This window comes from Actinophytocola sp. (genome assembly GCF_035712165.1).
Lineage (GTDB): Bacteria > Actinomycetota > Actinomycetes > Mycobacteriales > Pseudonocardiaceae > DASYTH01.
Window position 1 is genome coordinate 1 of sequence record NZ_DASTBH010000229.1, and the last position, 54992, is coordinate 54992.

Below are 54992 nucleotides of genomic sequence, written 5' to 3' on the forward strand. Positions count from 1 at the left end.
CCGGGTCTGCAGGACCGGCAGGTGCTCGGAGACCCGCACCAGGTACGGCAGCCCGCGCCCGGCCAGGCCGCGCAGCAACGGCCGAACCTCATGACCGACCGAGTCCCACACCACCGGCGCCGGGCGCAGCGACCACTCGTCGGTCATCTCGTTGACCGCGTCGAACACGTGCCGCCACAGCGGACGATGCCGCTCCGGTCCGGGCACCCGGGCCCGGGCCCGCCGCTCCGGGTCGTCGTCCCAGCTGCGCGGCAGCGCCAGCCGCCAGTTCACCACGCACCGGTCGGCGCCGTTGGCCATGATCACCGCGAGACCGAGTTGGCAGTTGAGGATCCGGCCGGCGGAGGTGGCGTACTGCCGGGCGACCCCGACCGAGCTGCGGCCGTTCTTCGGAAAGACCGCCTCGTCGATGATCCAGGCTCGCGGCCGAATCGCGGATGCCCGCGCGGCGAGCGCATTGCGCACCCCGTCCCAGCGCCACGGGCTCTGGTTGACGAACTGTTGCAGACACTGGTCCACCCGGCGTCCCACTATCTGGTCGGAGATTCGGCGGATCGATTTGCGACCCGGCACGGAAAGCAGTCCTCGCACGTACATCTCCCCCCATTTCCGTTGGTCCGACCGCGGCAGCGACGCGAACAGTTCATCGCAAAAGTCGGATAATCCGTCCGGGTCGTGCCGTGTTCGGTCGACAGTGAGCGGCGCTGGCACAACAACCCCCAAACTGATACTCCCGTGCGGAAATCGTCGAAGTCACTTTGTTACGGGCCGGGCACGCGAGCTCCGATGAGAACGGCATAGGGCGCGTACCGAACTCGGATCTCCTGGAATGCCATCCAGGCATGATCGATATCTCGCTCGGCCGGTAGTCCTGAGTCTATGGCGAGTTGCATGGTGTCGCCGAATGCCCTTTCCTCCCGGCCCTGCAGGCTGACCAGCAGCGTTGGCAGTTCGATGCCCACGCTGCGGGCGAGCCCCTGCAGGCAGCAGGACCCGGCGTTCAGCAACGCCCTGGTGTGCACCGGCGCCCATCGCGGGGCCACCGACTCGACCAGCGCCGCGGCGTCCATCGCGGCCATCGCCGCCTCCGTCCAGGACAGGGTGCCCGGCGAGCGGGTGTAGACCAGGCCTGGATAACGGATGTGGCTGTCGTGGACGTCGGCCAGCCAGTCCGCCCATTCGGCGAAGTAACTGTCCAGACTGTCCCGGGTTCCGCACCGCAGATAGCTGGCCACCAGCGCGTCCGCGTCGGTGGCCCGCTGCACCTGCGGCGCCGAGCGGCTGATCATCTCCTCGCGCCGGCCGAACGCCTCCATGAAGCGGATGAGATATGCCGCGAACGCGGCCGCGACCAGCATCGCGCTGGCCAGCGCGGTCCCGATGAGAGCGATGACGACCCCGTTGACCTGTAAGGTTCCGCTCGTCCAGCCGAACGCCCCGACCAGCAGGGCGAACCCGAGCGCGAGCCCGGCCAGCCAGCCGGCCGCCATCACGAACAGGCTCACCGGCATACACAGGTCCATGACCCGCTTGCGATACCTGGGTGGAAGAGCCCGAACGGCGATGCTTCCGGTCAGCACACATCCCCGGGCCGTCCAGGCGGCCATTCTCGATGACCGGGTCGGCACCAGCGTCGTGTGCAGCACGCTCAGCCAGACGAGGACAACCAGGATCACGCCACCGGTCGTGAATGCCACATCGAACATGAATCAAGCATGGGTCAGCGGCGAGTCCGAATCGTAGACGGCGTTTGTGGTGGCACTTCCAATACCAGCATTGGCGTTGAGGCAGCGTAGGGCCCACGTGCCGGGCCGGGTCCCCGTAAGATGGGTGTGTGTCGAGGGAAGACGCGCAGCGGGTCCGAAGATCCACGTAACGTGTCCGAGGACTTCAGCAGGCGCGAGCTTGCGCGGTTCCTGCGAAGCCGGCGTGAACGAGTCACCCCGGCCGATGTCGGCCTGCCCGCCGGACCCCGGCGGCGCGCGGCGGGTCTGCGCCGCGAGGAGGTCGCGGTGCTCGCCGGGCTCTCCCCGACCTGGTACACCTACCTGGAGCAGGGCCGCGACATCCACCCGTCGGCGGAGGTGCTGGACAGCCTGGCCCGGGTGCTCGGCCTGACCGAGGACGAGCGCCGCTACATGCACCTGCTGGCCCACGGCAAGGTCAACAAACCGCGGCCGCTGGCGGGCGAACTGTCCGCCGAGGAGATCGTGCGCCAACTCGTGCACACCGCCGAGAGCAGCGCCTATCCGGTCTACGCGGTCAATCTCTATTGCGATCTGGTGGCCTGGAACCGCGCGGCCACGTCGTATTACACCGATTTCAGCCGGCTGCCCCCCGATCGGCGCAACATGTTGCGCTGGATGCTGGAAGCGCCTGAGGCCAAGGAGTTGCTGCCCGAGTGGACCGAGGAGATCCACGATCTGGCGGCCCGCTGGCGCGCCATGATGGCCACCCGGGACGGCGACGGCCGGCTGGACAAGCTGATCGCCGAGTTCCGCGAACTGAGCCCGGTGTTCGACCGCTGGTGGGAAACGCATGACGTGCAGGAACACCGGAGCCGCACCAGGCATTTTCGCCATCCGCGACTGGGCGACCAGGCGATGCGACTCATCGTCGTGCAGGCCGCCGACTTCGCTCCTTGTGTGGTTGTGTTCCACGTTCCGGCATGGTTGCCGGACGATGAACCGGTGATCGATTAGGCGCACCGCGGTAACGCAATCCGCACACATCTTACCCCGGTTCACACGACCCTGCCGGACTTCGTTACCTCGTCATTGACCACCGGTGGCGGCGCACGCAATCCTCGTATACACAAATCCGGACGCGCAACGTCCAAGATTCCGCATACCTCTATACAAGGCCCCTGGAGAGACGTTATGCACGTCAACTACGAGCAACGCTCCCGTCACCTTCCGATCGCCATTGTCGGAGCCGGCTGCCGGCTGCCCGGCGCGTCGAATGTCGAAGAATTCTGGGAGGTGCTGGCAAGCGGCCGCTACACGATCTCCGAGCCCTCGGCCGACCGGCGGGCAACCCTCTCCGCCGCGCCCGCCATCCGCGCCGGGTTCCTGGACCGCATCGACGGTTTCGACGCGGGGTTCTTCGGGATGTCGCCGCACGAGGCGCTCCGCCTCGACCCACACCACCGGCTGCTGCTGGAGACCGTGTGGGAAGCATTGGGGGACATGGGTTTGCCACCGGACCAGCTGGCCGGCAGCCGAACCGGCGTGTATACCAGCTGCTTCGGCGGGCACTACTGGCAGCTGTTACAGAGCGCGGGTGTGGCGGACATGCACGCCTTCATGGGCGCGCACCGCTCGACCGCTCCCGCCGGGCGCATCGCCCATCTGCTCGACCTGCGCGGCCCCACCATCGAGACGGAGTCGACCTGCGCGTCGTCCCTGGTCGCCGTGCACCTGGCCTGCCAGGCGCTGCGCGTCGGCGAGATCAGCATGGCGATCGTCGGCGGGGCGAACCTGTTGCTCAACCCGGACGACCACCTCGGCATCGCCGACGCCGGGATCATCTCGCCCAGCTACCGGTGCAGCTTCGGCGACGCCGGCGCGGACGGGTTCGTGCCGGCCGAGGGTGTGATCACCCTGGTGCTCAAGCCGCTCGAGGACGCCATCGCGGCCGGCGACCGGGTCTACGCCACGATCCTGGGCACCGGCGTGAACAGCAACGGCCGGCAGGCCCCGTCGGCCAGCGCGACCGGCACCACCGGCCAGGAGGACCTGCTGCACACCACGCTGTGGGAAGCCGGGGTCAAGCCCGCCGAGGTCGACTACGTGGAGGCGCACGGCACCGGAACACCCAGCGGCGACGCGGTCGAGCTGACCGCCCTGTCCCGGGTGCTGGGCACCGGGCGCGACGCCGGGCAGCGCTGCCTGGTCGGCTCGGTGAAGTCGAACATCGGGCACACCGAGGCCACCGCCGGCCTCGCCGGACTGCTCAAGACCGCGCTGGCCCTGCGGCACCGCACCATCCCGGCCACCCTGCACGTGCGGCGCCCGATCGAGATCCTGGAAGCCGGTGGCGCGCCGATCGAACTGGCCCGGACCACCCAGCCGTGGCCGCAACGCGGCCGCCCGGCCATCGCCGGCGTGACGGCGCTGGGCATGTTCGGCGTCGGCGCCCATGTCGTGCTCCAGGAGGCGGGCGCGCCACCGACACCGCCGCCCGAGCCGCGCCGGCCCGGCGGAGCCCTGGTGGTTCCGTTGTCCGGCACCGATCCCGGTGCGCTGCGAGCGCTGGCCGGCCACTACGCCGACGCGGTGGCGGCGGCCGGCGACCCGGCGAGCGTGTGCTTCAGTGCCGGCGCGCACCGCGCCCACCATCCGCACCGGGCGGCGGTCAGCGCCGGGGACCGGGACACCCTGGTCGCGCGGCTGCGCCAGCTCGCCGCGGGCGACCCGCCCGCCGCGCCGGCCGCGGCCTGCGACCGGACCACCCGGCCGTCCCGGACGGTCTTCGTGTTCTCCGGGCAGGGCGGGCAGTGGCTGGGCATGGCCCGGGAGCTGCTGGCGGCCGAGCCGGTGTTCGCCGCCTGCCTGCGCGAGTGCGACGAGTTGGTGGCCACCGAGCGCGGCTGGTCGCTGATCGACCGGCTGACCGGTGACGAGCCGCTGGCCGGCGAGTCCGAGATCCAGCCGGTGCTGTGGGCGATCCAGGTCAGCCTGGCCCGGCTCTGGCGGCACTGGGGCATCGCGCCGGACCTGGTGGTCGGGCACAGCATGGGTGAGGTCGCCGCGGCGACCATCGCCGGTGCGTTGACCCTCCGCGACGGGGCGATCGTGGCCTGCCGGCGCAGCGCCGCGTTCGACACGCTGACCGAGCCGGGCGCGATGGTGGCGGTCGAGCTGGACGAGCACGCGGCGAACGCGGCGATCGGCGGGCGCGGCGACCGGGTCAGCGTCGCCGTGGTGAACAGCCAGCGCTCCACCGTGCTCGCCGGTCCGCCCGACGCCCTCGACGAGGTGGTCGAACCGCTGCGCCGGCAGGGGGTGTACTGCCGGTCCATCCGAGCCGGCCAGGCCTCGCACTCGCGGCACGTCGAGCCGCTGCGGGAGACACTGCTCGGCGCGCTGGCGGGGCTTCGGCCCCGGCCGGGCGACGTGCCGCTGTACTCGACCGCCCTGGACCGGGTGGTGCCCGGGGAGGAACTGGACGCCGGGTACTGGGTGGCCAACGTGCGCCAGCCGGTCCGGTTCGCCTCGGCCGTCCAGGCGATCCTGTCCGACCGGACGCCGACGGTGTTCCTGGAGATCAGCCCGCATCCGGTGCTGGTCCCGGCGATCGAGGACGGGATCGACGCGAGTGGCGCCGACGCGGTCGCGGTGCCGTCCCTGTACCGCGAGCGGCCGGAGGTCGAGTCCCTGCTCGGCGCGCTGGCCGCGGTCTACGTGCGCGGCGCCGCGCCGGACTGGACCCGGGTCCTGCCGGGGGCCCGGCGCGTGGCCCTGCCCCGGTATCCCTGGCAGCGCACCCGGTTCTGGGTCGAGACCGCGGCACCGGCCGCCCCGGCCCCGAGGCCCACCATCCCGGCCGGACCGGTGGCCCCGGCCCCGGAGGTGATCACCTGCGCCGACGCGCTGGCCGAGCGCATCGCCAAGCACGCCGCCGCGGTGCTCGCCGCCGACGACATCGACCTCGCCGCGCCGCTGCGGGCCGCCGGCCTGGACTCCGTGCTGGCCACCAAGCTGCGCCAGCGGCTGCGGCGCGACCTCGACCTGCCGGTCACCATCGGCGACCTGCTCAACCCCCGCCCCCTGCTGGACCTGGCCCGGCACCTGCTGACTTCCGGCTCCGCCGCAGGCGCCGCGCGCACCCCCGCGCTGGCCGGCCGCTGAGTCCCCCGCGGCGCCGGCCGCGATCCGGTCCGGCGCCGGAAAACCAGGGCGCCCCCCGCACATGGTTCGCGCCCACCTGGCCGCGCTCCCGCCCGAACCCGGGCCGGGAGCGCGGCCGTGTTTCGCCTCATCCGGCCAGCGCCCCGGCGACGGTGGCGAGGCGGTGGCCCTGGTAGCGGGCGGCGGCGAGGACGTCGTCGGTGAGCGCGTTGTCGCGGGAGAAATGGGCTGTGCCGTAAGGGTTTCCGCCGGCGCCGTAGACCGCCGGGTCGGTGTAGCCGGGCGGCACGATGATGTTTCCCCAGTGGTACATGGTGTTGTACAGCGCGAGCAGCGTGGACTCGTTGCCGCCGTGCCGGTTGGCGGCGCTGGTGAACGCGGTCGCCGCCTTGCCGGCCAGTTTGCCCTCGTACCACAGCCCGCCCGCGGTATCGATGAACTGCTTGAGCTGCGCGGAGACGTTGCCGAACCGGGTCGGGGTGCCGAACGCGTAGGCGTCGGCCCAGGCCAGGTCGTCCAGGGTGGCGACCGGGATGTCGGCGGTCGCCGTGACGTGCTCCCGCCAGGCCGGGTTGGCGTCGATGGCCGGGTCGGGGGCCAGTTCGGCGGCGCGGCGCAACCGGACGTCGGCGCCGGCCTTGAGCGCGCCCTCCTCCACGGCGCTCGCCAGCCGGTGCACGCTGCCGGTGGCGGAGTAGTAGATGACGGCGACCTTGACTGTCATGGCGATCCCCTCTGCGTCGTACAAGCGGAGGGTTCTCCGCTTAGGTCGCAGCCTAACCGGAGAACTCTCCGTTTTCAACCGGGTAGGCTGATGACCCGACTTCACGCGGAGGTGGCGGCACGGCCGTGGACGAACCCGATCGACGCACGCTTCCGTTCGCCGGCGCGCCACCGTCCGAACGCGCCGACGCGGCCCGCAACCGGCGCCGGATCATCGACGCCGCCTGCCGGCTGGTGGCGAACCGGGGTACGGCGGCACTGTCCCTGGACGAGGTCGCGCGCGAGGCGCAGCTCGGCGTCGGCACCGTGTACCGCCGGTTCGGCGACCGGGCCGGCCTGCTCTACGCCCTGCTCGACGACGGCGAGCGGCGCTTCCAGGCCGCGTTCACCACGGGCGAGCCGCCGCTGGGACCCGGCGCCCCGGCCGCCGAGCGCATCCGCGCCTTCCTGCACGCCCTCGTCGACCAGGTGGCGACCCACCGAGATCTGTTGCTGGAGGCCGAGTCCGCCGCCCCGGTCGCCCGGTTCAGCAGCGGCCCCTACACGGTGTACCGCCTGCACCTGTCGATCCTGCTGCGCGAGGCCCGGCCGGCCGCCGACCCCGTCTTCCTCGCCGACGCGCTGCTGGCCCCGCTGTCCGCGGCCATGATCGAGTACCAGCGGACGCAGCGCGGCCTGAGCTACGCCGACATCAAGGCCGGCATCGACGAACTCCTCCGCCTCTCCGGATTTTTGACGCGGTAGTCGCGTTCCAGCGAACGGTGCGGCTAGCGGGTGGATTGTGGCTGGGTGCCGTCACGGTCCCCTGAGGTGGCTGTTGGTCGGGCACCGGCTTCCCCGACGAGATCCGCGGGACAGGCCTCAACCCCCGGAGCGGAAGCGGTCCAGGATCCGCCGTTCGCGTTTGGTGGGGCGCCCGGCGCCGCGGTCGCGGCGGGCCACCGGCATCGCCGCCTCGGGTGGTGGGGCAGGCGTGCGGTCGATGAAGCAGGTCGCGGCGTCGGTCGGCCCGACCCGTTTCTGGATCACCCGGGTGACCTCCACGACCCGGGTGACCGCGCCGACGCGGACCCGCACCTCGTCGCCCGGCGCCACGGTCGTCGCGGGCTTGGCCGGCCGGTCGTTGATCCGCACATGGCCGGCCCGGCACGCCGCCGCCGCGTCCGGCCTGGTCTTGGTCAGCCGGACCGCCCACAACCAGCGGTCCACCCGGGTCGACTCCACGGGTTCATTTTGGCTGAGAAGAAACCTCAGGCCGACCCGCGGCCTGCCGATGGCGTCGATCAAGCGGAACAGCACCTCGGGACGGCTGGTCCGCTCCTGCTATCCGAGGAGTTGACGGTCATGTACGGAAGGTTCGTCCGGCGTGCCGCCGGCGCGCTCGTGGTCGCCGCGACGGTCGCCGCCGCCGGCCTCGCCGGCGTGTCCCCCGCAGCCGCGGCCGAAGGCCCGGTCATCGGGGCCAACCGCGCCAACGCGATCCGGGACAGCTACGTCGTGCGGCTCAACGACGCCGCGTCGCCGAAGGCGGTGTCGGCGGCCACGGCGCGGGACCTGACCGCCAAGTACGGCGGGCAGGTGCGCAAGTCCTGGCAGCACGCGCTCAACGGGTTCTCCGCGCGGATGACCGCCGAGCAGGCGGCCCGGCTGGCCGCCGACCCACGGGTCGCCTCGGTCGAGCAGGACGCGACGCTCAAGCTGGCCGACACGCAGTCCGGCCCACCGTCCTGGGGCCTGGACCGGATCGACCAGCGGGCGCTGCCGTTGTCCAACGGTTACGTCTACAGCGGCACGGCGGCGGCCGTGCACGTCTACGTCATCGACACCGGCATCCGGGTGACGCACAGCGCGTTCGGCGGCCGGGCCAGCTGGGGTGTCAACACCACCGGCGACGGCGCCAACACCGACGGCAACGGGCACGGCACGCACGTGGCCGGCACGGTCGCCGGCTCGGCCTACGGCGTGGCCAAGGCCGCGCGGGTGGTCGCCGTGAAGGTGCTCGGCGCGGACGGGTCGGGCTCGATCACCGGCGTCGTGGACGGCGTCAACTGGGTCACCGCGAACGCGGTCAAGCCCGCGGTGGCGAACATGAGCCTGGGCGCCTCCGGGGCCAGCACCATGCTGGAGGCCGCGGTGCGCAACTCGATCGCCTCCGGCGTGACCTACACGGTGTCCGCCGGCAACTCCAACACCGACGCGGCCAACCAGACCCCGGCCCGGGTGGCCGAGGCGATCACGGTGAACGCCTCGGACAGCGGCGACGCGCGCGCGTCGTTCTCCAACTACGGCGCCGGAACCGACCTCTACGCCCCCGGCGTGAGCATCGTGTCCGCCTGGCACACCGGGGACACCGCGGCCGCAGCGCTGAGCGGCACCTCGATGGCCGCACCGCACGTGGCCGGCGCCGCGGCGCTGTGGCTGGCCGCCCGTCCCGGCGACTCGCCCGCGGCCGTGCAGGCCGGACTGATCGCCGCCGCGACCACCGGAAAGATCACCAACAACCCGGCCGGCACCCCGAACCGGCTGCTGTTCACCAACCCGGCGCCGGCGACTCCGCCGCCCGCGCCGCTGGTCGCCGTCACGCCGGGCAGCCAGACGTGGCCCATCGGCACGCCGGTGAGCCGGCAGCTGACTGCCACCGGCGGAACGACGCCCTACCTCTGGACGGTCACCGGGCTGCCGACCGGCCTGACCACCAGCACCGCCGGGCGGGTGACCGGAACCCCGACCAAGGCCGGCACCGGCACCGCGCGGATCACGGTGCGGGACGCGGCCGGCCGGACCGCGAGCAACTCGTTCACCTGGACGGTGGCGCCGATCGACTTCGCGCCGGTGACCAACGCGACCGTGCGGCCGATCCCGGACCCGGGCACGGTGGTCAGCCCGGTCACCATCACCGGAGCCGGGCCCGCGTCGGCCCGCAGCCGGATCGAGGTGCACATCCGGCACCCCTACGTCGGCAACCTGGTGGTGGAGCTGATCGCTCCGGACGGCACGGTGTACCTGGTGCACAACCGCACCGGCGGGGCCGCCGACAACCTGGACAAGGTCTACCAGCGGTCCCTGGCCGGCGAGCTGGCCGCGGGCACGTGGCAGCTGCGGGTGCGGGACGCCGTGGCCGGCAACGCCGGCCGGCTGGTGTCCTGGACGCTCGACCTCTGAGCGCGCACCGGGGGTGTCTGACGGATCCGTCAGACACCCCTAGAGCCAGTCGCGGCGTTTGAACAACCAGTACAGCCCGCCGGAGGCCAGCACGATCACGGCGGTCGACGTCCAGAACCCGGACATCTGCTCGGCGCCGGGGTAGGGCAGGTTCTGGCCATAGAACCCGGTGACCGCGGTGGGCACCGCGATGATCGCCGCCCAGCTGGTGACCTTCTTCATGATGGCGTTGAGCCGGTTGTTCTGGATGTTGACCTGGGTCTCGCGCAGGGTGGCGACCAGCTCGCGCAGGCCCTGCAACCGTTCGGTGGTGCGCCGCACGTTGTCGTAGACGTCCTGGAAGTACGGACCGAGCGTGCCGCCGGCCAGCCCGTGGTCGGGATCGCGCAGATCGTCGACCAGCTCGCGCATCGGCAGCACGACGCGGCGCAGCCGGGTGAGGCTCTTGCGCAGCCGCAGGGCCCGGCGCTGGATGTCCCGGTCGCTGGGCCGTTCGGCGAACATCAGGTCCTCGATCGACTCGATCTGGTCGTCGAGGTCCTGTGCGGCGGCGAACTGGCTGTCCACGATGTGGTCGAGCAGGCCGTGCACCAGGAACGCGACGCCGTCGCGTTCGGTGGCGGAGTCCCAGCGGCGCAGGATGTCGTCGAGGCCGATGTGGTCGTCGCGGTGCACGGTGACCAGCGCCCGGTCGGTGATGAACGCGGCCAGTTCACTGACCGCCAGGTCGCCGCCGCTCTCCCGGACCACGTAGCCGACCAGGAACAGGTGGCTGTCGTACCGGTCGAGCTTGGTCCGCTGGTGCCGGTCGTGGATCGCGTCCTCCACGGCGAGCCGGTGCAGCCCCAACTCCTCGGCGATGCCGGCGATGTCGGCCTCGGTCGGCCCGCGCAGGTCCACCCACACGACGGCATCCGGGTTCTTGAGGTGCTCCGAGACCTCCGCAAGGGGAAAGTCCTCGGCGGCGAGCCGGCCGCCGCGGTAGAGCCGGGTCCGAACCATGCGGGTTACCTGTTCACCTGCTCCGGCGAGGCGCCGACCAGTTGGGCGTAGCTGGCGACGAGCGCTTCGAGTTCGGCCGGGTCGATGACCGCGCTGAGATCGGTGAAGCCGTCGGGAGCGCGCTGCTCGACGATGTCGATCACCCCTTCCGGACCGCCGCGCCGGTTGCGGATGACGATGGTGGCGGTGGCCGGCAGCCGGTCGTCCTGGTACGCGCGCAGGGCTTCGAGCGGGTCGGCGTGCCCGGCGAGGTTGCCGGCCAGGCTGGCGGCGTCCAGGGTGGCCTGCCCGGCGCCGTTGGAACCCATGGGCCGCATGGGATGCGCGGCGTCGCCGAGCAGCGTCACCCGGCCCTGGGTCCAGAACGGCAGCGGATCCCGGTCGCACATGGGAAAGACGAACGCCTCCGGGGTGGAGGTGACCAGCCCGACGTGGTCGACCTGCGGCAGCCGGAAACGTTCCAGATGCGGCCGCAGCCCGGCGGGGTCGGCGCGCCGGGACCAGTCCTCCCGGCCGGGCGCGGGATCGCCGGGCCGCCCGGTCGGCACGCAGAGCACCCAGTTGGTCAGCCGCGTGTCCGCGGTCCGCCCCGGCCCCATGGGATAGACCACCATCTTGGCCTCGCCGCCGGCGATGATCATCGTGCGGCCGTCGCCGAACGCCGGCCAGTCGTTGGCCCCGCGCCACATCGTGACGCCGTTCCAACTCGGCGGGCCTTCGACGGGGAACAGCCGGGACCGCACCGTGGAGTGGATGCCGTCCGCGCCGACGAGGACCTCCCCGTCGACCGTCACCCCGCCGCGCCCGTCGTCGAAGTGCGCCCGCACCCGGTCGGCGTCCTGGTCGAACCCGGTCAGCCGGTGCCCGGTGCGCACCGCGCCCTCGCCCAGCCGTTCCCGCACCGCCCGCAGCAGCAAACCCTGTAGCCGCCCCCGGTTGATGCTGAACTGGGGCACCGCGAAGCCCGCGTCGGTGCCGCACGACCGGCACATGACCTCCTGCCCGAGCCGGTGCAGGTAGTGCAGTTCCCGGGTCCGGATCCCGGCCTCGTCCAACCGGTCCAGCAGTCCCATGGCGGCCAGTTCCCGGACCGCGTACGGCAGCACGTTGATCCCCACGCCCAACTCGCGGATCTGCTCGCTCTGCTCGTAGATCTCGCAGTCAACGCGCTCGTGGTGCAGCCGCAGAGCCGTGACCAGCCCGCCGATTCCCGCACCGACGATGATGACCTTCACGAGGTCGTCTCCTCTCAACCGCGTCGCCAACGCCCACCCGTCGCCCTATCCTGGCCCATCCCGCCGGGTGGTTCACCGCCGACGTCTTGCCCCGGCCGGAATCTGGTTTGACAGTCAAGCGCGGCGGTTATCGTTGACCAACGGGTTTCGGGCAAGGGGTGGTGCGGTGCGCGATCGAGGTCGACCCACCATTCACGATGTCGCCCGGGCGGCCGGCGTTTCGCATCAGACGGTGTCCAACGTGCTCAACGGTACCGGGCGGGTCGGCATGGCCACCCGGGCGCGGGTCGACGCGGCGATCGCCGAACTGGGCTACCACCCGCATGCCGGCGCGGCCAGCCTGCGGACCCGGCGCAGCGGCCGGCTCGCCTACCCGATCGGCGCGGGTGACCTCGGTCCGCTGAACACGATCATGCTGGAGTTCGTGGAGGCGCTGACCTCCGCCGCCGGCCGGCACCACCACCATCTCGTGCTCGCCGCGGGCGGGCCGGCGGGAATGGACGACGTGCAGCGCCTGCTGCGCTCCGGCGCCGCCGACGCCGTGGTGCTGGCCAACGTGGCCCCGCGCGACGAACGGGTCGCGGCGCTGGCCCAGCGCGGCGTTCCGTTCGCCTGCTTCGGCCGCACCGAGGCGGACCTGCCGCAGTGTTGGATCGACGTGGACAGCCGCGCCGGACTGCGCGAGGTGACCGAGTACCTGGTCGGCCTCGGCCACGAGCGCGTCGCCTTTCTCGGCTACACCCCGCAGGGCCGGTGGGACCTCGACCGCGAGGCGGGCTACCGGGACGCGATGACCGCGGCGGGCCTCGCGGCGAGGGTGCGCACCGCCGAACCCGATCCGCCGCGGGTGCGGCAGGTGATCGAGGCGCTGCTGGAGTCCCCGCCGACGGCGATCGTCACCGGCAGCGACGTCCTGGCCGGTGCGGTCTACGCGGCGGCGGCCCAGCGCGGGCTGCGGATCGGCTCCGACCTCGCGGTCACCGGGTTCGACGGCAGCATGGTCGGCCGCCTGCTCACCCCGGCGCTGACCACCCTCGCGATGCCGGTGGGCTACATCGCCGACCGACTGGTCACCCGCGTCCTGGCCGAGATCGACGGCCCCACCGGCGCACCCGGCGAACTGGTCCGGGCCGAACTGGTCCTGGGCGCGAGCGGCTGACCGGACGCGGCCGGTTCGACACGTTCCGTCATGTCCACTGTGGATAGTCCAGGACGGAGCTTGGCCAATTGCTGCCAATCTTGGCTGAATCGACCCATGCCGATTGCGCGCGGACGGCGATTGCGATAATGCGCTTACCCGCATTCCGCGCAATGCCGAAGTCCATTACTCCACCTGGCTGCCACACGGTCCGGTCATGCCCGGTTATCGCCGGTGATAATTCCTGGTCGACGGTTCGGGGCGGCCACGGCGGCCGCCCCCGGCTTCTCACCTGGAACAACCGGTTGCACGGCCCGGCCAGCGGCCTACCGGAGGTGTCTCTTGACCGGCAGGGCAACGGCCGATCTAATGTCTCCCTGACAGGACGGGGGCTTCCAGTGGTAATCAAAGACTTCGGGGCCACCACGCGATCGCTTTTGTCCGATTGCGACGGTGCGCCGGACCGCCTCCGGTCGGGATAGTTTGTTTTCGATATCAACAAATTCCACTCGACAGGGCCGGGCGAATCCGGCTGCCCATAAGTAACGCTGAACGCGGGCCGTAAGTGGCGCTGAACGCGGAGAGGCGATCTGTGAACAAACAACTATCTACGACCCAGTTCGACGTGATTGGCGTCGGCCTGGGTCCGTGCAACCTGAGCCTCGCCGCACTGCTCCAGCCGCTGACCGAGATCCGCGCCCGGTTCTTCGAGGCCCGGTCCACCTTCCAGTGGCACTGCGGGATCATGGTCCCCGGCGCCGAGCTACAGGTCTCGTTCCTGAAGGACCTCGTGACGCTGGTCGATCCCAGCAGTCCGTTCTCCTTCCTCAACTTCCTGGCCACCGAGGGCCGCCTCTACCGGTTCCTGGTCGCGCACGCCGACCGGTGCTCCCGCCAGGAGTTCGAGCAGTACTACCAGTGGGCGGCGAGCCGGCTGGCCAACGCGGTCTGGGACCACCGGGTCGAGGAAGTGACCCTGCGCGACAACGCGTTCGAGGTCCGATGCGCCGGCGGCGAGCCGGTGACCACCCGCAACCTGGTGCTCGGTTCCGGCCGAACCCCGCAGCTGCCGGCCTTCGCCGCGAAGCTGCACGGCAACACCGTGTTGCACAGCGCGGAGTTCCGGATGATGCGCCGCCCCGTCGCCGGGCAGGACATCCTCGTCGTCGGCGCCGGGCAGAGTGGCGCGGAGGTGGTCAACCACCTGCTGAGCGGCGAGCTGGGCCTGCCCCGCTCGCTCACCTGGGTCTCCAGCCGGCTGGGGTTTCTTCCGCTGGACGACTCGCCGTTCTCCAACGAGTGGTTCCAGCCGGACTACGTCGACCACTTCTACGACCTGCCGGCGACGCGGCGCCATGCGCTCCTGGAGGCACAGCGGCTGGCCAGCGACGGGGTGACCGAGTCCCTGCTGCGCGAGATCTACCGGCGGCTCTACGACCTGGACACGATCACCCCCGGCCGGCTCCGCCACCGGTTGCTGGTCTGCCGGCGGGTGATCGACCTCGCCGAGGACCACAACCGGCTGGTGGCCACCATCCACGACGAGGACACCGACAACATCGAGACCGCCGAGGCGGACATCGTGATCTGCGCGACCGGCTACCGCGGCGGCTTTCCCGACTATCTCGAGTCGCTGCGCGGCCGGGTGCTGGACGGCGCAGGCGGGCCGCGAGTCCGGCGGGACTACTCGCTCGACTGGGACGGCCCGCCCGGTTTGGGCATCTACGTCCAGAACGCGGCCGAGGGCACGCACGGCATCGCCGATCCCAACCTCAGCCTCTCCGCCTGGCGCAGCGCCCGGATCGTCAACGCGATCAGCGGCCGGACCGTGTACCGCACCGAGGACAGCCGGTCCACGATCTCCTGGCGCGGCACCGGTCAGCCGTTCCGGCCGGAGGACGAACTGTTGCCCGACACCGCGGGGGTGAAGCTCACATGACACAGCCGGCGCGCATCGCCTACCAGACGCCCGAACCGTACGACTCCGGGATGGTGGTGGAGGAGGTGGCCCGGGACGGCACGCCGGGTGCGCCGCGCTGGCCGTTCCAGGCCGCCCGGTTCGAGGTGCCGCCGGGCGCGACCACCGAGTTGGACGTCCACGACGTGGCCGAACTGTGGATGGTCCGCGCCGGGCAGGGCACCGTCCGGTCCGGCGACACGACGCTCGAGGTCGGACCGGGCGAGATGGTGTACTTCGCCGGACGGGTGCCGCACCAGGTGACCAACACCGGGACCGGGCAGCTGCGGCTGTTCAGCGTGTGGTGGAACGGCGGAGCCCCGTCATGATCCACGACCTCGCCGTCGTCGGTGCCGGCATCACCGGTTGTTTCACGGCGTACCAGGCGATCCGGGCGCACCCGGACTGGCGGGTGCTGCTGCTCGAACAGTCCACCATCGGCGCCGGGGCGACCGGTTGGTCGGCCGGGGTCAGCTTCCCGCTCGCGGCGACGGACCGGCACCGCGAACTGGTCCGGACCAGTGCCGCGGAGTTCGCCGCGCTGGCCCCGGAACTGGCGCGCCGGTGCCTGCGTCCGGTGCGGATGATCTACGTTGTCGGCCGCGACCGGCAGGACGCGCTAGCCGCCCGGGTGGTCGACGCCGAGTTGCGCGAGGTCACCGAGGACGAGCGGGCGCGGGTCGCCCGGATGCTGCCGGACCTTCGGCTCCGGGTGGGCGAACGGCTGCTGACGCACGACGGGCACGGGTTCGCGGTCGACGCGGCGCCGCTGGCCCGGGCGCTGGTGGCCGGCGGGATCGAGGTCGCCCTGGGCGCCCGGGTCGAGGCGGTCGAGCCGTGCCAGCAGGGTTACCGGTTGGGCCCGGACCGGTTGGCCCGCCGGGTGGTCGTCGCGTCCGGCCCGTGGCCGGTGCCCGCGCCGCTGCCGGAGCCGCCGGCCGCGCGCCGCAAGCGGGTCGCCGCCGTGCACGCCGACCTGCCCACCCGGCCCGACGATCCGCTGGTGTACTTCATCGACGACGACCTGTTCGTGCTGCCGCAACCCACCGGCCCGGCGCTGGTCAGCTACTACCGGGACGAGTGGGACACCGATCCGTCCACAGTAGACGGAACGGTGACCGCGGACGACCTCCGGCTCGGCACCGAAGCCCTGCGGCGGCGCAGCGTGCTGGCCGCCGGCGCGGTCACCGGCGGGCGCGCGTTCTGCGATCTCTACACCGACACCCGGCTGCCCGTGGTGGTGTCCGATCCCGGCCTGCCCGGGCTCGCCGCCATCCGCGGCGGCTCGGGTTCCGGTGTCCGGCTCGCGCCCGGCCTGGCCGGCGCCGCGCTGCGGGCGGTCGACCCCACCACACCCGAGGAGGTACGCGTGTCCACCAACGGCGCCGCCCGGCCGGTGTTCGTCTTCTCCACACCGCCGACCCCCAACGGCGACCTGCACCTGGGCCACCTGTCCGGCCCCTACCTGGGGGCCGACGCCTACGTCCGGTTCCAGCGGATGACCGGGGTGAGCGCCTGGCATCTCACCGGCAGCGACGACTTCCAGAGCTACGTCGTGGAATGCGCGCAGCGCGAAGGCCGCCCGCCGGCCGAGGTCGCCGCGCACTACAGCGCCGAGATCGCCGAAACCCTGCGCCTGATGGACATCGAACTGGACCAGTACACCGTGACCAACACCGACCCGGAGTACCCCAAGGGGTTGCAGGGCTTCTTCGCCCGGTTGGTGGAGTCCGGGTCGGTCGCCCCGCGCGAGGCGCCGGCGCTGTTCCACGGTGAGACCGGCGCCTACCTCTACGAGCCCTGGGTGAGCGGCGGCTGCCCCGGCTGCGGCGAGCCCACCGGCGGCAACATCTGCGAGGAGTGCGGCGAGCCCAACTCCTGCGCCGACCTCACCGACCCGGTCGTCCGCGGCTCGCAACTGCCGCCCCGGCGCGGCAGCGTGACGCGGTTCTCGTTACCACTGCACGAGTTCCGCGCCGAGGTCGCGGCCCACCACCGGGCCGGGCGGGTGCCGGCCCGGCTGCGCGAACTGGCCGAGCGGCTGTTCGCCCGGCAGCGGCTCGACGTGGCGGTCAGCCATCCCTCGGACTGGGGCGTGCCGCCCATCGAGTCCGATGTGGACGGTCAGGTCATCTGGGTGTGGCCGGAGATGTCCTACGGGTTCCTGCACGGAATCGAGGCGTTGGGCCGGCGGCTGGGCCGGAGCTGGGATGCCGCGGCGCCGGCGCCGGACTGGAAGATCGTGCACTTCTTCGGCTACGACAACAGCTTCTACCACGCCGTGCTCTACCCGGTGCTGTACCGGCTGGCCTTCCCGGACCTGACGCTGGACATCGACTACCACGTCAACGAGTTCTACCTGCTGGAGGGCGCCAAGTTCTCCACCAGCCGCCGGCACGCCGTCTGGGGCAAGGAGATCCTCGGCCCGCACAGCGTGGACGCGGTCCGGTTCTATCTGTCCCGCACCCGGCCGGAGGGACGCCGCACGAACTTCGAACGCGCCGAGTACGAGACCGCGCTGCGGGAGATCCTGGTCGGCACCTGGCAGCGCTGGCTGGACGACCTGGCCGGCCGGGTCGACCGGCACTGCCAGGGTGCGGCTCCGGAAGCGACGGCCCGTACCCCGGAGCAGCGGGCCTTCCTCGGCCGGCTGGCGGTGCGGCTCGCGGCGCTGACCAACAGCCTGGGCCCGGACGGCTTCTCGCTCAATGCGGCGGCCACGGAGCTGCACGGCATCGTCACCGACACCGTCGCCTTCGCCCGACTGGAAACCGCGGTCGCCGGCAGCGCCGAATGGCAGGCGGAGACCCGGGCCGCGATCGGGCTCGAGCTGGCCGCGGCCCGGCTGCTGGCCCGGGGCGCCACGCCGGTCATGCCGCGCTTCGCCGCGCGCTTGGCCGCCGCGCTCGGCGACCCGCCGCCGGAGGTCTGGCCGAACGCCGTCGAAGCGGTCCCGGCCGGCACGCCGATCCGCCTGGCGGGCCAGGTGTTCTTCGGGTCGCAGCCGAGCCCCGCGCTGCTGCCCTGGCTGCGCGAGCTGGTGATCAGCACGCTGCAGCTGGCCGAGGACACCGCGGTGGACGACCGGACCCTGGTCGAGCTCGGCATGGGATCGCTGCAGGCGGTCGCCGTGCAGTTCCAGATCCTGCAACAGCTCGACATCGACATCCCGCTGCCCGACCTGCTCGGCCCGACCGTCGCCGAACTGGCCGAGACCCTGCACCGCCGGCCCGCCGAAAGCGTGGCGGTATGAGCGAGCGAGCTTGCGAGCGAGCCATCGGACACAGCCCCGGCGCCGAGCTTGCGAGGCGGCGGATCGGACGTCACCGAGCTTGCGAGGTGACGTCATGAGCCCCACCGACGTGATCGCCGAGATCGAGGCCCGCGGCCTGCGCATCAGCGCGGCTGGAAGCGAGCTTCGGCTGCGGGGTCCCCGGGAGCAGATGGACTCCGCGCTCATCGCCCGGATCAAGTCGCACAAGGCGGAGCTGATCGCCCACCTGACGGCGGCTCCGGCGCGGCCGGACGGTTTCCCGCTGACCCCGTTGCAGCAGAGCTATCTGGTGGGCCGGGGCGGCGACTTCGAACTGGGCAACGTCGCGAGCTACGCCTACGGCGAGGTGGAGGGCGTCTGGGACATCGACCGGCTCGAGGCGGCGCTGCGGGACGTGGTCCGCCGGCACGGCATGTTGCGCACCACGTTCGCCGACAACCGGCAGGTCGAACAGCCGTGGCCGGTCGACGTCCGGATCCAGCGGCTCGACCTGCGCGACCGGGACCCGGCCGAGCAGGAGCGCGACCGGCAGCGGCTGCGGCACGAGCGGTCGCACCGGATCCTGCCGGTGGACACGGCGCCGCTGGTGGCCGTCGGTGTGACGATCCTGGCCGACGACCGGATGGTGCTGCACATCGGCCTGGACGGGCTGGTCGCCGACGGCATGAGTGCGTTCCTGTTCTACCGGGACTGGTGGCAGGCCTACCAGAACGGCCCGGTGGACCGGGACGAGGCCTCGTTCGCCGAGTTCGTCGCCGCCCTGCGGGCCACCGCGGGCAAGGCGCCCGCCCAGCGGTCCCGGGCCTACTGGCTGGACCGGGTCGACGACCTCGCACCCCACCCGAACCTGCCGCTGGCCAAGGATCCCTCGGCGATCAGCCGGCCCCGGTTCGTGCCGCGCGCGGTGTGCCTGGACGCACCCGCCTGGGCACAGGTGAAGGCACACGCACAGCGCGCCGGGCTCACGCCGTCCACGGTGCTGCTGGCCGCCTACGCCGAGGCGCTGGCCGCCTGGGGCGCCGGTCCGCGCTTCACGATCACCACCACCGTGGCCAACCGGCTGCCGATCCACCCCCGGATCGCCGGCGCCATCGGCAACTTCTCCGACCCGATGCTGGTCGAGATCGCCACCGGCCGCGAACTGTCCTTTGTGGACCGTGCACGGGCGTTGCAGGAGCGGATGCACCGCGACGTGGACAACCGGCACTTCTCCGGCATCGAGGTGCTGCGTGAGCTGGCCAGGCGGCGCGGCGACCCCACGGCGGCGCGGATGCCGTTCACGTTCAACAGCACCATCGGCAACCTGCCGGACGGCCTGGACGGTTCCTGCCTCGAGCTGTTCGGGCCGGAGGTGTACTCGGTCAGCCAGACCCCGCAGATGTGGGTCAACGTGTTCGCCGCCGAGCGGCCGGCCGGGTTGCTGATCAAGGTCGACGCGGTGGACGAGCTGTTCCCGCCCGGGCTGCTGGACGACCTGTTCGCCGGTTACCGGACCATGCTGACCCGGCTGACCGAGGAGCGGGCCTGGTCGATGTCCCGCTTCGACCTGCTGCCCGCCGCGCAGCGCGACCGCCGGGCCCGGGCCAACGGCACCGCGACGCCGCTCGTCGAGCCGATGCTCGCGGATGCCTTCGTGGCGGCCGCCGAGCGCGACCCGGACGCGGCGGCGGTCATCACCGCGTGGGCCACGATGAGCTACGGCGAACTGCTGCGCCGGGTCCGGCACGTCGCGGCGTGGCTGCGGGCCGGGCAGGCCGGCCGCGACGAGTTGGTCGGCCTGGTGCTGCGCCGCGGCCCGGAGCAGATCATCGGCATGCTCGGCACCGTGCTGGCCGGCGCCGCCTATCTTCCCATCGACGCGGACCTTCCGGCCGCCCGCCGCGAGTTCCTGTTGCGGGACGGGCGGGTGCGGCACGTGCTCACCAACACCGACACCGACATCGCCGGCGCCGCCGTGCTCCGGCTGGACGCGAACCTGCCGGCGCCGGCGGAGGATCCGGGCGACCCGCCGCCGCTGCCCGGCGCCGGACCGGACGACCTCGCCTATGTGCTCTACACCTCCGGCACCACCGGAACGCCCAAGGGCGTGATGATCAGCAGGCGCAGCGCAGCCAACGTGGTCGCCGACTGCAACCGCCGGTTCGGGATCGGCCCGGCGGACCGGCTGTTCGGGATCAGCGCGTTCAGCTTCGACCTGTCCGTCTACGACGTGTTCGGCGCGCTGTCCGCCGGGGCGGCGATCGTGCTGCCGGACGCGGACCGGGCCGCCGACGCGGCGCACTGGCTGCGGCTGTGCGGCGCGGCCGGCGTGACGGTGTGGAGTTCGGTGCCGGCCATCGTCTCGCTGCTGCACGACCAGGCGGTGCTGGACGGGACCGGGGATCTGGCCACGCTGCGCCTGGTGATGATGAGCGGGGACCGGATCCCGCCGGAGCTTCCGGCCGCCCTGCGCCGGCTGAAACCCGACCTGGACCTGGTCTCCCTCGGTGGGCCGACCGAGACCACGATCTGGAACATCCTGCATCCGATCACGCCCGAGGACGAACAGCGCGGCGCCATCCCGTACGGCCGGCCCAACGCCAACAACCGGGCCTACGTCCTGGATCCGGACGGCATGGACGCTCCGGACTGGGTCACCGGCGAGATCTGGGCGGCCGGCACCGGACTGGCCCGCGGCTACTGGGCGGACGACGCCCGCACCGCGCAACGGTTCCGGTTCGACGCCGAGCGCGGCGAACGCCGGTACGCCACCGGCGATCTCGGCCGCTACCTGCCGGACGGCGACATCGAGATCCTCGGCCGCGCCGACCATCAGCTCAAGGTCAACGGCTACCGGGTGGAGGCCGGCGAGATCGAGGCCGCTCTGTCCACATTGGATGGAGTCGGTCAGGCAGTGGTGGTGCGCCAGCAGCGGGCCGGCGGTGACCGGCTGGTCGCGCACCTGGTGCCCGGCGCAGGCGAGCGCCCGGCGGACGACTGGCTGCGGCAGCGGCTCGGCGCCACGCTGCCGGCCTACCTGGTGCCGGCCGAGTTCGTCTGGCACCCCCGGTTGCCGTTGACCCGCAACGGAAAGGTCGACCGGACCGCGCTGGCGGCCCACACCAGCGCGCCGCGTTCGGCGCCGCCACCGCAGAGCGGCCCGGCGTCGGAGACCACGCTGGCCGTCGCCCGGCTGTGGGCCTCGGTGCTCAAGACCGACCAGGTCGGACCGGACGCCAACTTCTTCGACCTGGGCGGCAACTCGATCGACGCGGCGCGCATCGTCACCGCCGTCCGCAAGGAGTTCGGGGTGTCCATCCCGATGCAACGGCTGACCGACCTGATCACCGCGCGGGCGATGGCGGGCTACGTGACGGCCGAACTGGCCGCCGGAGCGGGCCGTCCGCGATGACGTACTCGATCGTCAACCGCATCGTGTCCGGGCCACCGTCGCCCGGGCACCGGATCCGCTTCGCCCGGCTGGACGCCACCGAGTCGATCGAGCTGACCGAGCTGTACGCGATGGCCGGACGGGTGGCACAGGGACTGCGCGAGCTCGGGATCGGGCCGGGCGACCGGATCGGCATCCTGGCGCCGAACTGTCTGGAATGGGTGCTGCTCGACCTCGCGGCGCTGCGCCTGCAGGCGGTGACCGCCGGGTTCGAGTTCGGCAAGTACGCCGCCGGCGAACTGCCGGCCCGCTACGGGTTGCGGCTGCTGTTCACCGACCGGGCCGGGGACACGCCGCAGATCCTGGACATCGGCACGATCCGCGCGCTGGCCGCCGGTTCCGCCGAGCCGGACCTGCCGGCAGTGCGCTACGCGGCCGAGGACGTGACCACGCTGAAGTTCACCTCGGGCAGCACCGGGCAGCCCAAGGCGCTGGCCGCGAGCGTGGGCAGCATCGATAGTTCGCTGCGCGCGGTGCAGGAGATGTTCCAGCACACCGACGGCGACGACCTGTTCGTGTTCCTGCCGTTGTCGTTGCTGCAGCAGCGGTACTGGATCTACTCGGCGCTGTGCTTCGGCCACGACGTGACGGTCAGCACCTACGAGGCGGCCTTCGTCGCGCTGCGCGCCACCCGGCCCACCGTGGTGATGGGGGTGCCGGGGTTCTTCGAGACGGCCCGCAAGCACATCGCGTCGCGGTCCGGCGCCCCGGCCGAGGCGGCGCGGGCCCTGTTCGGCGACCGGATCCGCTACCTGTGGACCGGGTCGGCTCCGGCCAGCGCCGACGTGCTGCGCTTCTTCACCGGGGTGGGCCTGCCGATCTTCGAGGGCTACGGGCTCAACGAGACCTGCATCGTGACCAAGAACCATCCCGGCGCGCACCGGGAAGGCAGCGTGGGCACGGTGCTGCCGGGCAAGCAGGTGCTGCTCGACGAGCACGGCGTGATCAGCGTGCGCAGCGACCATCCGGTGAACCGGCGCTACGAGTACGCCGCGCCCGGCGAGTCCGAGCGGGTGTTCGGCCCGGACGGCGTGGTCCGCACCGGCGACCTCGGCTACTTCGACGAGGACGGTTTCCTCTACATCCGGGGCCGCGCCGACGATGTGATCGTGCTGGACAACGCCCGGAAGATCGTCGTGCGGCCGATCGAGGAGCGGATGAAGACCAGCCCGGCGATCGAGGAGTGCGTGGTGCTCTGCGCGGACCGCACCCATCTGGTGGCGGTGGTGTCGCCGGCCACCGAGCCGGCGGACGAGGCCGCGATCAGCACGGCGCTGCGGCACACCAACGCCGTCTTCGGCGGCGACGAGCAACTGCGCAAGGTGGTCATCGCCCGGCCGCGGTTCAGCATCCAGAACAACACGCTCACCTCGCAGTACAAACCGCAACGCAACCGGATCCTCGACCTCTACCGCTCCGAGATCGAGGACCACCGAAAGGGAATCCATGCACGGTGACCACATCGAGCGCGCCGCGCGGAGTTGCCTGGCCGAGGCACTCGACCTCGGGATCGCTCCCGCGGAGCTCCAACTCGACCTCGACATGGTCAACGAGTACGGGTTGAGCTCGCTCAACAAGGTGCTCTTCATGACCGCCGTGTGCGACGCGACCGGGGTGCCGGTGTCCTGCTTCACCGAGCACGACCTGGCCCGCATGCGCACCCTCGGCGACGTGGTCACCGCCCTGTCCCGGAACGAGGTGGTGAGCCGATGAGCGAGCGTGCGAGCGAATCAGCAGGCCCTCCCCCGGCGCCGAGCTTGCGAGGCGGCGGGGTCGAGCGGCACCGAGCTTGCGAGGTGCCGAACCGATGAGCTGGGTCGAGCTGGCACCGGCCATGCTGGAGAACGAGCACGTGCTGCTGCGGCCGGTCACGGCGGCGGACCGCGAGTCGCTGCGCGCGATCGCGCTGGATCCGGAGATCTGGCGGTACTTCGTGTCCCTGGTGGAGACCGATGCCGACTACGACAGGTACTTCGACGCCACGCTCGCCGACCACGTGGCCGGCCGGCGGGTCGTCTTCCACATCACCGACAAGCACAGCGGCCGGGCCGCCGGCAGCATGAGCTACGGCAACCTGGCCGAGGCCGACGCCCGGATCGAGATCGGCTGGTCCTGGCTGGGCCGGGACTTCCGCGGCCAAGGGCTCAACCGCTGGGCCAAGTACCTGTTGCTGGAGCACGCCTTCGAGCGCCTGGCCGCCGAGCGGGTGGAGTTCAAGACCGACGAGCTGAACGTGCAGGCCCGGGCCGCACTGCGCAACATCGGCGCGGTCGAGGAGGGCATCCTGCGCAGCTTCAACTACATGCCGGGCGGCCGGCGCCGGGACGCGGTGTTCTACAGCGTGCTGCGGGCCGAGTGGCCGGAGGTCAAGCGACAACTGGCGGCCGCCCCGAAGGTGCGGCTGGGCGCCGGATGACCCGCACCGTCCCGTTCGTCGCCGCCGAGGGAGATCCGTTCGCCATCGGCGCCGCCCACGGCGCCGCCCGGGCGGCCCAACTGCGCGCGTTCCTCGGCGACGGGCTGGGCCGGCTCAACCACCTGGTGCGGCCGGCGGTGACGATGGCCGGGCTACGCGACACCATCGCCGCCCACCGCACCGAGATCGAGGCGGCGACCCCGGCGCTGGCCGAGGAGATCCGCGGGCTGGCGGCCGGTGCCGGGATCAGCCCCGACGAGGCGCTGCTGTTGCAGTTGCGCCGGGAGATCCTGGGCTACCGCCGGGTGCGGGCCGACGGCGACTGCACGACCTACGCGCTCAGTGGCGCGGACCCGGTGCTGGCCCAGACCATCGACCTCAACGGCAACCTCGACGACCAGCTCGCCGTGCTCGACGTCGCGGTCACCGGATCGGGCCGGCGGGCGTTGGTGCTCAGCTTCGCCGGGTTGCTCGGTTATCTCGGGCTCAACTCCGACGGCCTGGCGGTGGGGCTCAACCTGGTGCTCGGCGGGCGGTGGGCCCCGGGCGTGCCGCCGTACCTGGCGATCCGGCACGTGCTGGACAACGCGTCCGATGTGGACGGTGCGATCGCGGTGCTGCGCGGGTTGAAGCTGGCCAGCTCGCGGTCCATCACGGTGTGCGACGCGCACTCGGCGGCCTGGCTGGAGATCGTCGGGACCGAGACCCGGGTGGTCCGGGCGCACCGGACGGTGCACACCAACCACCTGCTGCATCCGGATCTCGCGGATCGCGACGAGCTGAACGTGTTCGCGCGCAACTCCTCGCTGCGCCGGCTGGCGGCGTGCCAGGCCGGGGTCGAGGCGCTGCCCGAGCACGCCGGGGCGCACGAGCACTTCGCGGTGCTGTCCGCGCCGCCGATCCACGTGCCGGACGAGGGTGACATCACCCGCGAGCGCACCGTGGCGACCGTGGTGCTGCTGCCGGCCAGGGGCGAGCTGCACGTGCGGCCGGCGGGCGCGTCGGCGGCGGTGTTCTCGTTGCAGGTCCCGCTGGGTGAGCCGGGAGTCCAACCCCAAGGTCCGCCAACCAGCCGATCCCAGTGCGGGCAGACCGTGAGCGTCGCGGGATGACGGCCATGCCGGATCAGCTACTCAGCCCGGCGCGCTCGCTGGTGGAGCTGCCGCCCGGTCCGGACGCGGTCGGCGTCACGCTGCGCCGGCTGGTCGCGCTGACCCGCGCCGAACTGATCTGTGTGCCGTCGCTGGCCCGGTGCCGCACCGACGACTCCCGTGCGGCGCTCACCGAGATGGCCCGGCTTCCGGCGGCCGGCGTTCCGGTGCGGATGCTCTGCTCGCCGGAGGCGCTGCTGTCCGCGGCGGGGCTGCGGTTCCTCGACGAGGCCGCCGCGCACGGCATCCAGGTCCGGGTGGCCGAGGCACCGCTGCACGAACTGGTGATGGTGGACGACCGGGTGGCCCTGGTGTACCCGGAGCCGGCGTCCGAGGAGCCGGCCATCGTGACGCACGCCCCGGCGATCCTGCGCGCCCTGCGGGCGCTGTTCACCGGCGCCTGGCAGGCGGCCAGCGCGGCCGGTGCGGTCAACCTGCCGGTGACCTCCGGTTGGGACCGCCTGACCCGGCGCATCCTGGACTGCCTCAGCGCCGGCTACAAGGACGACGTCGCGGCCCGGCGGCTCGGCGTCTCGGTGCGCACCTACCGGCGCTACGTCGCCGACATCATGCGGGACATCGGTGCGGCGTCCCGGTTCCAGGCCGGCGCCCGGGCCGCCGAGCTGCGTCTGCTCGGCGCCGGTCAACCCATCCCGCCGTCCACCTGAAACACCACCCCGCTTACGTAGCTGGCGCGGTCGGAGGCGAGGAACCCCACCAGTTCGGCCACCTCCTCGGGCCGGCCGAACCGGCCGAGCGCGATCCGCTCCCGCGCTCTGGCCAGCACGGCGTCGTCCAGGCCCGCGGTCATGTCGGTGTCGATGAAGCCGGGCGCGACGCAGTTGGCCCGGATCCCGTACCGGCCGACCTCCTTGGCCAGCGCGCGGGTGAAGCCGATGATGCCGGCCTTGGCCGCCGAGTAGTTGGTCTGGGTGGCGTTGCCGTGCACGCCGGCCACCGACGAGATGGTGATCACGTTGCCGGCCCGGCGTTTCATCATCTCGAACACCACCGTCCGGCAGACCTGGAAGGTGCCGTCGAGGTTGGTGTCGAGCACCTGGTCCCAGTCCGGCTGGCTCATCATGACCAGCGGGACGTCGCGCACCACCCCGGCCGAGGTGACCACCGTGTGGATCGGGCCGAGCTCGGTTCCGGTACTGGCGACCAGGTTCGCCACCGCGGCCGGGTCGGAGACGTCGGCCTGCCGGCAGTGCACCCGCCCGCCGTGCTCGGCGGCCTCCTTCGCCACCGCGCGGGCCGCTTCCGCATCCGAGCGGTAGCAGAACCCGACGTCGTAGCCGTCCTGCGCCAGCCGCAGCACCACCGCGCGACCGATCCCCCGGGACCCGCCGGTCACCAGCGCCACCCGTGTCATCGTGCCCGCTCTCCTTCCGTCACCCGCAGTTCGCTCGCCGGCCGGGTCGTCACCATCAGCCGCCGCACCGACAGCACGGTCCGTCCGTCCACAGTGGAGTCGCCGGTGAACATCGCCGTGTCGCCGACCACGGTGCCGAGCCGCACCCGGTGTTCCAGCACGTCGCCGGGCAGCACCGGTCCGCCCAGGTCGACGCCGGTCATCGAACCGAGCAGGAGCACCTGGTCGCCGGGGGGCGCGAGGACCCCGGCCGCCTGGCACCACGACTCGATCACCAGCACCGCCGGGTAGCCGCCGTCCCGGTGCCAGGGTTCGTTGCCGCTCACCGCTTTCACCGCCGTGAGCGTCGCGCCCGGCACCAGGTCCCGCACCCGGTCGAGCAGCAGCATCGGGTACCGGTGCGGCAGCAGCGCGCTGATCCGGTCGAGCCCCAGCGCGTGTCCCGCCTGCGGAACCGGTGGCGAGGCGGGCAGTTCGGGCGGTTGTGTCCGGTAGCCCAGCCGCACCTGAGCCACCCGGGCACGGCCGGTGGCCACCTCGGCCGAGCACCGCCAGCCGGCCGGCGTGTCCGACCAGGTGAGCTCGATCGACAACTCGTCGCCGGGCCGGACCGGGCCGAGGAACCGGGCGAGCTCGACCGAAGCCAGTGTGCCGTCCGGCCGGTCCGCGAGCGCGGTGCGGTGCACGCACTCGATCACGCACACGCCGGGCAGCACCGGGAAGTCCGGGTAGTGCCCGGCGAAGACCGGCTCGTCCGGCCGCACCGGCAGCACGGCGCTGACCGTGCCGCCGGTCCGCACGACCGGCCAGCCCTCGACCGCGAGCACCCACGGGCCGCTGGTCATGCGCCCAGCCGCAGCAGCACGCAACCGACCGTGCCGTCTCGGTCCACAGTGGACACCAGCGCGACGCGGCCGGCGGCGGCCGGGTCGTCCGCGGCGAGCGCGAGCAGGGCGGCAAGGCCGATGCCCCCCGCCGCGGCCTGGGTGTCACCGACCAGCTCGGTCACCGAGAGGCGGACCGGCGGGAGGTCCGGGCCGGCCACGGCCAGTTCCGGGTCGTGCGCGGCCACCACCGCCCAGAGGTCCGCGGGCGCCACGTCCGCCGCGTCCAGCGCGCCCCGCACACAGTCGGCGAGGGCCTGCGCCGGGTCCGTGTCGAACACGCCGAACCGCACGGCGAGCACCTCGGCCAGTTCGGCGCGGCCGTACCGTCCGGCCCGGTCGCCCGGCTCGACCAGCAGCATCGCGCACCCCTCGCCGAGCACCGGCGGGTTCGTCGCGGCGTGCCGTTCCAGCCAGGCCCGGGTGACCGAGAACTCCTCGGCCGCACCGCACAGCACCGCGTCGGCCCGGCCGGCGCCCACCAGCCGGCGGGCGTAGTTCAGCGCCAGCAGCGCCGAGGACCGGCCGCCGGCGACCGTGACGTTCGGCCCGCGCAACTGGTACCGGATCCCGCACTGGGCCGCCGCGCAGTTCATCACCGTGTTGGGAAAGTGCGCCGGGTTGACGAAGTAGGGCCGCTCTTTGACCAGCGAGTCCCGGGTGAAGTCCGCGATGCTCTGCGCACTGCCGTTGTTGACGCCGAGCACCAGCCCCGCGTCCGAGCCGACCCCCGGCAGCCGGGCGCCGTCCGTGCCGTGCAACAACTCCGCGGTGGTCGCCGCGGCGAGCGCCGAGATCCGGTCCATCGTCCGGGTTCCCTTGGCGCCGAGCACCTCCCGGATGTCGAAACCCGGCACCAGGCCGGCCCGCCGCACCGGCGCAGGCCAGCGTTCGCGGTCCACCGGCAGCACACCGCCGCGCCGTTCGCGCACGCCGGCGGCGAGCGACCCGGCTCCGATGCCGAACGGCGACACCGCCGCCCACCGGGAGATGACGGTCCTCACGGTCCCTCCTGGTACCGGCCGAGCAGCAGCACCGCGTTGTTGCCGCCGAAGGCGAGCGCGTTGTTCTGCACGACCCGCAGGTCGGCCGCGACCCCGGTGTTGGGGACGCAGTCCACCGCACACTCCGGGTCGGTCTCCTCATGGTTGATGGTCGGCGGGATGAAGCCGCCGTCGATGGCCAGCGCGCAGCCGATCGCGGCCAGTGCGCTGGCGGCGCCGAGGGTGTGGCCGAGCATCGACTTGATCGCCACGGTGCGCGGCGGGCTCTCCCCGAACACCTGGCGGATCGCCCGCGCCTCGGCGAGATCGTTGGCCGCTGTCGCGGTGCCGTGCGCGGAGATCAGGTCGACCTCGTCCGGCTTGATCCCGGCACAGTCCAGCGCCAGCCGCATGCACCGGGCGACGCTGTCGGCGTTGGGCGCCACCAGGTGGTCGGCGTCGCAGTTGAGCCCGAACCCGAGCACCTCGGCATAGATCCGGGCGCCGCGGGCCTGTGCCGACGCCAGGCTTTCCAGCACCAGCACGCCTGCGCCCTCGCCGGTGATCATGCCCTTGCGGTTGCGGTCGAACGGCTGGCAGCGCTCCGGAGCCATCGCGCCGATTCGGTAGAAGCCGGCGAAGGTCTTGCGGCACAACGCATCTGCCCCGCCACAGAGCGCCACCTCGACGTCGCCCGCGCGCAGTGCGTCGAACCCGTAGCCGATCGCGTAGTTGCCCGCCGCGCACGCCGTGGAGATGGTCAGCGCCTCGACGTCGGTCAGCGCCAGCTCCCGGGCGACCAGACTGGACATCCGGCCCGCGTTGACCCGCCGGGCCAGTTCCGCCGCCATGCCGGCCGGTCCGTCCGCGACGCTCTGCTCGACCAGCCGGTCGAAGTCCCGGGACTCCGCGTTGGTGCTGCCGACCGCTACCAGGCTGGGCAGCGCACGCAGCGCCTCGACACCCAGACCGGCGTCGGCCACCGCCATCCGGGCCGCGGCCACCGCGAACTCGCCGGCCCGGCCCAGTTCCGCGCGGTCGAGCCGCTCGATCCAGGGGGCCGGGTCGAACCCGTTGACCTCACAGGCCACGGAATGGTCGAAACCCGTGGTGTCGAACGCGGTGAGCGGTCCAGCGCCACTGCGACCCGCGCGCAGCGCCGCGCCGAACTCGACGGCGCCGACACCGGTGCTGGCGACGACGCCCAGACCGGTGACCACCACCCGCCGGGGCGTGCGGGCCGGTCTCACGCCCGGGCCGGGGCCGCCGCGACGACGTCGTAGACGCCCGCGAGGTTCACCATCCGGGCCAGCTCACCCTGGTCGATCTTGATGTGGAACTCCTCCTCGAGCGCGGCCAGGATCTCGATCGCCCGCAACGAGTCCGCGCCGTGGTCCTCGCGGAACAGGCTGGTGTCGCTGACCTCGTCCGGTTCGATCTCCAGGATCGTGCACACCAGGGTGCGGATCTCGGTGCGGCGGTTTTCGGCGGCTACGGTCACGGCGCTCGACCTCCTGGCTCGATGAGCGCCCAAATCTACGGCCGGTGACCGGGATGTCCGACTCCGCGGCCGCGGATGACATGAAGCTGCCAAGGTGTCCCGGACCCGGCCGGGCCGACCCCGGGCGGGGATAGATTCCTTGCCAGGAGGCCGAAACCATGAACCGTACCAACGCGACAGAGCACTGGGCGCTGGGCGCCGCCGGGCTCACCATGCTGCTGTGGGCCTCGGCGTTCGTCGCGATCCGGGCCGCCGCACCGCATTTCTCGCCCGGTGCGCTGGCGCTGGGCCGAATGCTGACCGCGTCGGTCGTGCTGGGCGCGATCCTGCTGATCCGCAGGGAAGGCTGGCCGGCCCGGGCCGCCTGGCCGGGCATCATCGTCTCGGGCGTGCTGTGGTTCGGCCTCTACATGGTCACCCTGAACTGGGGTGAGGAGAACGTGGACGCCGGCACCGCGGCCCTGATCATGGGCGTGGGCCCGATCCTGATCGCGCTGCTGAGCAGCCGGCTGCTGCACGAGAAGATCACCCGGTTCCTGCTGATCGGGTTGGCGATCTCGTTCGCCGGCACCGCCGTGATCGGCATCTCGGTCTCCGGCGGCGGTCGCAACTCGGTGCTCGGCCTGCTGCTCTGCCTGGTCGCCGCGGCCTCCTTCGCCGGGGGCGTGGTGGCACAGAAACCCGCGCTGCGGCACGCCTCCGCCGTGCAGGTCACCACGTTCGGCTGCGTGGTCGCCTCGGTGGCCTGCCTGCCGTTCGCCCCGCAACTGGTGTCCGACGTCGCCGCCGCGCCGCCGCCGGCGATCCTGAACATGCTCTACCTGGGCCTGTTCCCCACCGCGCTGGCGTTCACCACCTGGGGCTACGCGCTGCACCGGCTCAGTGCCGGGGCCTTGGGCGCCACCACCTACGTGGTCCCGGCGCTGGTCGTCGCGCTGTCCTGGATCGTGCTGCGCGAGGTCCCGGCCGCCCTGACGATCGCCGGCGGCGTGCTGTGCCTGGCCGGTGTCGCGGTCTCCCGGATGCGGGACCGGCCCCGCGATCCGGCCCCGGCCACCCCGGCGGCGCGCGAGTCCGCGCCGGTGGCCGCGGCGGAGTGAGGGCGATGTCCCCCTGGTTTCTGTCCGGCGACGCCGGCTCGCAGGCGCCGGTGCGGATCTTCTGCTTTCCGCACGGGGGCGGCGATCCACGCGGTTACCTGACCTGGCAGCCGGCACTCGCGCCGGTCGCGGAACTGCTCGTCGTGTGCGCCCCCGGCCGCGCACACCGGTTCGCCGAACCGCCGCCGGCGAGCATCGGCGAGTTGGCCATCGGCGCCGCGGACGCGATCTCCGCGCACGCCGACCGGCCGGTCATCCTGTTCGGCCACAGCTTCGGGGCGTTGGTCGCCTTCGAGGCCGCCCGGCTGCTCCGGGACACCCCGGCGGTGCGCGGGCTCGTGCTGTCCGGCTGCGTCGCGCCCGCGCTGATGCCGACCGAGTACCTGGTGTGGGCGGCCGGCCTGACCGGCCGCGAGTTCGCCGAGATGGCCGGGAAGTACGAGGGCCTGGCCCCGGAGATCGTCGCCGACGAGGAACTGCAGGAGTTGCTGCTGCCCGGTTTGCGGGCCGACCTGCGCCTGATCGCGGAGTACCGGTACCGGCCGGCCGCACCGCTCGCCCTGACCGGGACGCTGATCAACGGGCGGGACGACTGGCACGTCGCGGACTCGACGATCGACGGTTGGCGCCGGGAGTTCAGCGCGCCGCCGGACCGGCACTGGCATCCCGGCGGGCACTTCTACTTCGACGACCACCCGGCGGCCGTGCTGGACACCCTGACCGCGCTCGCGTCCGATGTGGACATTTCGACCGACCAGCACGTCGAAGTCATCTAGGGGAGCCATGGGGACATCGGGGGTCATGCTGACCGCGCCGCACTACGTGCTCGGTGAGATCGAACTGCCGTACACGTCGATCGTCGACCTGGACGCCCGGGTGGCCGAGTTCCGCATGCTGCCCAAACCCGACCTGTGGGGCTGGGGGACGGTGCGCCGCACCGAACGCAGCATCGCGGACCTGGCCGTGCGGACCGGATCGGCGACGCTGGCCGCCGCCGGGCTCGATCCGGCCGCCCTGGACGCGGTGGTGCTGTGCTCCACCGGTTTCCCGGCCGGCACCCGGGTGCACGGCAGCTTCGCCCAGACCGTCCTGTCCGGACTCGGTGTGCCCGACGCCGACTACCTCGGCGTCGGCATCAACCGCTGCACCAACCTGCTGGCCGGCCTCCAGGTCGCCGACGCGCTGGTGCGCAGCGGCCGGCACCGCCGGGTATTGGTGGTCACCACCGACCGGGTCGACGACGAGGCCATGCGGCTGGAGAAGTTCGCGTTGTTCAGCGATGGCGCGGCAAGCTGCCTGGTGACCGCCGAGTCCGAGGTGCCCGGCGGGTTCGAGCTGCTGGGCTGCGCGGCGGCCAACCGGGTGGCCGAGCTGGACTGGGCCAACGAGATCAGCCCGGAGCTGAGCCGGCAGGTCAACGATGCCCTGCTGAAGCCGTTCGGCCTGACCCTCGACGCGGTGGCCGGGCTGATGCACGCCAACATCTTCACGCCGATCGTGATGCTCAAGGAGATGCAGGCCGGGTTCACCCCGGCGCAGCTCTACACCGCCAACATCGCGCGGGTCGGGCACTGCTTCGCGGCCGACCCGATCATCAACCTGGTCGACCGCACCGCGGCCGGACACGTGTCGGCCGGCGGGTACTACCTGCTCGCCTCCAGCGTGCCCGGGTCGCGGATCGGTGTGCTGCTGCGGAGTCTGCCCGATCCCACCCGCTGACCAGTCGAGACGAGGGGACACCATGGCCCAGGCCACCTTCCAGCTGCCGGACCGGATCACCTCCTCGGCGCTGACCACCTTCGAGTTCAGCTCGAGCACCCGCACCCAGGCCGCGGCCATCCTGGCCGGACCACCGGCGGAGATCCTGCAGCGGCTGCTGCGCGACCAGGAGTCCGAGGCCGCGCTGCTGGCCGCGCGCGGCATCCTGCACGCCATGCTGTCCGCAACCGCTGCCGGCACAACGGATTCCCCCGGCCCCAGCACCGCCGACGCCATCGCCGGGGAGGTCGGCGCGGCACGGGCCGGACTGGCCGCCGCGGTCGCGGACCTGGTGGCCGGCGAGCCGGCCCGCCGGGTGGTGCGCCGGGAGCGGGCGGTCCTGGGCCTGCTCGCCGGTTGCTGGCTGGACATGCTGTCCCAGCCGGCAACCCAGCCCTCGGTGATCGTCAACCGGTTGCTCAAGGACCACCTGCTGCTCAAGGGCGAGGGGATCGTGGAACGATCCGTGCAGCAGATTCGGTACCGCGAACTGGCCGAGTCCGGGGTCCACCTTCCGCCCATCGGGTCGGCGCAGTTCGTCGCCCGCGCGGAGCTCCGGCCGCTCACCGCCGTGCACGCCGGCTTCTACCTGGCGCTGTCCCGGCTGCCGGCGAGCTTCATGCCCGAGGTGATCGGCGTGCACTACGCCTTCCATGCGCTGGGCGTCGACGACCTGCTGTCCGGCCGGCCCGGACCGCTGCCGGAGCCGGCGCTACGCGCCTCGCTCGCCGAGTACCTGGCGCTGACGCACGACTCGCCGACCGGTGCCGCCGACCGGGCCCGGCTGGCCGCGGCGGTCCGGCTGGTGCTCGATCTGGAACGCGAGCATGTCGCGCTGCTGGCCGAGTTGGCCGGCTGGCACGCCGGCCTGTCCCTGGACGCCCAGGTCGCCGCGATCGTGGCCCGGCACGCGCCGTACGCCGGCGCCCAGCACCGCGGCGTGCGGGTGCGCGGCCGGCTGCTCACCGAGACGTTCGAGGATCCCGCCTTCGACGTCGCCGCGTTCCTCGACGAGTTCCGCCGGTCCCGCCAGGTGAAGCCGATGCGCACCGGAAGCTGCCGGTTCCTGGAGGCGATCCGGTTCGGCGGCCCCATGTTCGGCATCTTCGACGAGCACGAGGCGGCCACGTTCGCCGCCTGGGTCCGGCAGGTGCAGACCGGTGCGCTGGAGCCGATCGAGCTGTCGGACAACACGGTCGGCGACGGTCGCGCGGCGGCCTGGAGCGCCGCGATCGCCGCGGCGGCTCCGCAGGACGTGCGGTTCACCGACCCGGCGCCGGTCGACGACCGCGAACTGCTCTACCGGCTGGTCAACATCGAGCACTTCGCCAACACCCTTCCGCTGGCCCGGCAACGCGCGATCGAGGGCCTGGTCGCGGCGGAGCTGCTGTTCGAGCACGGCGCCCGGGGCCGGTACACCGACGCGAGCTACTTCGACTACTCCCCCGAGGCGCTGCTGGACCGGGTCGAGCGGATCTACTGGGACAAGCAGATGGCGCCGTACCGGCCGCTGACCGAGATTCCGGACCGGGACGAGGTGATCTTCGGCCAGACCGCGTACGCGCTGGGCAACCTGATCGACGGCGCCTGGGCACACCGGATCGGCAACGCCGGGCGCTACCACCGGCGCAGCGACGGGCTGCTGTTCTCGATCTACCTGGACGAGATGGGCCGGGGCGACCTGCGCAAGAACCACCTCACCCTGATCCACCAGGTGCTGGACGACTTCTCCGTGTGGCTGCCGCACATCCGGGACGCCGCGTTCCGCGACCAGGACGTGCTGCCGGACACGCACGGGCAGTACCGCTCCGCGATCCACCAGATGTGCCTGTCGCTGTTCCCGGACACCTTCTACAACGAGATCCTCGGCTACAACCTGGCCATCGAGATGTACGGCCTCGGCGAGCTGCGCATGCACGAGATCGAGAAGCTGCGCCGGCACGGCCTGGACACCTCCTACGAGGAGGCCCACCTGTCCATCGACAACATCTCCGCCGGCCATTCGCGGCAGGCGACCGACGTGATCGTGTCCTATCTGGACGATGTCGCGCACGGCCTCGGAACCGCCGCGGTGGAGGGCGAATGGCGGCGGATCTGGCGCGGCTACGCCTCGTTCGCCTACTTCGCCGAGCACCAGCTGGTGCGCGACCTCGACGGGACCGCCGAACCGGCCGACACCGGCGCGGAACTGGCGATCTGACATGGCCCTCGACGAGGAGATTCTCGCGCTGCCGTTCTACGATCCGGCCCATCTGGACCTGGCCAAGCGGATCGAGGACTGGTGCGCGTCGAACACCGCGCTGTGGAACGCGAACGGCGATCCGGAGCACACCGGCCGGGCCATCCAGCGGGCGCTCGGCGCCGACGGCTGGTTCGCCTTCCTGGACCCCGCCGAAGAGTCCACAATGGACCTCCGGTCGCTGTGCCTGGCCCGGGAGGCGCTGGCCTACGCCGACGACCTCGCCGACCATGCCTTCGCCATCCAGGCCCTGGCCGCGCACCCGATCGCCCGGTTCGGCACGCAACCGCAGCAGGCGCGCTACCTGCCCCGGATCGCCGCCGGCGAACTGATCAGCTCGTTCGCCCTGTCCGAGCCGGAGCACGGGTCCGACGTCGCCGGGCTGGCCCTGACCGCGCGCCGCACGGCGGGCGGCTACGTCCTGGACGGGTCGAAGGCCTGGATCGCCAACGGCAGCACCGCCGGCCTGCACTGCGTGGTGGCCCGGACCGGCGACGGTCCGGGGGCGTTGGGTCTGACCGCCTTCCTGGTTCCCGCCGACACGCCCGGCGTGCGGGTCGCCGAGCGGGTCGCGATGATCGCCCCCCGCCCGCTGGCACACCTCGAGTTCACCGGCTGCCGGGTCGGCGACGACGCGGTGCTCGGCAAGCCGGGCGGCGGTTTCGCCGTGGCCATGGACCTGCTCGACCGGTTCCGCATGACGGTCGGCGCGGCGGCGGTCGGGTTCGCCCGCCGGGCCGCCGACGCCGCGCTGTCCCGGGCCAGAACGCGCCCGCTGGGCGACGGGCGGCTGTTCGACCTGCCGACGATCCGGACCACGCTGGCCGACATCCGGATCAAGCTGAACGCCGCCGCCCTGCTGGTGGCCCGCGCCGCCTGGGAGGCCGACACCGGCAACCGCCGCTTCGCCCACCACTCCAGCATCGCCAAGGCCTACGCCACCGAGGCCGCGCAGGAGATCGTGGACGCCTGCGTGCAGATCTTCGGCGCCGCCGGCCTGGTCAGCGACAGCGTCCCGGAACGGCTCTACCGCCAGATCCGCTCGCTGCGCATCTACGAGGGCACCACCGAGATCCAGAAGGCCGTCATCGCCACCACCCTGCCCCGGTGACCCACCGTGTCCGGTGGTTGACTTACCGTTCATGAAGGCAGCGACGGTGGCCGGCGTGCTGCTGGCCTTGTTCCTGGCCGGTGCCGGCGAGGCGGTGGCCGCGCCGGACACCGACCCGGTGGTCGAGCAGTCCGGTCAGCAGGGCTCCCGCGACGCCGCGTTGCGCCCCGTCGCGGGCGTCGAGTCCGAGTTCATCCGCGTGGCCGCTCCGGCGGCGCAGGCGGTGATGGCCGGTTACCGGGTGCCGGCCGCGGTCGGCCTCGCCCAGGCGATCCTGGAGTCGAACTGGGGCCGCAGCGCGCTTTCCACGGCCGGCAAGAACTTCTACGGGTTCAAGTGCGCCAACGCCGGCACGCCCGGCCCGATCGCGATCGGCTGCCGCCCGTACCCGACCCGGGAATGCACCCCGGTCTGTGCGCCGGTGACCGCCTACTTCCGGGTGTACGCCTCGATGGCGGACTCGTTCGCCGACTACGGCCGGCATCTGAGCACCAGCCCGTACTACGCGTCGGCGTTCCGCTACCTGACCGACCCGGACCGGTTCGCCCGGGAGGTCGCCCGCCGCTACGCGACCGATCCGGCCTACGCCGACAAGGTGATCCGGCTGATGGTCACCTGGAACCTCTACCAGTTCGGCAACCGGGTGCCCGGCCCGTCGCTGTCCGGCGACGGGCGGGCCGAACTGGTGACGGTGTCGGCCGGCGGCGAGGCCCACGCCCGGTACAACGCCGGCGGGTTCGCCCCGGCGCCGTGGGCGCCCGGCAACGTGCTGGTGGCCAACGGGATCGTCGACCCGGCCCGGGCCCGGTGGACCGATCTCGACGGGGACGGCCGAACCGACTTCGCCGCCGTGCAGCCGGCGACGGGCGAGGTGCGTGCCTGGCACAACGTGGCGGGCCTGGCCACCATGCCGTGGGGCGGGGCCAGTGTGGTGGTCGGGACCGGGTTCACCGACCCGGCCCGGATCCGGTTCGCCGACCTCGACGGCGACCGCCGGGCCGAGGTGATCAGCATCGAACCCGGCGGCACCGTGCGCGCCTGGCGCAACGTCGCCGGGTTCGCCACCATGCCGTGGGGCGGGGCCAGCGTGGTGATCGCGACCGGCTTCGACCCCGGTGCGACCTTCTTCGCCGACCTCGACGCCGACGGCCGGTCCGACATCGTCGCCGGCTCCCCGGACGCGACCCTGCGCGCCTGGCGCAACGCCGCCGGCTTCGCCACCATGCCCTGGGGCGGGGCCAGCGTCGTGATCGCCACCGCAACCCCCAGCCGCACCGCCAAGTTCGGCGACCTCGACGGCGACGGCCGGGCCGACCTCATGACCGTCAACCCCACCACCGGCGAGGTGCACGCCCACCACAACATCGGCTACGCCTTCACCCCCTGGACCACCACCACCCCCACCCTCCTCGCCACCCGCGTGACCAACCCGGCCGCGCTGTTCTTCACCTAAGGCATGGCGACGGCCCGCGGCGCCCGGCACCGGCGGCTCTCGGCGGTGCTGGCCTCCCTCGGTGACGCCGACCTCGCCGCGCTCGTGCGCCCGGAGCGGGCCGGCGGCGTGGGGGTGGGCGGCGGCACCGCGGTGGTGGACGTCGACGGGACGCCGGTGTTCGTCAAGCGGATCCCGCTGACCGACCGGGAGCTGGCCCACCCGGGCAGCACGGCGAACCTGTTCGGCCTGCCGGTGTTCTGCCAGTACGGCGTCGGCGGCCCGGGATTCAGCGCGTGGCGCGAGCTGGCCGCGAACGACATCGTCACCGACGCCGTGCTGGCCGGCCGGACGCGCTCGTTCCCGCTGCTCTACCACTGGCGGGTGCTGCCCGGCCGGGCGCCGGTCGCCGCCGAACACGCCGACATCGACGCGGTCGTCGCCGCCTTCGGTGGCAGCCCGGCCGTGCGGGCCCGCCTGGAAGCGCTGGCTGCCGCGTCGCGCAGCCTCGTGCTGTTCTGCGAGTACATCCCGTACCCGGCGACCGACTGGCTGCGCGTGGACCCGGTCGGCAAGGCCGCCACGGTCGAGCGGCAGTTCGCCCAGATCGTGACGTTCCTGCGCGGCCGGGAACTGCTGCACATGGACGGTCACCTCGGCAACCTGCGCACCGACGGGGAGCGGCTCTACCTCACCGACTTCGGCCTGGCGACCTCGCCGCGCTTCGAGCTCTCGCCCGCCGAGCGCGACTTCGCCGAACGCCACGCCACCCACGATGCCGGCTACGCCGCCATGCGACTGGTCAACTGGCTGGTGACCGAGGTCTGCGGGGTGCCGGGCAGCGCCGGTCCGGCCGTCCGCAACGAGTACGTGCTGCGGTGCGCCGAAGGCTCGGTTCCGGCTGACGTTCCCCCGGTCGTGGCCGCCATCCTGGCCCGGCACGCACCCGCCGCCGCGCGGATGAACGCCTTCTACTGGAAGCTGTTCGACCGGGACCTGCAGGCGGAGTACCCCGGCCCTCCGTTCGGCGCCGTCCAGAACTCATCCGGCAGGGATGAGGCCCCCCGGTTCCGGCCCCCACGATGATGCGGAAAACCGTCGACGTGGGGATTTCTCGATGGAGTACGAGTTCGACGTCACAACGTCCAGCGCGGTGCGCACCGCCAACGGGCACGATGCGGTGACCGCAGGCCCGCTCTCGGCCGAGGCGCTCAAGCAGGTGCTGCGCTACTGGGATGCCGCGAACTACCTGACCGTGGCCCAGATCTACCTGCTGGACAACCCGCTGCTGCGTGAGCCGTTGCGGCCCGAGCACATCAAGCCGCGGCTGCTCGGCCACTGGGGGACCTCGCCGGGCCTGAACCTGATCTACGTGCACCTCAACCGGCTGATCACGGAGCGCGACGCCAGCGTGATCTATCTGGCCGGGCCCGGGCACGGCGGTCCGGCGCTGGTGGGCCAGGCGTACCTGGAGGGTACCTACTCCGAGGTCTATGCGGCGGTCAGCCAGGACCTGGCGGGCCTGCGCCAGCTGTGCCGGCGGTTCTCCACGCCGGGCGGCATTCCCAGCCACGTCAGCGTGCAGACGCCCGGCTCGATCCACGAGGGCGGCGAACTGGGATACGTGCTGTCGCACGCCTTCGGCGCCGCGTTCGACAACCCCGACCTGATCGTGGCGGCCGTGGTCGGCGACGGCGAGGCGGAGTCCGGCCCGCTGGCCGGGGCCTGGCGCGCCACGTCGTTCCTCAACCCGGCCCGGGACGGCGCGGTGCTGCCGATCCTGCACCTGAACGGCTACAAGATCAGCGGCCCCACCGTGCTCGGCCGCGACACCGACGAGGACCTGCACGCCTTCCTGCGCGGCAACGGCTACGAGGCGTTCTTCGTCGAGGGCGACGACCCGGCCCGGGTGCACCAGTCGTTCGCCACGACCCTGGACTGGTGCTACGACCGGATCCGGACCATCCAGGACGAGGCCCGGCGGCACGGCGTCTTCGAGCGGCCGCGCTGGCCGGCCATCGTGCTGCGCACCCCCAAGGGCTGGACCGGGCCCAAGGAGGTCAACGGGCTGCCGGCCGAGGGAACCTTCCGCTCCCACCAGGTTCCGATGGCCGACGTCCGCGCCAACCCCGAGCATCTGGCCCAGCTCGACGTCTGGCTGCGGTCCTACCGGCCGGAGACGCTGTTCGACGAGGACGGCCGCCTGGTCGCCGACCTCGCCGCGCTTGCGCCCACCGGCGAGCGCCGGATGAGCGCGAACCCGGTCGCCAACGGCGGCAAGGTGCTGGTGAACCTGGACATCCCCGACTTCCGGGACTATGCCGTCGAGGTCGAGCAGCCGGGCACGGTGCACCAGGAGTCGACCCGGCAGTTCGGCAAGCTGCTGCGCGACGTGTACGTGCGCAACGCCGAGGCGGCGAACTTCCGGCTGTTCTGCCCGGACGAGACGAACTCCAACCGGCTCGGCAACGTGTTCGAGGTGGAGAACCGCTGCTTCGTCGGCCGCACCCTGGACATCGACGACCACGTCTCGCCGGACGGCCGGGTGCTCGAGGTGCTCAGCGAACACCTGTGCGAGGGCTGGCTGGAGGGCTACACGCTGACCGGGCGGCACGGCGTGTTCGCCACCTACGAGGCGTTCGCGATGGTCGCCGCGTCGATGGTGGTGCAGCACACCAAGTGGCTGCAGGAGGCGGTCAACCTGGACTGGCGCGCGCCGGTGGCCTCGCTGAACATCCTGCTCACCTCGACCTGCTGGCGTAACGACCACAACGGGTTCAGCCACCAGGGGCCGGGCCTGATCGACGTCATGCTGACCAAGCGCGGCACGGTGACCCGCATCTACCTGCCGCCGGACGCCAACTGCCTGCTCTCGGTCGCCGACCACTGCCTGCGCAGCCGCAACTACGTGAACCTCATCGTCATCGACAAGCAGCCGCAACTGCAGTTCCTGGACATCGACACGGCGATCCAGCACTGCGCCAACGGCGCGTCCGTCTGGAAGCGCGCCAGCACCCACGACGGGGAGGATCCGGACGTGGTGCTCGGCTGTGCCGGCGACATCTCGACCCAGGAAACCGTTGCGGCGGCCTGGCATCTGCGCCAGCTCGTCCCGGACCTGCGGGTGCGGCTGGTGAACGTGGTCGACCTGATGCGGTTGTTCCCCGCGAAGTACCACCCGCACGGCAGCACCGAGGAGCAGTTCGTCGAGCTGTTCACCGCGGACAAGCCGGTGGTCTTCGCCTTCCACGGCTACCAGCGGGCGATCCACGAGATCGTGCACGGCCATCCGAACGTGGGCCGCATCCACGTGCGCGGCTTCAACGAGCAGGGCACCACCACGACGCCGTTCCAGATGGTGGTGCTCAACGAGATGAGCCGCTTCCATCTGGCCGCCGAGGCCATCCGCCGGGTGCCCCGGCTCGCCGACCGGGCGCCGGAACTACTGGCCCAGTTGGACGGCCGGCTCGCCGAGGCCACCACCTACGCGCACGAGCACTTCGAGGACCCCGCCGACATCCGCGACTGGACCTGGTCTGAGTAGCCTCTCCTGGATTTTATGCGGGTTGTTGCGTTTTCGGGAGACGGTGCGGTGTCGGGTGGATTGTGGCTGGGGTGGCGTCACGGTCCCCTGAGGTGGCGGTTGGGTGGGGGGTTGGTCACAGTAGGCGGTAGGTCGATACGTGGCTGGGGGAGTCGGCGGTGAAGGCGGCGCCGGTCCAGTCGGCGTGGCGGGTTTCCAGGGTGAAGCCGGCTAGTTGGGCCATCAGGTCCAGCTCGGCGGGCCAGATGTAGCGGTGCGGGCTGCGGAACAGCCGCGCCTGCCGGTCGGTGCCGAACCGGAAGTGGTGCGAGACAAGCAGTTGCCGCACCGGATCGTAGGTGTCCAGGCCGATGTAGCCGGGTTCGTGGTGGAAGACCAGGGCCGACTGCCCCGGCGTCAGCCGGCGGAGCTGGGGCACCTCCAGCTCGATCACGAACCGCCCGCCCGGACGCAGGTGCCGCGCCGCGTTGCGGAAGCAGGCGACCTGCTCGGCCTGGGTCAACAGGTTGGAAATGGTGTTGTAGACCAGGTAGACGAGCGTGAACTCGCCCGGCGCGTGCGCGGTGGCCATGTCGCCCTCGACCACCGGGATGGCGGCCGCGTCGGCCTTGGTGCGCAGCTGGGCGATCATCGGCGCGGACAGCTCGATCCCGGTGACCCGCACGCCGCGGGCAGCCAGCGGAACGGCCAGCCGCCCGGTTCCCACGGCGAACTCGAGGGCGGCCCCGTCTCCGGCGAGCTCGGCCAACCGGTCGACCGCCGGCGTCAGCACCTCGGCGGCGAACATCCCCGTGCCCGGCGTGTCGTAGTTCGCGGCCGCCTCGGCGTCCCAGATCTCCTCCTGTCGCATGAAACCGATCCTAGTTGAACCGCTTGTATGGCAAACAATCCGCTACTGGACACCCGCTTCACATCTGCGGTAGCCTGGCCGCGCCTCGTTGTCGAGGCCATTGAAACTGAGGGATTTTCTGTTCTTGTAAGGGGATGTGGGCGTAGGGGAACGCCCATCACGGCAGTTGCCTCTGCGCTGACCACATTTCATGGGCCGGATCTTTTTCCGGCTTTCTTTCGTAGCCGCGCAACGTTTTCGCGGCCGGGATCGTCAAGATCAGTGACGGGTGTGACGAAGGCACCCGTTCTTCTGCACAGGAGAGTAAGGGGAACCCATGGGTTTGAAAACTGTGGCACGAACCGGTCAACTGCTCGGGCTCGTGTCCGCCACGGCGGCCATGGTCCTGGTCGGTGCGCTACCGGCGATGGCCGCACCACCGTCCAATGACGTCATCACGGGTGCGACGGCCATTACCGCCATTCCGTTCAGCGAGACGGTGAACACGACCGAGGCGACCACCGACGCCGAGGACGCCGCGATCAACACCAACTGCGGCGCCCCGGCGACCAACGGCAGCGTCTGGTACACGATCGAAGGCCGGGACGTGCCCGCGTACCTGGTGGACGTCGCGCAGTCCGACTTCACCGCCGGCGTCATCGTGGCCACCGGGACACCCGGCAACCTGTCCCTGGTCACCTGCGGCCCGCAGGCGGTCGCGTTCCAGCCGGTGGTGGGCGAAACCTATTACCTGATGGCGTTCAGCGACAACCCGGACGTGGTCGGCGGTCAGCTCACGATCGAGGTCACCGAGGCCGAACTGCCGCCCACGGTGTCGATGACGGTCAACGATGTCGGCCGGGTGAACCCGCGCACCGGCACCGCCACCGTCTCCGGCACCTACGAGTGCATCGGCACGGCCGAGTTCACCGTGGTACAGGGCCAGTTGCAGCAGGAGCAGCGGGGCGGCGTCCAGGTGAGCGGCAGCTTCGACGTGCCAGACCTGGCCTGCGGCGGCAAGTTCAAGTGGAGCGCGGAGGTCACTCCCGAGAGTGGCAAGTTCAAGCCCGGCCTGGCCGCGACGATCGCCCTCGTGGCCGGCTGCAACCGCCTGGGCTGCAACATCTACCAGACCCTCGAGGTGGTCCGGCTCCGCTCCGGCCGGTGACCTGACACCGCGGCAGGGGTGGTCCGACCCGTTGGGTTCGGCCACCCTTGTCGTGGTCAGGCGGTGAGTGGCGGCGCCGTGCCGTCCGGCGCGACGAGGTGGCACGCGACCAGCGTGCCGTTCGGACCGACCGGACGCAGCAGCGGTTCCTCGACGAGGCAACGGGTTTCGGCGAGCGGGCAGCGGGTGTGGAACCGGCAGCCGGTGGGCGGCCGTACCGGGCTGGGAATGTCGCCGGTGAGCACGATGCGCCGGCGGGTGCGCTGCACGGCGGGGTCGGGCACCGGCGCGGCGGACAGCAGCGCCTGGGTGTAGGGGTGCCGGGGGGTGGCGAACAACTCGGCCCGGCCGGCGACCTCGACCAGCTGGCCGAGGTACATCACGGCGATCCGCTGGGCCAGGAACTCGACGGCGGCGAGGTCGTGGGTGATGAACAGGCAGGCGAACCCGAGCTCGGCCTGCAGCCGGGCGATCAGGTTGAGCACGGCCGCCTGCACCGAGACGTCCAACGCCGAGGTGGGCTCGTCGGCCACCAGCAGGGCGGGACCGGCCGACAGCGCGCGGGCGAGGCTGACCCGCTGGCGCTGGCCGCCGGAAAGCTCGTGCGGGTGCCGGCGGGCCAGTTCCGCGCGCAGGCCGACCGCGTCGAGCAGTTCGCGCAGCCGTTCCCGCCGGCTCGCCGGGTTGCCGATCCGGTGCAGCCGCAACGGTTCGGTGATGATGTCGGCCACCGTCATCCGCGGGTTCAGTGAGCCGGACGGGTCCTGGAAGACGATGTTCACGCCGCGCCGCAGGGGGCGCAGCCGGCGCCGGGACAGCGGTACCAGGTCGACGCCGTTCAGCAGTACCCGGCCCGCGGTGACCGGCGTCAGGGCCACCACGCAGCGGCCGAGCGTGGACTTTCCGCTGCCGGACTCCCCGACCAGCCCGAGCACCTCGCCGGGCGCGATGGTCAGGCTCACCCCGTCCACCGCCCGGACCGGGCCGAAGTGCTTGACCACACCGTCGAGTTCGAGTACAGGTTCGCCGGTCACGGCTCGGCCCGCCCGGACGGATGCCAGCAGGCCACCGGGTGGCCGGCCGGGCCGGGAAGCAGCACCGGCCGGTTGGTTCGGCACTGGTCGTCGGCGGCTGGGCACCGGTCGGCGAACGTGCACTCGTCCGTCGCCGACCGCAACACCGGCACCAGGCCGGGAATCTCGCGCAGCCCGCCGGTCGACCGCCGGGCCGGGTTGGGCACCGCGCCGAGCAGGCCCCGGGTGTAAGGGTGACACGGAGCCTGGAACAGTCCGTCCACATCGGACTCCTCGACCGTGCGCCCGGCGTACATCACCACCACCCGGTCGGCGATGTCCGCCACCACGCCGAGATCGTGGGTGATCAGCAGGATCGCCGTGCCGGTCTCGGCGCCCGCGGTGCGCAGCAGGTCGAGGATCCCGGCCTGGATCGTGACGTCCAGCGCCGTGGTCGGCTCGTCGGCGATCAGCAGCCGGGGCTGGCAGGCCAGCGCCATAGCGATCATGACCCGCTGCCGCATGCCGCCGGAAAGCTGGTGCGGGTAGGCCCGCAGCCGCCGGTCCGGCTCCGGAATTCCGACCCGTACCAACAGATCCCGGGCGCGCCGCTGGGCTGCCGCGCCGGTGGTGTGCTGGTGGCGGCGCAGCACCTCGCCGATCTGGCGGCCGACGGTGAGCACCGGGTTGAGCGAGCTCATCGGCTCCTGGAAGACGTAGGCGATGTCCCGGCCGCGGATCGCGGTGAGCCGGCGGGACGACTCGCGGGTCAACTCCCGGTCGGCGAACCGCACCGAGCCCTCGACGTAGGCGTTGCGCGGCAACAGTCCGGTCAGCGCCATCGCGGTCACGCTCTTGCCACAGCCGGACTCGCCGACCAGTGCGAGCACCTCGCCGTCGGCCACGGCGAACGACGCCGCGTCGACCGCGAGCAGCGGCCCGTCCTCGGTGTCGAACCGGACACTCAGCCCCTCAACCTCCAGGAGTGTCAACGGGTCACCTGCCGGGGGTCCATGGCGTCCCGCAGGCCGTCGCCGAGCAGGTTGAGCGCCAGGGTGAGCGCGACGATGACGAGCCCAGGGAACACCGCGAGCCAGGGCCCCTGGCGGTAGAACGGTTGCGCGCTGGCCAGCAGCACCCCCAGCGACGGGGTCGGCGGCCGGATGCCCAGTCCCAGGAAGGACAGCACCGCCTCCCCGATGATCGCCGCCGGGACGTACACGGTGGCCTGCACCAGGATCGCGTTCACCGAGTTGGGCAGGATGTGCCGGACGAGCAGTGTGCGGTCGCCCGCGCCGCCGGCGATCGCGGCGTCCACATAGTCCATCCCGCGCAACCGCAGCGCCTCCCCTCTGGTCACCCGGATCATGCCGGGCACCTGTGCGCCCACCGCGATCGCGATGACCGCGGTGAACAGCGACGGCCCGAGGATGACCGCCAGGGCGACCGCCAGGATCAGGAACGGGAAGGCCAGCAGCAGGTCGGTCAGCCGGGACACCACCGGGTCCAGCCAGCCGTAGAACCCGGCGAGCAGGCCGAGCGGAACCCCGACCACGATCGACAGCAGCACGGTGAGCACGCCGACCACGATCGAGGCGCGCAGTCCGTAGAGCACCCGGGAGAACACGTCCCGGCCGAGCTCGTCGGTGCCGAACCAGTGTTGCGGCGACGGCGGTTGCGGCGCCGGCGCGGTGAAGTCCGTGGCGTCGAAGGGATACGGCGCGATGAGCGGAGCGAGCCCCGCGGCCAGCACGGCGACGACGACCACCACCAGGCCGGACATCGCCATCGGGTTGCGGCGCAACCGGCGCAGCATCCGCCCCCGGCTCGGCCGCTCCGGGACGGCGGCCAGCTCGACCAGGGTCACCGCAGCACACCCCCGACCCTGATCCGCGGGTCGATCACCGAGTAGAGCAGGTCCACCAGCAGGTTCAGCACGATGTAGGCGGTCGCCGTGAACAGCACGATGCCCTGGATCATCGCGTAGTCCCGGGTGAACACGGCGTCCAGCGTGAGCCTGCCGAACCCGGGCAGCACGAAGATCGACTCGGTGACCACGGCGCCGGAGATGAGCACGCCCAGTTCGAGACCGACGATGGTGGTGACCACGATCAGGCTGTTCCGCAGCGCGTGCCCGATGATCACCTGACGGCCGGGCAGGCCCTTGGCCCGGGCGGTGCGCACGTAGTCGTCGTTGAGCGCGTCCAGCATGGCCGACCGGGTCTGCCGCATGATCAGCGCGGCCAGCCCGGTGCCGAGCACCACCGCCGGCATGATCATGTGCTCCAGGTTTGCCACCGGATCCTCGACCAGCGGCACGAACCCGGAGGCCGGCAGCACCCCGAGGTAGATCGCGAACAGCAGCACGCCCATCTGCCCGAACCAGAAGTTCGGCACCGAAAGACCCATCAGGGCAACGGAGTTCGCCGCCCACTCCAGCGGACCGCGCCTGCGCACCGCGGCGACGGTGCCGGCGACCAGTCCGATCAGGACCGCGATCAGCATGGCCAGCAGGGCAAGCTCCAGGGTGACCGGCAGCGCGTGGATGATCGAGTCGGTGACCGGCAGGCCGGTGCGCGGCGAGGTGCCGAGATCGCCGGTCAACGCCCGGCCCAGATAGCGCACGTACTGCACGGGCAGCGGCTGGTCGAACCCGTACGCCGCGCTGATCTCGGCCACCGTCTCCGGGTCGCTCTCCTCCCCGGCCAGCGTGCGGGCCGGGTCCCCGGGCAGCGCCCGGATACCGAGGAACACCACGACCGTGGCGAGCAGCAGCGTGATCACCGATTCGGCGAGCCGGCGCAGCAGGTACCGACTCATCGGGTCTACTCCACGAAGCCCGCGGTACCGAACCGGAGCAGGCCGTCGCCGTACTCGCGGACCTGGCCGACCTTGTCGCTGACCCCGGTCAGGTTCTTCTGCCGCCACAGGTAGATCAGCGGCGCGTCCTGCTGCAACGTGGTGACCACCTTGCCGTACAGGTCCTTGCGCTTGCCCTGGTCCCGCTCGGCCCGGGCCTGGTTCAACCAGTCGTCGACCTGCTTGTTGGAGTAGCCGGAGATGTTCTGCGAGCCCTTGGTCTGCACGAACGGGGTGATGTTGCCGTCCGGGTCGACCCGGCCGGACCAGCCGATCTGGAAGGTCTGGAACCGGCCGGCGTCGGTGAGGTCGAGCGAGCTGGCGAACTCGGTCGGCGCGAGTTGGACGTCGAACCCGCCCTCGACGGCCATCGACTTGATCGCCTCACCGACCCGTTGCCCATCCGGGGTGTTGCCGACGATCAGTCCGATCTGGACCGGCGTGGACAGCCCGGCGTCGGTGAGCAGTTTCTTGGCCTGCGCCGGATCGTGCGGCGGGCAGGCCTGGGCGGCGTCGGAGGACAGCGGGCTGGCCGGGCTGACCGGTCCGCAGGCCGGTTCGAACTGGCCGCGGAACACCGAGCGGACCAGCGCCTCCCGGTCGATGGACAGCCCGAACGCCCGGCGCACACTGGCCTCGGTGGTCAGCGGTGTGACGAACGGCGCCGCCACCTGCCCCGGCGGTTTGCCCACTCCCGCAACGTTTCCGACGTTGATCGTGATGCCCTGGTAACCGAGCGACCGGGTGGACAGCAGCCGCAGGTTCGGGTCGTTGCCCAGTTCCTCGGCGTTGACGGTGCTGACCGTGTCGAGCACCTCGACATCGCCGGAGCGCAGGTTGTTGTACCGGGTGTTGGCGTCCGAGATGATCTTGTAGATCACCTTGTCCAGCTTGACCTTCGCGGCGTCGTAGTAGTTCGGGTCGCGGTCCACCTCGATCCGGTCCTGCGCGATCCGGGTGGTGAACTTGAACGGGCCCACGCAGACCGGCGCGGAGGAGAAGTCGGCGCCCTTGGCCGCGAGCGCGGCCGGCGACATGATCATGCCGGCCCGGTCGGCGAGCACCGCGGGCAGCGGCGCGAACGGGTCGGTCAGGTGGATCTCGACGGTGGCCGGGTCCTTGACGCTCACGTCCTTGACGCTGGCCAGCTCGCTGCGCCGGGCCGACCCCTCCAGCGTGCGGTGCCGGTCCAGGGAGGTCTTCACGGCCGCGGCGTCCAGCGCCGTGCCGTCGGCGAACTTCACCCCGCTGCGGACCTTCACGGTGGCCGTGCGGCCGTCCGAGGACAGCTCCGGCAGCGCGGCGGCGAGTTGCGGCACGATCTCCAACTTGTCGTCGAGGTCGTAGAGCTTCTCGCAGATGGCGTTGAACACGGTCCGGCCGACCAGCGTCCGGGCCAGGGTCGGGTCCAGCCGGTCCGGTTCGGCGGACAGGGCCACCCGCAGGGTGCCGCCGGACTTCAGCGGCTTGTCGTCCACGCCGCTCTGGGTCGACCCCCCTTGCTGCGGTGTGTCGATGCTCGCGCATCCGGCGAGCCCTACTGCTATGGCCGCGGCCAGGGTGAGCAACCTCGCGCCGCCGCGAGCCCGGAAACGGGTCACGGTCTTCCTTCCGGTTGCGTGCAGGGGTCCCGACCATCCTGCATACACCGGCCCGATGGTTCCGTTTCCGTTGCGCAACTGTGACTCCGCGTGCACAAAACCCTTGGGGGCCGGTGGATATGCCCGCTTTACCGGTCCATTAAGGACCATCGGGGCGGATGTTTAGACCACGGCCCACCGGGTATCTCAGCTGCGGTTCTACCAGCGAAGAAGCCCCGGAGGGAATACGACCCATGATCATCTTAGGCGTCATCCTGCTGGTCATCGGTTTTCTGACCAACATCTCGATCCTGTGGACGATCGGAATCGTATTGGTCGTGATCGGTGCCGTCCTTGCGTTGATGGGCGGCATGGGCCGCCGAGTGGGTGGCCGGGCGCACTGGTACTGATCCGCACGGTAACGGCCGCCCCCTGACTTTTGTCACGGTCAGGACATGACGGCCGCTATGCGGGCATAACCGGGCCGGCGGGCACCGTTGTCGCTGTGAACACATTGCGACGAACGGGTACCGCCGGCCCGGTTTCGCTTGGCACGGCCCTGGCGCTGACCGGGCTGGCCAAGCGGTACGGCGAGGTTCGGGCGGTCGACGGGGTGGACCTCGTGATCGCGCCGGGCGAAGTGGTGGCGCTACTGGGGCCCAACGGCGCGGGCAAGTCCACCACGGTTGACATGATCCTGGGGCTCACCGAGCCGGACTCCGGCACGGTGACCGTGTTCGGCGAGCGCCCGGCCGGCGCGGTGGCGGGCGGCCGGATCGGCGCCATGCTGCAGGGCGGAGCCCTGCTGGACGACGCGACCGTCGGCGAGACGGTCGCCCTGGTGGCCGCGCTGCACCGCGACCCGCTGCCGGTGGCCGACGCGCTGGAACGGGCCGGGGTCGCCGAGTTGGCCGGCCGGCGGTGCTCGAAGCTCTCCGGCGGGCAGAAGCAGCGCGTGCGGTTCGCGGTGGCGCTGGTCAGCGACCCGGACCTGTTGGTCCTGGACGAGCCGACCGCGGCCATGGACGTGGCCACCCGCCGCGAGTTCTGGCAGAGCATGCGGGAGTTCACCGGCACCGGACGGACCGTGCTGTTCGCCACGCACTACCTGGACGAGGCGGAAAGCTTCGCCGACCGGGTGGTGCTGCTGCGGGCCGGCCGGATCGTCGCGGACGGGTCGGTGGCCGAGGTGACCGCGCTGACCGCCGGCCGCACGATCCGCGCGGTCGTGCCCGGCGCCACCGAGCCGCAGCTGCTCGCCCTGCCCGGAGCGTCCGGTGTGGAGCTGCGCGGTGACCGGATATCGTTGTCCAGCAAGGACTCCGACGCCACGCTGCGCGCCCTGCTGGCCGCTTTCCCACGGGCGCGGGACATCGAGGTGACCGCGCTGGGTCTGGAAGAGGCGTTCCTGAACCTCACCGGGGGTGTCGTGCAATGAGCTTCGGATACCTGCTGCTCGAAGTGCGCCGGGGCCTGCGGTCCATCCGGTTCCTGATCTTCACCGTCGCCATGCCGGTCGCGCTGTTCCTGCTCTACACCGGGATCTTCGCCAGCGACCAACCCGGCTACACCGCGGTTCTGATGGTCAACATGACCGGTTACGGCGCGCTGACCGCGGCGATGTTCGCCGGTGGCCGGATCGCCCTGGAACGCGCGGCCGGCTGGCAGCGCCAGCTACGGCTCACCCCGCTGTCCGGCGCCGGGTACCTGACCGCGAAGGGCGTCACCGCGATGGTGCTGGCGTTGCCCGGCGTGCTGTTGGTGCCGCTGGTCGCGGTGCTGTTCGAGGGCGTGTCACTGGACGCCGGGCAGTGGAGCCGGGTGGTCCTGGGCAGTTGGCTCGCGGTGATCCCGTTCGCGGTGCTCGGCCTGCTGCTCGGCCAGATCGGCACCGCGGAGAGCATGCAGCCGTTGATGAGCGTGGTGATGATGGTGATGGCCCTGCTCGGCGGCATCTTCATCCCGATCGACGGCATGCCGGCCGGCCTGCTCACCGTCGCCAGGCTGCTGCCGTCCTACTGGCTCCAACAGGTCGGCCGCGGCGCGGTGACCAGCGAACTGTCGGTCAGCCTCGGCAACGCGGCGCTGGTGCTCGCGGCGTGGACGGTGGTGCTCGGGCTGGCCGTGGCCCGCAGGTACCGTCGGGACAGTGCCCGGGTCTGAGAGGGGGAACGCGGTGGGCGAGCACGACCAGGACGGCCGGTCCAGCGGCTGGCAGTGGCCGGTTCGCCCGTCCGCCGAGGGCACCCGCAGCCTGCTGCCGGCGGTGGTCTGGCCGGCCCTGTTCCTCTTCTACCTGGCGCAACCCATCGTCGCAGCGTTCAACAGCCCGCACTCCCCCGGCTTCCGGGTCGCGGTGGTGACCGTGACCGTGGTCTACGGGGCGGGTTACCTGGCCGCGATCGCGATCGGGATGCGCGTGCGGTCCCGGCTGTTCCGGATCACCGCGGTGGCCGCCCTGTTCGCCATGCCGGTCGTGCTCGCCCTGTTCGGTGGTTCGGATCTGTTGGTGTACTGGACCTACGCCATCGTGGCCGCGCTGGTCCTGTTGCCGCGCAACGTGGGTGCGTTGATCGGGCTGGCCTCGGCGGTGAGCCTGCTGGTGGTCAGCACGATCGAGACGGGCAACCCGCACTGGGACAACGCCATGCTGCTGGTCGTGATGACCATGGCGATGTTCGGGTTCACCGCGCTGATCCGGACCGTCGCCGAGCTGCGCGCGGCCCGGGACCGGGTGGCCGACCTCGCGGTCGCCGAGGAACGCGCCCGAATGTCCCGCGACCTGCACGACGTGCTCGGCCACAGCCTCACCACGATCACGGTCAAGGCCGGGCTGGCCCGCCGGGTGCTCGAGTCCGGCGCCGACACCGGCCGCGCGGTCGCCGAGATCACCGACGTCGAACTGCTGTCCCGGCAGGCACTTGCCGAGGTGCGGCTCACCGTGTCCGGCCGGCGCACCGCGTCGCTGCCGGCCGAGCTGGCCGGCGCCCGCGCCGCGCTGCGGGCCGCGCAGATCAGCGCCGACCTGCCGTACGCGGTGGACGACGTGCCGGTGTCGTTGCAGGAGCCGTTCGCCTACGTGCTGCGCGAGGGCGTCACCAACGTCATCCGGCACTCCGGGGCCAGCCGGTGCGAGGTGCGGCTCGGCGAGACCTGGATCGAGATCCGCGACAATGGCCTGGCACCGGGCACCGCAGCCGCCGACCGGGGCAACGGGCTGACCGGGCTGGCCGAGCGACTGGCTCCGCTGGGCGGAGTTCTCGACGCGGGCACCGCCGAGGACGGCGGGTTCCGGTTGCGGGCAACGGTTTCCGCCACCCGGGAGCCGGCATGATCCGGGTGCTGCTGGCCGACGACCAGGCGCTGGTGCGCGGCGCGCTGGCCGCGATGCTCGGCCTGGAGCCGGACATCGAGGTGGTGGCCGAGGTGAGCTCCGGCGACGAGGTGCTGACCGCGGCCCGCCGGACCGGCCCCGACGTCGCCCTGCTCGACATCCAGATGCCCGGCCGGGACGGACTGCAGGCCGCCGCCGAGCTGAACCGCGCGCTGCCGTCCTGCCGGATCGTGGTGTGCACCACGTTCGGCCGGCCCGGTTATCTCGCCCGGGCCATGGCCGCGGGCGCGGCCGGCTACGTCGTCAAGGACGCCCCGCCCGAGCAACTGGTCGACGCGGTGCGCCGGGTGCACGCCGGGCTGCGCGTGGTCGACCCGGCACTCGCCGCCGAGTCCCTTGCCACCGGCCAGAGTCCGCTGACCGACCGGGAACGCGAGGTGCTGCTGGCCGCCCGCGACGGCGGCACCATCGCCGACGTGGCCCGGCTGCTGCACCTGTCCACCGGCACCGTGCGCAACCACCTCTCCGCCGCGATCGGCAAGACCGGCGCCCGCACCCGCGCCGAGGCCGCCCGCCTCGCCGACGCCAACGGCTGGCTCTGACCTCGATGCAACGGATCCGGGTGCCCCCGCGTTCAGGGGTGTAACCCACGGGGATCGGGAGTGAGCCGATGGAGTTCGGTGCGTACGTGGCCCGGCAACGGCCGGCACTCATGCGGTTCGCCACGGTGCTGACCTGCCAGACCTGGCTGGCCGAGGACCTGGTGAGTGACGTGCTGTGCCGCGCGTACGAGCGGTGGGACCGGATCTCGCGGATGGACCAGCCGCACGCCTACGTGCGCCGCATGGTCGTCAACGAGTACCTGTCCTGGCGCAGGCGACTGGCCCGGGTCACCCCGCGCGCCGAGGTCGAACCGGCCGGCTACGGCGACGGGACCGACGAGCGGGCCGAGCGGGACGCGATGATCCGCCGGCTGGCCGGTCTGCCCCGGCGCCAGCGCGCCGCCGTGGTGCTGCGCTACTACGCCGGGCTGCCGGACAGCGAGATCGCCGCCCTGCTCGGCTGCCGGGAGACCACGGTCCGCAGCCAGATCTTCCGCGCGCTCGCGGCCCTGCGGATCGACCTGGCCGAAAGCTCGCCCACCTACCAGGAGACCCGATGACCGACCTCCGCGTCCTGGCCGACGCCTTCACCGAGTTGGAGCGGCGGGCCGACGCCGCGACCGGCACGCCGCACGCCACCGTCCCGGCGCCCCGCGCGGCCGCCCGGCTGGTGCCGTTCGCCGCCGCCGCCGCTGTCGTGGTCGGGATCGCCGCCGGCGTGGGAGTGCTCGCGCCCGCCTTCGACTCCGGGAGCCAGACCATGGCCCCACCGAGCACCCGGGCGACGACCCCGGCCCGGACGGAAGGCCCGGACGTCCGGGAACTGACCGACCGGTTCCGCGCGGCACTCGGCGACCGCGCGACCTTCACCGTGACCGAGAGCGGTCCGGGCCTGGGGACCAAGATCGAGCCCCACGACGTGTCGACGGGTGCGACGCCGCCGGAGGTCCGCATCGGCGCCTCCATCCGCGGCACGCTGACCGCCGGCGGCGTCACCGGCGGCTTCGACCTGACCGGCTATCCGATGGCGATGGGCGGGACGTCGTGGACCGGCGACTTCGAGGAGCACACCCTGCCGGACGGCACCCGGGTGGTCAGCGGCGAGTTCAGCGCGAGAGGCCCCGCGGGCGGGCTCAACCGGTACGTCCAGACCTACCGCCCGGACGGCAACTCGTTCATCCTCGTGGTCAGCAACCAGCGTTCGCCGCACGGCAACACCGAGTTGCTCGGCCCGCACCCGCCGCTGACCCTCGACCAGATGGTCGCGGTTCTCACCGACCGGTGGTGACGAAGCGGATCCCGGCTGTCACAATTCCCGGTTCATGGACGAGGTTCCCGAGCTGGAACTGTCCGTGACCGTGCGATTACTCGGGCCGCTCGAGGTGGCCGGTACGCGCGGAGCGGTGCGGCTGACCGGGGCGCGGCAGCGCGCCATCGTCGCCCTGCTGGCCCTGCGAACGCCCGACGTGGTGTCGCGGTCGCGGCTGGTGGCCGGGCTGTGGGGCGCGGATCCGCCGCCCGCCGCGGAGCAGAACCTGAACCGTCAGCTCGCCCGGATCCGCCTGGCGCTGGCTGCGGTCGGGCTGGACGGGCTGCTGGTCACCCGGGATCCCGGCTATGCGCTGGTGCTGCCGGCGGGCAGCCTCGACGCCGGCGGTTTCCAGGCGCACCTGGCGGCCGGCCGGCAGGCGATCGAGGCCGACTACCTGGCCACGGCCGCGATCGAGCTGCGCGTGGGTCTGGAGCTGTGGCGCGGTGACCCGCTGTCCGGCTGTCCGGTCGAGGACTGGGGCCGCGCAGAGCTGGCCCGGCTGCGCGAGGATCTGGCCGGCGCCATCGAGGCGTTGGCGGAGACCGAGCTGCGGCTGGGCCGGCCCGGCCGGGTGGCCGACGACCTGACGCGGGCGGTGGCCTGCCAGCCGGGCCGCGAACGGCTCTGGGAGCTGCTGGTCATCGCCCGGCACCGCGCCGGGCAGCCGGCCGAGGCGCTGCGCGCCTACCGGCAGGCCCGGACGGCGCTGCTCGACGAACTGGGCACCGAACCGGGACCCCGGCTGCGCCGGCTGGAGATGGCGCTGCTGGCCGGCGCGACCGAACTGGACCCCGCTACCGCGCCGCCGGCCAGGGTGGTCCGCGCCCGGCCCCGCCCGGAACCGGACGAACCGGCCTGCCGGCAGCGGCAGGCCCGGCTGTTCCTGGCCAGGCTGGCGCAGGACGCGCGTGCCGAGCCCGGCGCCGGGTTCGCCGAGCTGCGCCTGGCGACGGCGCTGCGCCGCTACTGCCGGGTGCCCGGCCATTACCGCGAGGGCGGCCGGTGGCTGCGGCACGCCCTGGCCCGGT

48 protein-coding genes are annotated in these 54992 nt (G+C 72.1%); 31 read left to right on the forward strand and 17 right to left on the reverse strand.

Going from position 1 to position 54992, the window contains the following annotated elements; all coding sequences use genetic code 11:
• A partial coding sequence (locus tag VFO68_RS12940) for an IS701 family transposase (RefSeq protein ID WP_325158490.1) occupies positions 1–711 on the reverse strand: 711 nt, incomplete at its 3' end.
• A 50-nt stretch (positions 712–761) separates the two neighbouring features.
• Complete coding sequence (locus VFO68_RS12945) at positions 762–1706, reverse strand: hypothetical protein (protein WP_325158491.1); 945 nt, start codon at positions 1704–1706, stop codon at positions 762–764.
• Positions 1707–1877: 171 nt separating this feature from the next.
• On the opposite strand from VFO68_RS12945, the gene VFO68_RS12950 reads away from it, so the two are divergent.
• The gene (locus VFO68_RS12950) at positions 1878–2702 is read left to right on the forward strand and encodes a helix-turn-helix transcriptional regulator (RefSeq protein ID WP_325158492.1); all 825 of its coding nucleotides are present in this window, start codon (positions 1878–1880) and stop codon (positions 2700–2702) included.
• Positions 2703–2879: 177 nt separating this feature from the next.
• Positions 2880–5852 (forward strand): type I polyketide synthase, encoded by a 2973-nt coding sequence (locus tag VFO68_RS12955; RefSeq protein WP_325158493.1) that lies wholly within the window; start codon positions 2880–2882, stop codon positions 5850–5852.
• A 127-nt stretch (positions 5853–5979) separates the two neighbouring features.
• On the opposite strand, the gene wrbA is transcribed toward VFO68_RS12955, so the two are convergent.
• Positions 5980–6576: an NAD(P)H:quinone oxidoreductase gene (gene wrbA, locus VFO68_RS12960; protein ID WP_325158494.1), complete on the reverse strand. Its 597-nt coding sequence runs from the start codon at positions 6574–6576 to the stop codon at positions 5980–5982.
• A gap of 125 nt (positions 6577–6701) precedes the next feature.
• Here wrbA and VFO68_RS12965 point away from each other — a divergent pair, with 125 nt between their 5' ends.
• The gene (locus VFO68_RS12965; RefSeq protein ID WP_325158495.1) at positions 6702–7319 is read left to right on the forward strand and encodes a helix-turn-helix domain-containing protein; all 618 of its coding nucleotides are present in this window, start codon (positions 6702–6704) and stop codon (positions 7317–7319) included.
• Positions 7320–7436: 117 nt separating this feature from the next.
• On the opposite strand, the gene VFO68_RS12970 is transcribed toward VFO68_RS12965, so the two are convergent.
• The gene (locus VFO68_RS12970; RefSeq protein WP_325158496.1) at positions 7437–7799 is read right to left on the reverse strand and encodes an RNA-binding S4 domain-containing protein; all 363 of its coding nucleotides are present in this window, start codon (positions 7797–7799) and stop codon (positions 7437–7439) included.
• A gap of 120 nt (positions 7800–7919) precedes the next feature.
• Here VFO68_RS12970 and VFO68_RS12975 point away from each other — a divergent pair, with 120 nt between their 5' ends.
• A complete protein-coding gene (locus VFO68_RS12975; RefSeq protein WP_325158497.1) occupies positions 7920–9737 on the forward strand; it encodes a S8 family peptidase in 1818 nt (605 codons plus the stop codon).
• A gap of 39 nt (positions 9738–9776) precedes the next feature.
• Here VFO68_RS12975 and VFO68_RS12980 read toward each other — a convergent pair whose 3' ends face one another.
• Both VFO68_RS12980 and VFO68_RS12985 read right to left on the reverse strand, forming a co-directional pair.
• Positions 9777–10739 carry a magnesium transporter CorA family protein gene (locus tag VFO68_RS12980; RefSeq protein WP_325158498.1) on the reverse strand — a complete coding sequence of 321 codons (963 nt, stop codon included), beginning with the start codon at positions 10737–10739 and terminating at the stop codon, positions 9777–9779.
• Between the two features lie 5 nt (positions 10740–10744).
• A complete protein-coding gene (locus tag VFO68_RS12985) occupies positions 10745–11974 on the reverse strand; it encodes a flavin-dependent oxidoreductase (RefSeq protein WP_325158499.1) in 1230 nt (409 codons plus the stop codon).
• On the opposite strand from VFO68_RS12985, the gene VFO68_RS12990 reads away from it, so the two are divergent.
• The 10 genes from VFO68_RS12990 (at position 11964) to VFO68_RS13035 (ending at position 26008) form a co-directional block, all read left to right on the forward strand.
• Complete coding sequence (locus VFO68_RS12990) at positions 11964–13133, forward strand: LacI family DNA-binding transcriptional regulator (protein WP_325158500.1); 1170 nt, start codon at positions 11964–11966, stop codon at positions 13131–13133. The two genes, VFO68_RS12985 and VFO68_RS12990, sit on opposite strands and share 11 nt — an antisense overlap.
• Before the next feature lie 604 nt (positions 13134–13737).
• Positions 13738–15051, forward strand: coding sequence for a lysine N(6)-hydroxylase/L-ornithine N(5)-oxygenase family protein (locus tag VFO68_RS12995; protein WP_325158501.1), 1314 nt, complete (start codon positions 13738–13740; stop codon positions 15049–15051).
• A complete protein-coding gene (locus tag VFO68_RS13000) occupies positions 15048–15398 on the forward strand; it encodes a cupin domain-containing protein (RefSeq protein WP_325158502.1) in 351 nt (116 codons plus the stop codon). Before VFO68_RS12995 ends, VFO68_RS13000 begins: the two co-directional genes overlap by 4 nt.
• On the forward strand, positions 15395–18322 hold the full coding sequence (locus VFO68_RS13005; RefSeq protein ID WP_325158503.1) for an FAD-dependent oxidoreductase: 2928 nt from the start codon (positions 15395–15397) through the stop codon (positions 18320–18322). Before VFO68_RS13000 ends, VFO68_RS13005 begins: the two co-directional genes overlap by 4 nt.
• A 94-nt stretch (positions 18323–18416) precedes the next feature.
• Positions 18417–21734 carry an amino acid adenylation domain-containing protein gene (locus VFO68_RS13010; protein ID WP_325158504.1) on the forward strand — a complete coding sequence of 1106 codons (3318 nt, stop codon included), beginning with the start codon at positions 18417–18419 and terminating at the stop codon, positions 21732–21734.
• The gene (locus VFO68_RS13015; protein ID WP_325158505.1) at positions 21731–23230 is read left to right on the forward strand and encodes an AMP-binding protein; all 1500 of its coding nucleotides are present in this window, start codon (positions 21731–21733) and stop codon (positions 23228–23230) included. The genes VFO68_RS13010 and VFO68_RS13015 overlap by 4 nt, the downstream gene beginning before the upstream one ends.
• The gene (locus VFO68_RS13020; RefSeq protein WP_325158506.1) at positions 23220–23486 is read left to right on the forward strand and encodes a hypothetical protein; all 267 of its coding nucleotides are present in this window, start codon (positions 23220–23222) and stop codon (positions 23484–23486) included. Before VFO68_RS13015 ends, VFO68_RS13020 begins: the two co-directional genes overlap by 11 nt.
• 94 nt (positions 23487–23580) lie before the next feature.
• On the forward strand, positions 23581–24189 hold the full coding sequence (locus VFO68_RS13025) for a GNAT family N-acetyltransferase (RefSeq protein ID WP_325158507.1): 609 nt from the start codon (positions 23581–23583) through the stop codon (positions 24187–24189).
• Positions 24186–25301 carry a C45 family peptidase gene (locus VFO68_RS13030; RefSeq protein WP_325158508.1) on the forward strand — a complete coding sequence of 372 codons (1116 nt, stop codon included), beginning with the start codon at positions 24186–24188 and terminating at the stop codon, positions 25299–25301. Before VFO68_RS13025 ends, VFO68_RS13030 begins: the two co-directional genes overlap by 4 nt.
• Positions 25298–26008, forward strand: coding sequence for a hypothetical protein (locus VFO68_RS13035; RefSeq protein WP_325158509.1), 711 nt, complete (start codon positions 25298–25300; stop codon positions 26006–26008). The genes VFO68_RS13030 and VFO68_RS13035 overlap by 4 nt, the downstream gene beginning before the upstream one ends.
• On the opposite strand, the gene fabG is transcribed toward VFO68_RS13035, so the two are convergent.
• From fabG to VFO68_RS13060, 5 genes are read right to left on the reverse strand one after another with little or no spacing between them, the layout of a single operon-like run.
• Positions 25984–26715, reverse strand: coding sequence for a 3-oxoacyl-[acyl-carrier-protein] reductase (gene fabG / locus VFO68_RS13040; RefSeq protein ID WP_325158510.1), 732 nt, complete (start codon positions 26713–26715; stop codon positions 25984–25986). The genes VFO68_RS13035 and fabG overlap by 25 nt on opposite strands.
• Positions 26712–27560 carry a hypothetical protein gene (locus tag VFO68_RS13045; RefSeq protein WP_325158511.1) on the reverse strand — a complete coding sequence of 283 codons (849 nt, stop codon included), beginning with the start codon at positions 27558–27560 and terminating at the stop codon, positions 26712–26714. Before VFO68_RS13045 ends, fabG begins: the two co-directional genes overlap by 4 nt.
• The gene (locus VFO68_RS13050; protein ID WP_325158512.1) at positions 27557–28603 is read right to left on the reverse strand and encodes a beta-ketoacyl synthase N-terminal-like domain-containing protein; all 1047 of its coding nucleotides are present in this window, start codon (positions 28601–28603) and stop codon (positions 27557–27559) included. The genes VFO68_RS13045 and VFO68_RS13050 overlap by 4 nt, the downstream gene beginning before the upstream one ends.
• Positions 28600–29832 carry a beta-ketoacyl-[acyl-carrier-protein] synthase family protein gene (locus VFO68_RS13055; RefSeq protein ID WP_325158513.1) on the reverse strand — a complete coding sequence of 411 codons (1233 nt, stop codon included), beginning with the start codon at positions 29830–29832 and terminating at the stop codon, positions 28600–28602. The genes VFO68_RS13050 and VFO68_RS13055 overlap by 4 nt, the downstream gene beginning before the upstream one ends.
• Positions 29829–30083, reverse strand: coding sequence for an acyl carrier protein (locus tag VFO68_RS13060; protein ID WP_325158514.1), 255 nt, complete (start codon positions 30081–30083; stop codon positions 29829–29831). Before VFO68_RS13060 ends, VFO68_RS13055 begins: the two co-directional genes overlap by 4 nt.
• 158 nt (positions 30084–30241) lie before the next feature.
• On the opposite strand from VFO68_RS13060, the gene VFO68_RS13065 reads away from it, so the two are divergent.
• Genes VFO68_RS13065 through VFO68_RS13100 form a run of 8 tightly spaced genes read left to right on the forward strand, consistent with a single transcriptional unit; the run spans position 30242 to position 41267 of the window.
• Entirely contained in the window at positions 30242–31183 is a 942-nt protein-coding gene (locus tag VFO68_RS13065) for a DMT family transporter (protein ID WP_325158515.1), read from the forward strand.
• A 5-nt stretch (positions 31184–31188) separates the two neighbouring features.
• Entirely contained in the window at positions 31189–31959 is a 771-nt protein-coding gene (locus VFO68_RS13070; protein ID WP_325158516.1) for a thioesterase II family protein, read from the forward strand.
• A gap of 7 nt (positions 31960–31966) precedes the next feature.
• Positions 31967–32902 carry a hypothetical protein gene (locus tag VFO68_RS13075; protein WP_325158517.1) on the forward strand — a complete coding sequence of 312 codons (936 nt, stop codon included), beginning with the start codon at positions 31967–31969 and terminating at the stop codon, positions 32900–32902.
• Between the two features lie 22 nt (positions 32903–32924).
• Positions 32925–35141, forward strand: a complete 2217-nt coding sequence (locus VFO68_RS13080) for an iron-containing redox enzyme family protein (protein ID WP_325158518.1) — start codon at positions 32925–32927, stop codon at positions 35139–35141.
• Position 35142: 1 nt separating this feature from the next.
• Complete coding sequence (locus VFO68_RS13085; RefSeq protein WP_325158519.1) at positions 35143–36291, forward strand: acyl-CoA dehydrogenase family protein; 1149 nt, start codon at positions 35143–35145, stop codon at positions 36289–36291.
• A 31-nt stretch (positions 36292–36322) separates the two neighbouring features.
• On the forward strand, positions 36323–37744 hold the full coding sequence (locus VFO68_RS13090; RefSeq protein WP_325158520.1) for a glucosaminidase domain-containing protein: 1422 nt from the start codon (positions 36323–36325) through the stop codon (positions 37742–37744).
• Between the two features lie 3 nt (positions 37745–37747).
• Positions 37748–38809 (forward strand): serine/threonine protein phosphatase, encoded by a 1062-nt coding sequence (locus tag VFO68_RS13095; RefSeq protein ID WP_325158521.1) that lies wholly within the window; start codon positions 37748–37750, stop codon positions 38807–38809.
• A gap of 31 nt (positions 38810–38840) precedes the next feature.
• Entirely contained in the window at positions 38841–41267 is a 2427-nt protein-coding gene (locus tag VFO68_RS13100) for a phosphoketolase family protein (RefSeq protein ID WP_325158522.1), read from the forward strand.
• Positions 41268–41382: 115 nt separating this feature from the next.
• On the opposite strand, the gene VFO68_RS13105 is transcribed toward VFO68_RS13100, so the two are convergent.
• A complete protein-coding gene (locus tag VFO68_RS13105; RefSeq protein WP_325158523.1) occupies positions 41383–42117 on the reverse strand; it encodes a class I SAM-dependent methyltransferase in 735 nt (244 codons plus the stop codon).
• 331 nt (positions 42118–42448) lie between these two features.
• Between VFO68_RS13105 and VFO68_RS13110 the strand changes: the two genes are divergently transcribed.
• Positions 42449–43264, forward strand: a complete 816-nt coding sequence (locus VFO68_RS13110) for a DUF6299 family protein (protein ID WP_325158524.1) — start codon at positions 42449–42451, stop codon at positions 43262–43264.
• A 56-nt stretch (positions 43265–43320) separates the two neighbouring features.
• On the opposite strand, the gene VFO68_RS13115 is transcribed toward VFO68_RS13110, so the two are convergent.
• Genes VFO68_RS13115 through VFO68_RS13135 form a run of 5 tightly spaced genes read right to left on the reverse strand, consistent with a single transcriptional unit; the run spans position 43321 to position 48614 of the window.
• Positions 43321–44298 carry an ABC transporter ATP-binding protein gene (locus VFO68_RS13115; RefSeq protein WP_325158525.1) on the reverse strand — a complete coding sequence of 326 codons (978 nt, stop codon included), beginning with the start codon at positions 44296–44298 and terminating at the stop codon, positions 43321–43323.
• Positions 44295–45269 (reverse strand): ABC transporter ATP-binding protein, encoded by a 975-nt coding sequence (locus tag VFO68_RS13120; protein ID WP_325158526.1) that lies wholly within the window; start codon positions 45267–45269, stop codon positions 44295–44297. Before VFO68_RS13120 ends, VFO68_RS13115 begins: the two co-directional genes overlap by 4 nt.
• The gene (locus VFO68_RS13125) at positions 45266–46144 is read right to left on the reverse strand and encodes an ABC transporter permease (protein ID WP_325158527.1); all 879 of its coding nucleotides are present in this window, start codon (positions 46142–46144) and stop codon (positions 45266–45268) included. Before VFO68_RS13125 ends, VFO68_RS13120 begins: the two co-directional genes overlap by 4 nt.
• Entirely contained in the window at positions 46141–47097 is a 957-nt protein-coding gene (locus tag VFO68_RS13130; RefSeq protein WP_325158528.1) for an ABC transporter permease, read from the reverse strand. The genes VFO68_RS13125 and VFO68_RS13130 overlap by 4 nt, the downstream gene beginning before the upstream one ends.
• 5 nt (positions 47098–47102) lie before the next feature.
• Entirely contained in the window at positions 47103–48614 is a 1512-nt protein-coding gene (locus tag VFO68_RS13135; RefSeq protein WP_325158529.1) for an ABC transporter substrate-binding protein, read from the reverse strand.
• Between the two features lie 356 nt (positions 48615–48970).
• Here VFO68_RS13135 and VFO68_RS13140 point away from each other — a divergent pair, with 356 nt between their 5' ends.
• From VFO68_RS13140 to VFO68_RS13175, 8 genes are all read left to right on the forward strand, one after another.
• Positions 48971–49126, forward strand: a complete 156-nt coding sequence (locus VFO68_RS13140; protein ID WP_325158530.1) for a DUF6131 family protein — start codon at positions 48971–48973, stop codon at positions 49124–49126.
• A gap of 104 nt (positions 49127–49230) precedes the next feature.
• The gene (locus VFO68_RS13145; RefSeq protein WP_414635495.1) at positions 49231–50154 is read left to right on the forward strand and encodes an ABC transporter ATP-binding protein; all 924 of its coding nucleotides are present in this window, start codon (positions 49231–49233) and stop codon (positions 50152–50154) included.
• Complete coding sequence (locus tag VFO68_RS13150) at positions 50151–50879, forward strand: ABC transporter permease (protein ID WP_325158532.1); 729 nt, start codon at positions 50151–50153, stop codon at positions 50877–50879. The genes VFO68_RS13145 and VFO68_RS13150 overlap by 4 nt, the downstream gene beginning before the upstream one ends.
• Positions 50866–52050: a sensor histidine kinase gene (locus VFO68_RS13155; RefSeq protein WP_325158533.1), complete on the forward strand. Its 1185-nt coding sequence runs from the start codon at positions 50866–50868 to the stop codon at positions 52048–52050. The genes VFO68_RS13150 and VFO68_RS13155 overlap by 14 nt, the downstream gene beginning before the upstream one ends.
• Positions 52047–52652: a response regulator transcription factor gene (locus tag VFO68_RS13160; RefSeq protein WP_325158534.1), complete on the forward strand. Its 606-nt coding sequence runs from the start codon at positions 52047–52049 to the stop codon at positions 52650–52652. Before VFO68_RS13155 ends, VFO68_RS13160 begins: the two co-directional genes overlap by 4 nt.
• 68 nt (positions 52653–52720) lie before the next feature.
• On the forward strand, positions 52721–53212 hold the full coding sequence (locus VFO68_RS13165; protein ID WP_325158535.1) for a SigE family RNA polymerase sigma factor: 492 nt from the start codon (positions 52721–52723) through the stop codon (positions 53210–53212).
• Positions 53209–53940, forward strand: coding sequence for a hypothetical protein (locus VFO68_RS13170; RefSeq protein ID WP_325158536.1), 732 nt, complete (start codon positions 53209–53211; stop codon positions 53938–53940). The genes VFO68_RS13165 and VFO68_RS13170 overlap by 4 nt, the downstream gene beginning before the upstream one ends.
• A 34-nt stretch (positions 53941–53974) precedes the next feature.
• Positions 53975–54992: AfsR/SARP family transcriptional regulator (locus VFO68_RS13175; RefSeq protein ID WP_325158537.1), on the forward strand; the 1018-nt coding region annotated here is incomplete at its 3' end.

Excerpts from the sequence above, each read along its gene's own strand:
- VFO68_RS12945 (WP_325158491.1), bottom strand. The coding sequence starts at position 1,706 with ATGTTCGATGTGGCATTCACGACCGGTGGCGTGATCCTGGTTGTCCTC.
- VFO68_RS12955 (WP_325158493.1), top strand. The coding sequence starts at position 2,880 with ATGCACGTCAACTACGAGCAACGCTCCCGTCACCTTCCGATCGCCATT.
- wrbA (WP_325158494.1), bottom strand. The coding sequence starts at position 6,576 with ATGACAGTCAAGGTCGCCGTCATCTACTACTCCGCCACCGGCAGCGTG.
- VFO68_RS12975 (WP_325158497.1), top strand. The coding sequence starts at position 7,920 with ATGTACGGAAGGTTCGTCCGGCGTGCCGCCGGCGCGCTCGTGGTCGCC.
- VFO68_RS12980 (WP_325158498.1), bottom strand. The coding sequence starts at position 10,739 with ATGGTTCGGACCCGGCTCTACCGCGGCGGCCGGCTCGCCGCCGAGGAC.
- VFO68_RS12990 (WP_325158500.1), top strand. The coding sequence starts at position 11,964 with ATGACCTTCACGAGGTCGTCTCCTCTCAACCGCGTCGCCAACGCCCAC.
- VFO68_RS13000 (WP_325158502.1), top strand. The coding sequence starts at position 15,048 with ATGACACAGCCGGCGCGCATCGCCTACCAGACGCCCGAACCGTACGAC.
- VFO68_RS13005 (WP_325158503.1), top strand. The coding sequence starts at position 15,395 with ATGATCCACGACCTCGCCGTCGTCGGTGCCGGCATCACCGGTTGTTTC.
- VFO68_RS13010 (WP_325158504.1), top strand. The coding sequence starts at position 18,417 with ATGAGCCCCACCGACGTGATCGCCGAGATCGAGGCCCGCGGCCTGCGC.
- VFO68_RS13015 (WP_325158505.1), top strand. The coding sequence starts at position 21,731 with ATGACGTACTCGATCGTCAACCGCATCGTGTCCGGGCCACCGTCGCCC.
- VFO68_RS13020 (WP_325158506.1), top strand. The coding sequence starts at position 23,220 with ATGCACGGTGACCACATCGAGCGCGCCGCGCGGAGTTGCCTGGCCGAG.
- VFO68_RS13025 (WP_325158507.1), top strand. The coding sequence starts at position 23,581 with ATGAGCTGGGTCGAGCTGGCACCGGCCATGCTGGAGAACGAGCACGTG.
- VFO68_RS13030 (WP_325158508.1), top strand. The coding sequence starts at position 24,186 with ATGACCCGCACCGTCCCGTTCGTCGCCGCCGAGGGAGATCCGTTCGCC.
- VFO68_RS13035 (WP_325158509.1), top strand. The coding sequence starts at position 25,298 with ATGACGGCCATGCCGGATCAGCTACTCAGCCCGGCGCGCTCGCTGGTG.
- fabG (WP_325158510.1), bottom strand. The coding sequence starts at position 26,715 with ATGACACGGGTGGCGCTGGTGACCGGCGGGTCCCGGGGGATCGGTCGC.
- VFO68_RS13045 (WP_325158511.1), bottom strand. The coding sequence starts at position 27,560 with ATGACCAGCGGCCCGTGGGTGCTCGCGGTCGAGGGCTGGCCGGTCGTG.
- VFO68_RS13065 (WP_325158515.1), top strand. The coding sequence starts at position 30,242 with ATGAACCGTACCAACGCGACAGAGCACTGGGCGCTGGGCGCCGCCGGG.
- VFO68_RS13070 (WP_325158516.1), top strand. The coding sequence starts at position 31,189 with ATGTCCCCCTGGTTTCTGTCCGGCGACGCCGGCTCGCAGGCGCCGGTG.
- VFO68_RS13075 (WP_325158517.1), top strand. The coding sequence starts at position 31,967 with ATGGGGACATCGGGGGTCATGCTGACCGCGCCGCACTACGTGCTCGGT.
- VFO68_RS13080 (WP_325158518.1), top strand. The coding sequence starts at position 32,925 with ATGGCCCAGGCCACCTTCCAGCTGCCGGACCGGATCACCTCCTCGGCG.
- VFO68_RS13085 (WP_325158519.1), top strand. The coding sequence starts at position 35,143 with ATGGCCCTCGACGAGGAGATTCTCGCGCTGCCGTTCTACGATCCGGCC.
- VFO68_RS13090 (WP_325158520.1), top strand. The coding sequence starts at position 36,323 with ATGAAGGCAGCGACGGTGGCCGGCGTGCTGCTGGCCTTGTTCCTGGCC.
- VFO68_RS13095 (WP_325158521.1), top strand. The coding sequence starts at position 37,748 with ATGGCGACGGCCCGCGGCGCCCGGCACCGGCGGCTCTCGGCGGTGCTG.
- VFO68_RS13100 (WP_325158522.1), top strand. The coding sequence starts at position 38,841 with ATGGAGTACGAGTTCGACGTCACAACGTCCAGCGCGGTGCGCACCGCC.
- VFO68_RS13105 (WP_325158523.1), bottom strand. The coding sequence starts at position 42,117 with ATGCGACAGGAGGAGATCTGGGACGCCGAGGCGGCCGCGAACTACGAC.
- VFO68_RS13130 (WP_325158528.1), bottom strand. The coding sequence starts at position 47,097 with ATGAGTCGGTACCTGCTGCGCCGGCTCGCCGAATCGGTGATCACGCTG.
- VFO68_RS13140 (WP_325158530.1), top strand. The coding sequence starts at position 48,971 with ATGATCATCTTAGGCGTCATCCTGCTGGTCATCGGTTTTCTGACCAAC.
- VFO68_RS13150 (WP_325158532.1), top strand. The coding sequence starts at position 50,151 with ATGAGCTTCGGATACCTGCTGCTCGAAGTGCGCCGGGGCCTGCGGTCC.
- VFO68_RS13160 (WP_325158534.1), top strand. The coding sequence starts at position 52,047 with ATGATCCGGGTGCTGCTGGCCGACGACCAGGCGCTGGTGCGCGGCGCG.
- VFO68_RS13165 (WP_325158535.1), top strand. The coding sequence starts at position 52,721 with ATGGAGTTCGGTGCGTACGTGGCCCGGCAACGGCCGGCACTCATGCGG.
- VFO68_RS13170 (WP_325158536.1), top strand. The coding sequence starts at position 53,209 with ATGACCGACCTCCGCGTCCTGGCCGACGCCTTCACCGAGTTGGAGCGG.